Origin of the sequence: Streptococcus henryi DSM 19005 (genome assembly GCF_000376985.1) — a bacterium.
Classification (GTDB): domain Bacteria; phylum Bacillota; class Bacilli; order Lactobacillales; family Streptococcaceae; genus Streptococcus; species Streptococcus henryi.
Genome location: NZ_AQYA01000025.1, coordinates 1 through 57671, shown reverse-complemented (window position 1 = coordinate 57671; position 57671 = coordinate 1). Strand labels below are relative to the sequence as shown.

The following is a 57671-nucleotide window of genomic DNA, read 5'->3' as shown; positions in this document are numbered from 1 at the left end:
GAAAGACCAGTCTGGGTAAAGTCAGCAATCAAGTTAGCCAATTCATGGCGTTTAGCTTCCGAGGCTAGAGTCACAGGTTGGATGCGACCATAGGCACCTGTGTCACCACGTTTTGAGTTAAGGTGGTTAGCCATGACCACAACTTTCTCACCTTGGAAAACAAACTCTGCTGCCAGTGTTTTACGAACACCAGACCAAGCAGGATTGGTTGGATCAATGCGTCCAAGACTAAGGTTAAGTTCGCCATTTTCCCAAGCAACAGCATCTGTTGCAGTTCCAACCGGCTTGTCTGAGAGGCTGACGCGGTCAGAATTATAGAGGAATCCTACGCGGATGTTAGCTCCTTCTGCACCACCATCTTGGTTGTTTTCTGGAGCAATATCAACATAAGTATAAGTTGGTCCACCTTGAGCAACAATGGCTTGAATTAAGCGATTAGCACTCAAGCTAGCATCTGTTGTCCCATCATTTTTTGCACCATTATTATCTTGAACTTCAATCAAACCGATGATATCCGGCGAATTGAGGTCAGATACGAAGGATTTGGCGATACGTTCTACCTTGGCTTGTTTTGTAGAGCTTGTATCTGCTGAGAAGTTCTCAATATTGTAAGATGCAATGCTAAGTTTATCAGCATCTGGGATGAGATTGGAAACTTCAGGAACAATTCCGCCATCATTGAAGAGAGGTAGGGTTTCATCATCTACATAAACCTTGTAATTAGTATAGCTATATGTTACAGGACCCATGATGCGACCTGTGAAGTAATCACCAGATTTGTAGTTTCGACTGCCAGATTTCAAAAGAATTGGAATAATGTCAGTATTGTTAGTGTCTGGGCGAAGACTGACACCGCCGACCTTGTTGGTTGGAGTTGTACTATTGCCAGAAAGAACGTAGATTTCCTTGTTCTTCATTGGCCCCAAGACCTTGGCATCATCAACTGCAACTAACATACCTTCTAAAGATTCCCAAAAATCAATGGCATCTTCTTCTGGATCAAAATCAGCAAAAGAATCGTTATCAATGATATCAGCTGGAATCATGCGGTCTTTACCAATGACAATCGGAGCAGGAACTTCTGCTGTCCCTGTCTTTGTTACCTTGCTAGCAACAATTTGTGTGATGGTTAAATCTGTTTCCTTGCGGTCATCATATCCGCGACCCAGATATTCAGTAACAGAGCCTTCCAACTCAAGGACGTCACCGACAGCAACACTTGTATTGAGTTTTCCTGTGTAGACATTGATACCATCTGATGTTGCAGGGTTATCATCAGGATTGATGTCTTGGACATAGAAATTATTGTTTGCTGTGATTGAGGTCACCACAACCTCTTTGACTTTTACCTTACGATTGTCATATGGAGAATCATGGCTTTCTCCTTGAATCTCACCAACAGTAACTTCTGCTGCAGTACTTGTATCTTCTGGTCCTTTTTCAACAACTTCAAAATGACTAGCCGCAAATGGTCGGATTTGAGCTTGTCCGGAACTTTGTCCTAGAATACCAGTAAGATTAATAGTGTCTCCCTTACTGATAATTTCTAGAAGATCTGCCGTTTTAAGGCCTGTACGACTGTCAAGTTTAACAGCTGTGCTATTTCCAGAAGCATCTGTGACAGTAAAAGTAGAATTATCGTAGTTATCACTTGAAATGTCACCAACCACTACATTCTTGATTTTAACCAAGGTAGCAGCAGGCGCAGTAGCAAGGTCTGAAATTGTTGTTTCTGTGACTGGCGTTGTAAAATCACTTGTCAGTTTTTGGTGTTCAGTAATCTCTGTTAGTTGCAGTTCATTATTGTAGGTTCCAAGGCTACCTGTAAGCTGGACAGAATCTCCAATTTTATAACCCAGGCTTGTTTTTGGATAGATGTAGAGCCCAGCGCCTGAATCATCTTGAAGGTAGAAGCCATTACCTCCCCAACCGTTAACGAGACTGATGATTTTTCCAGAAATGGTATAAACCTGTCCAAGTGAGCTTGTGCGAACTTGGGAAATAGGAGTCGATTCTTTAAGCGGAGCAGTTTCAGTATTACCAGTTTCTTGTGATGAATCTGGTAGACTTGATTCTGGAACTTCATCCTCCAGAAGCGAAATATCTGTAACAGATTTGACGCCTGTACGTCCCATATAGCGCTGGCTGCTACCTGTTACTCGGACATATTGACCAATGAGTTCTGGGTGATCAACAATGTTAAAATTGTCACGCACAGCACCAGTTGGCAATTGGAGAGGGATGGTTTCTGAAGCTTGAGCATCCGGACTTGTCCCGAGAGCTAAATTAGTTTTAGCATTATTGTCATAGGCAGAGCCAGCAGAATTTAAAGCACCTGTAATATAGCCTTCGACTACTACTTCAGACAGACTCGCCTCTTGCAAAGCATAGCTTGGAACAGTAAGGTTGTCAGCATAACTAGTCGGTAGGGAGAGACCGCTAGACAGCATAAGCATGAGGACTAGAGCACTTTTTGTGAGACGCTTAGTCAGCGAAACAGGAAAATGTACTTTCATAAAAAACTCCAATCTTTTTCATTTTTGTGATATCAAAGAGACTTGAAATCACTTCATAAAGCGACTATCCTCATTATAACCAAAAAGCCTTAATAATTGAACCTTTTTCGAAAATATATTTCATTTGTTCGGATAAACAATGTTATCTACGCTTTTGTTTTCCTATTTTCGGAAAACGTAAGGAAATACAAACAGCAACCTCCATGTAAGATATAAAAAAGAAGCTCAATTATCATCAAGCTTCCTAAGTGACTTCTTTACAAAATGACCTATCTTGGATTTTCTCCAATAGTAAAGACAGCTAAGGTCTCTGGTCCTACGTGAGTCGAAATAACTGGGCCCAATGGCATAATCAAAACGTTGTCAATGCCGTCCCGCGCCAGCAAATCTTCCTTGAGACTTTGAGCTGCCTCTGCATCGTTGGCATAGGCAACAATAGCTGTGCTGTGCGATAGGTCTTGCGTCGCCTGAGCCACCATCTCTTTCATCCCCTTTTTGCGGCCACGAACTTTGGCCAAGGGCACCAATTTCCCAGAAGCATCAAGCCACAAGAGGGGCTTGATATTGACTAAGCTACCGATAATAGCAGAGCCTTTTGACAGACGACCACCACGCATAAGGTGGTAGAGATCGTTAACCAAAAAGTAGGTACGCAAACGAGGAAGAATACCTTCAATCATAGACTGAGTTTCTTCTAAAGTTTTACCCTGATTTCTAGCTTCAGCTGCTAAAATCGAGAGGTAGCCCTCACCACCAGCTGCTGCTAACGTGTCAATAATAACAATCTTGGCCTCTGGATAATCTTCTAATACCATATCACGCGCCATAATCGAACTTTGGTAAGTCCCAGATAGTACTGAAGAGAAAGCAAGATAAAGAACTTCATGTCCCTCTTGAGCATGAGCACGAAAGACTTCTTCAAATTGTCCAACATTGATTTGGCTAGTAGTCGGTTTACTGCCATTTTGCATGCTGTCCAAAAGGACATCACTGGTTAAGCGGTTCTCACCAACTGTTTCATAAGTTTTTCCATCCAATGTGATTGTTAAGCCCAGAAGTTCTACATCATTTTCTTTGGCCCAGTTTTCATCTAAATCCGCTGTTGAATCTGTTATAATCTTAAATGTCATCCTTCTCTCTCCATCGTCCTTGATTTACTTTGATAGTTAAAAGTAATTTGACTATCAAAGTATTTGATTCATTATAACAAAAAAATCCGCACCTAGCGAATTTTTTCATTAAATTATAAATCATTTAGAAGATTTTTTAATTGTGAGAGTTGATCATCATCCCACGGACGAAGTGGCGGTTTACTTAAGTCAATCTTCTTCGACATCTTATCTAGGTCTGCTTTAACAGTATTAACCCTTTGTTCCAGCTCACGAGCAGGTACCCGAAGAGCTCCCTGTGAAAAAATGGTCCACTGTTCGTTTAGGTCGCTGGTAGCAACTTCGACAAGGTTGATGGCCGTATTGAGTTCAGCAGCTGTGCGTTCAATATAAGCGTCAGCAGTTTCATCTTCTTCTGTAAAGATAACCTGCACTTTGTAGTGGTCATAGCGCTGGCGCACACCAGGCACGTATTGGGCATCAAAGACACAGATGATATTGATGTTTTCAAAATTAGCGTAGTTATGTAACTTTCTCAGGAGTAGTTCGCGTGCTTCATCCAAGCGATTGGCTTTAAAGAGTTGACGGGTTTCCTGCCAGAAGGCAATCATGTTATAGCCGTCAACTAGCATGATTTTCTTTTTCATTTTCATTCTCCTTGTTGACAGCACAGAAAGGTTTAGAGCTTGTTGCGGAAAACTTCGTACATAAGGACTGCAGCTGCCACGCTGGCATTGAGACTCTGCACATGTCCATCCATAGGAATGGTAATCATTTCATCCACTTGTTTCTTGATGTTTTGTGAAATGCCCTTGCCTTCGTTACCAATAATAAGGGCAAGCTTTCCTGCTGTATTCCATTTATGAGACGGTGTCCCATTCATATCTGTCCCAAAAATCCAGAAACCTTGTTCCTTGAGCTTGTCCAAAGTTTGACTGAGATTAGTCACGCGCGCGATTGGCACATGCTCTACTGCACCTGTTGAGGTTTTGGCAACAACCGGAGTTACACCAACAGCACGGTGTTTAGGAATAATGACGCCACAAACCTTGGTCGCGTCAGCTGTTCGCAAGATAGAACCGAAGTTATGTGGATCAGTCAGGCCGTCCAAGATAAGGATAAGAGGATTATCTTCCTGCTCTGCTTTTTTCAAAATAAAATCTAGTTCAGCATAGGCGAATTCGGACACTCGCAAGACAAAGCCCTGATGAACTGCACCATTGGTCATGTCTGAAAGGGTCTTTTTAGGGGTCCAAGAAATCGAAACCTTCTTGTCAGCCGCCAAAGCTTTGATCTTATCAACATTCTTTCCGCGAAGGTCATCCTGAATGTAAAGTTTGTTTCCGGTATTGGCTTGTAGGCTCTCTGTTACAGCGTGGACGCCATAGACGATATCGGTATTTTCTGTTTCTTCTTTAAATTGCTTTTGTTTTTTCATAAGTTTATTATAACACGAAAGAGGCTGGGCAAAAAGTCCAAGCCTCTGTAATAAAGTTCGAAATATGACCAAGACGCAGTAGCCTAGTGGACAGTACTTCGCTTTTTCAAAGCTCGAATTATCCTACTAGGCCTTGCGGGGGTGGGACTACGAACTCTCTTTAAGCTTATCGAGTTCTGTCCCACTCCCTCTTTTATTTTTGATGTTCCTCAACTGTCTGAATGCACCAGTCAATCAGCTCTTCCAAACGTTGGATTTGGTCGGTCATGTGCAGATAGCCCATGACAGCCTCGAAACCAGTTGACATGCGGTAAGTCACCACGTCCGCATTTTTAGCCTTAGTGTGACTGTTGGTATTGCGCCCGCGTCGGTACATGTCTTCTTCTTTTTCGGTCAATAGCTGAGCTTCTAACATTTTTTGAATCAGCATAGCCTGAGCCTTGGCAGACACGTATTGTGTCGCTTGGCGGTGCAGTTGATTGGGTTTGGTCAGCCCCTGAAAAATAAGGTGTTTGCGAATATACATGGAATAAACCGCATCCCCTTCAAAAGCGAGAGCAATCCCATTAATCAGATTGACGTCAACAGCCTTAGTCACGTGTCCACCTCACACCATCCTTAGTATCAAGAAGTTTGATACCTTGCGCAGCCAATTGGTCACGGATAGCATCAGCTTTAGCAAAATCGCGGTTAGCACGAGCCGTTTGACGTTCTTCAATCAAGGCTTCAATATCCGCATCCAAAACTTCTTCTTGGAAGACGATGCCGAAGACTGAAAGGAGTTTAGCAAAAGTTTCTTTGACAGTCGCGTCGTAATTACCCGAATTAATCCATTTGGCCATATCAAAGATAACCGTAATCCCATTTGCGCTATTAAAATCATCATCCATAGCTGCTTCAAAGTCCGCTACAAACTGAGCTAATCGGGCTGCGTCAGCTTGGCCAGTCACTGGCAAGGTATAAGTATTTTTAAGGTATTTGAGGTTAACTTCCGCATCATGCACCGCTTTTTCTGTAAAATTAACAGGTTTACGGTATTGCTGAGTAGCAAGGAAGAAGCGCAGAACTTGACCATCTACCGTTTGTAACATGTCGTGAACCGTCACGAAGTTACCAAGTGATTTGGACATTTTTTCATTGTCTACATTAACAAAGCCATTGTGCATCCAGTAGTTGGCAAAGGTATGACCTGTTTTAGCTTCTGATTGAGCAATTTCATTGGTGTGGTGAGGGAATTCAAGGTCAGCACCGCCACCGTGAATATCAATGGTATCACCTAAGATTTCAGTAGCCATAACTGAACACTCAATATGCCAACCTGGGCGACCTGGACCCCACGGACTGTCCCAAGAGACTTCACCAGCCTTGGCTGATTTCCAAAGGGCAAAATCAAGAGGGTTTTCCTTGATGTCACCTTGATCATCCACACGGCCGCTGGCACCAATTTCTAAATCAGCTAGCGTTTTGTTAGCTAACTTAGCATAGTTTTCGGATTTAGCGACACGGAAATAGACATCACCATCTGCTTCATAAGCGAAGCCTTTGTCTACTAAAACTTGGACGAAATCGATGATTTGATCCATATAGTCAATAACACGTGGGTGTTTTGTTGCTGGTTTGACACCTAGTTTTTGCACATCTTCCATGAATGCTGCGATGAACTTGTCAGAAAAAGCCTTGGTATCCATGCCTGCTTCACGCGCACCATTGATAATCTTGTCATCAACGTCAGTGAAATTTGAAATGTAGTTCACCTTGTAACCACGGTACTCAAAGTAGCGACGGATGGTATCAAAGGCCACAACACTGCGGGCATTCCCAATATGAATATAGTTATAAACCGTTGGTCCGCAGACGTACATATTAACGGTATTTTCATTAATGGGTACAAAATCACGCAAACTTCTGGTCATGGTATCGTAAATTTTAATTGTCATAGTTTATACTCTCTCTTGCCAATATCAATTATCCCTTATTATACCATAAAGAAAAGCCTCCACCAACCAGCGGAGGCTAATTCTGATTCTGGAAATCAATATAAATTGATTCTAAAGAACCGAGTTGCTTCTATACTAGATTAAGAGAAGAAGGCGAGTAAGACACCGGCCGCAATGGCAGAGCCAATAACACCGGCTACATTTGGTCCCATGGCATGCATGAGAAGGAAGTTACTTGGATCTTCACGCTGTCCTTCTTTTTGAACAACACGCGCAGCCATTGGCACCGCCGAAACACCAGCTGCACCAATCATTGGATTAACCTTACCACCAGTTAGGCGATACATCAGTTTACCCATGAGAACACCGGCTGCTGTCCCAGCCGCAAAGGCGATGAGACCGAGTAAAATAATCTTAAGAGTAGTCACTGATAAGAAGAGCTCTCCAGTAGCTTTTGCTCCTACAGTCAAACCTAAGAAGATAGTAACTCCATACATGAGAGCATTTTGGAGAACAGTAGTCAAGTTGGGAACAATTTTTGATTCCTTAATTAAATTCCCCAACATCAAGCAACCAATCAAAGTCGCTGCACTTGGAACCAAGAGGCTAACAAAGATAGCAACCACGATAGGGAAGATAATCTTTTCAGCAGGGCTGACTTTACGACCAACTTTCATGACAACCTTACGTTCTTTTTCAGTTGTCAAAAGACGGATAATAGGCGGTTGAATAATAGGAATCAAAGCCATATAAGAATAGGCAGCTAGGGCAATGGCTGGCAAAAGATGCGGTGCCAATTTACTGGTCAAAAAGAGGGCCGTTGGTCCATCTGCTCCACCTATAATACCGACTGATGCTGCTTCACCCGGGCTCATGCCTAAAACAACTGAGAGGAAGAAGGCAATGAAGATACCAAATTGAGCTGCACCACCCAAAAGTATGGTCTTAGGATTGGCCAAGAGTGGTTCAAAGTCGGTTGAGGCTCCCAGACAGAGGAAAATTAATGGCGGATATATCCCCAGATTTGTTCCTTGATAGAGATAATAAAGTAGTCCACCAGATGCACCGTCTTTAGGAGCATCCATTAAGCCAGCCAAAGGAAGATTGACCAGCAACATTCCAAAGGCAATGGGAATCATAAGATAAGGTTCATACTCTTTCTTGATTCCTAGATAAAGGAAAACACAGGCTATGATAATCATGATGACATTTTGATAAGTAAGATTATAGAATCCTGAAGTTTCCACTAATTGTTGAAGGTTTTCCATTAGCTACCCCTTCCTAGATAATCATCAAAACATCGTCAGTTTCTACAGTTTGATTGGCTGATACGTTAATTGCTTGAACTTTTCCATCCGCTGGTGCTTGAATGGCAGTTTCCATCTTCATAGCTTCTAGGATGAAAAGATCTTCACCTTTTTTAACACTGTCTCCTACTTGCTTAGCAACGTTGAGAATTTTCCCAGACATGGGTGCTGTAACCTCAGTACCAGCTGTCTGTACTGGTGCTGGTGCTGGTGCAGCAACTTGAGGAGCAGATGCTTGAGTTGGAACACTTCCTGCGTCCACTTCACGTAATTTAACAATATAAACTTCGCCATTTACTTCAACTTCATAAGTTTTCATCTGATTACCTCACTTTTTCAACGCTTTCGATTTTATAATTTTTATTTTCTGATTGACTGGCATGGGCTAGAGCTGTTAGAACAGCCACCTTAGCGGATGGGTCTTGCATAAAGAGGTCTTGTCCACTAAGTTTAACAGTTTCTTGGGTCTTTTCTGACATCTGGCCAACCTCTTTTTGAGGCTGGGCTTTTTCCAAAATACCGACAATCTTGGAAGTCAGCATCATCAAAAACATGATACCGAGTAAGATGACAAAGACCACACCCATTGAGACCAGCGTGATGATTAACACATCAAATAAAGAAAGTTGCATATCTTACTCCTTAAAAATATCCTCTAATTCTTACAATCTCATCTTCTGGGACTGGTTCTGCATACTTAGCCTTCAAGAAGTCTAGTGCGACTTGAGGGAAGAGAGCATAAGTAAGGACATCCTCATCTGTCTTAGCTAAACCTGTTAATTCTTTCTTCAATTTTTCAAATTCAGGTGCAATAAAATCAGCTGGTCGTTCTGTAATCACTTTTTCGTCACCGATAATACTGCGTCTAAATTCTGGGTCAATGTCAACAGGTGAATGACCGTATTGTCCCTTAAGATAGGATTTTATTTCACTAGGAACAATCTTATAGCGTTGTCCAGCAATAACATTCATAGTTGCTTGAGTACCAACCATCTGACTAAGAGGTGTTACAAGTGGTGGGAAACCTAGGTCAGCTCGAACTTTTGGTACCTCTTTTAAAACTTCTTCATACTTACTAGTTGCATTGGCTTGTTTCAATTGAGAATACATATTTGATAACATGCCACCGGGTACTTGGTAAAGTAGTGAGCGAGGATCAGGTGTCAGCATTTTGGGATCCAAAGTTCCATTTTCCAGATAGCGATCTTTAATCGGTCTGAAATAGTCTGCCACTTCTTCTAGAAGAACCATGTCAAGTCCTGTATCATAACCTAATTCTTCTAAAACGATAGCCATAGATTCTGTAGCTGGTTGACTTGTCCCTTCACTAAATGGTGAGATGGCTGTGTCAATTCTGTCTGCGCCAGCTTCAATCACCGCTTGATAGGTCATGTCCGCAATACCACTAGTACAATGTGTATGAACGATAATTGGTATGTCAATGACTGTTTTGAGTGCTCTGACCAGCTCTGCCCCTTTTCCAGGAGTTAAAATGCCGGCCATATCTTTAATACATAGCGTATCTGCTCCCATCTTAGCCATTTCTTTGGCCAAGTGGATATAGTAATCGAGAGTGTGGACATCACTGATGGTATAACAGATGGTCAACTGTGCTTCTTTACCTGTTTTTTTAACTGCCTGAACAATTGTTTCAAGGTTTCGCAAATCGTTGAGAGCATCAAAAATTCTGAAGATATCAACACCATTCTTAGCGGAAAGTTCTACAAATTTTTCAACTATATCGTCCGCATAATGACGATAACCCAGCAAATTTTGACCCCTAAGAAGCATTTGAAGAGGTGTGTTCGGAGCTAATTCTTTTATTTTACGCAAGCGTTCCCATGGATCTTCATTTAAAAAGCGAACACACGCGTCAAATGTTGCCCCGCCCCAGCACTCTAAAGAAGCATAACCAACCTTGTCTAAGGTAGGAATGATAGCTTCCATATCTTCAAAAGTTAACCGAGTGGCCATCAGAGATTGATGGGCGTCTCTTAGAACTGTATCAGTGATACCTATTTTCCGTTTTTTTTCCATTAAGTGCCTCCGACAAAAATAAAAACCACTCATAAGGTTTGCGATTTCTAAAATAAAAATCCTATAAACCGTTATGAATGATCTTTCTTTTATAGAAATGACTGTTGAGAAACTCACATTCTCAAGAGACATTCCTCTTTTTATAACACAATTAAATCATTTCTGTCATGACAACTAAAATCATGCAGAAACTTTCATTTAGGAGTCTGGTTTTCAGTACTTAAGTAAAGAAACCCTACTCCAATTATCAGCTGCTAAATATCTTAAAAACATTTAGCTAATCTCTAATTCACATGTTCTTTCGTTCTACACTATTATAATAACACCAAAAGAAAGCGCTGTCAATATATTTCCCGAACTTATCAAAACTTGTCATTTGTTTTCAAAATTCTAATTTTGATGCCATTTTTATTATCAAATAAAATCATATGAGGAAGCGAGACCAAGGCAGTACTGAAGTACTGCAAGGCGAAGCTGACATCTATCATTTTGATGTTAAAAGACCATCAAATAAAAAATCTCCGAACATCCTTGTAAGCTGACAAAGATATTCAGAGACTTGTGGTTAAGAAATAGGCAAATCTAATGGTACTTTTCTGCTGAAAACCAGCTCTGCAAATTGACCAAACTGTCTGACTTGGTCAAGATGGTAAAACCGTCGAAATTCACTTTGCGTAAAAAGTGGAATACCCTTTCCCAGAATTACTGGAGCTATCTGAATAATCAAATGGTCAAATAGATCCGCATCTAAAAGGGGAGCAATCAATGAATTTCCTCCGATGACAAAGACATTTTTATCCTTATCAATCTTAGAAATAAAATCAAGGACATTTTCTTCCACAGCTTGGTAATTTTTCACCTTTAGTTCTTTTTCATGTGTAAAAACATAATTTTCAGTAGCTTGATAGAATTTTTCCACATCTGGCAAATTTTGGATTTCTTCAAAGGTCCGCTTGCCCATAATGGTGACATTCATTTTCTTGTAGAAATCGTCATAGCCAGTATCCTCAACAGACCCTACTTGGTGTAACCAGTCAATCCTATGCTGACTATCTGCCAAATAACCATCCATGGTCACACAACCATAAAAATATATTGCCATTTTGAACTCCTTTTCTGTATTCAGTCGAATACTTATCTGCGATTTATCCAATAAAGGTAGAAAAATAGCACAATAGCAAATAGTAAAACCGTTATAGCAGCTCTGCCATTTCCATAGCGAAACTGGGATGAAACATAGGCTAGAGTTCCTACCAAATAGAGGGCGAAATACTTGTTATTTTTAAAGAAATTCTTCATTTTAAAGCTCCTTGGCTATAGCCAGCGCTACCTTAAAGAAAGTCATAACATCCGTGGTTCTGAACTCCAAACGGGTGTCCCACTCCTGATTGTGGTGGTCAACATAGTCTGCTGTATAGAAGAACTGATAGACATTGGCCTGTCTAAACTGCGCCCACGCCATGATGGCCGACGCCTCCATTTCTACCACTTGAGCTCCTGCTGCCAGTCGTCGCCTAACCTTTTCCGGGGTATCTCGGTAAAAAGCATCCGTGGTCCAGGTTTTTGTGCCAACATGTTCAATTCCTGCCTTATCTAAGGCTTTTTCCATGGTTAATAGCAGAGCATGGTCATAAGCAATCTCATCGCTAGCAGCTGCATAGTGATAGCTAGTTCCTTCATCACGCAAGGCAGAGCAAGGTAAGATGATCTTATCCGCTTGTAGTGACTTATCCAATACACCACAGGAACCTAGGATAATAAAGTTTTTGAAACCTTTGGCCTTCAATTCCTCTAGCTGACCAACCGCCATGGGAGCACCAATAATTGCCATCGTTACTGCAACTTTGTAGTTCCCTTCTTGATAAATATACCAAGGCAATTTACCATTAAGATTTTGCAGATAGCCGCCTTCATAGACCTTTTCCATTTGGCTAAGACGATTAACAATCTCGCCATTGAAAGTGAAAATTATGGTATCACAAATCTCACCGATACCACGAATACCTTCATCCGTTGGTTCGATAACCGCTCTGCTATTTTCAAATTCATCTAAGAGCATCTAATACCTCTACAAATTTGAAGAGTGATGGCTTTTATCACGAAGTTCTTCTAATTTATTTGTATAGTAATGTGACTCGCGCTCCTCTTCAATTTGATGAATAACCAAATCATCCTTTTTACCATGAACTCGAACTACTTTGGCTGGAATACCAACAACAGTCACATCAGCTGGAACGTCCGAAACGACAACCGCTGCAGCACCAACCTTGGCATTTTTCCCAATCTCAATAGGTCCAATAACCTGAGCATGAGCTGAAACTAGAGCTCCTTCACGGACAGTAGGGTGTCTTTTACCAACATCCTTACCCGTTCCACCCAATGTCACGCCATGATAGAGCATCACACCCTTTTCAACCACAGCAGTCTCACCAATGACTAGACCAGAACCATGGTCAATAAAGACACCGCTGGCAATCTCAGCACCTGGATGAATCTCAATCTGAGTCAAAAAGCGCCATAATTGACTGTGCATCCGCGCCAGTAATTTAAAATCATGTTTCCAAAGAAAATGTGAGAGGCGATGGGCAGCCAAGGCTTTTAATCCTGGATAAGTCAGGATAACCTCTAAGCTCGAACGTGCCGCAGGATCCAACTCCTTCACAATATCAATACTTTCACTCCACCAACCCATAGATTCTCCTCTCATTCATCTAATTATAAATGAATACTACGTTATCTTTTTTCTTTATCAGCAATAAGTCTATCTTATTAACCAAGAATGAACTTATCAATTACAAAAACAAGGTCTCAGTGATTTAGACTAGCTGAGGCCTTGTTTCTTTTTGATAAAGTCTTTCGGCCAAGGAAAAGAGCCTAACTCTTCCTTAGGAAATTATACATCTTTAATTCTATTCGTCATCCACTTCGACTTCTGACCAATCAATAAGAATCTGTTGGTCATCAAACGGATTGACAACAACACCTACGGTTTCATCAATATCATTTTCACCATGACCTGGTTGGTAGATATCCATAACCGTCCAAGTCAGAACTGTCCCATTGGCATTTCTAAATGGTTGACCAAAATCTTTGTGGTTATACCATTTTGCAAAACTTTGGAGATTTGAAAAGACTGGGACATAACTGTGACCTTCAGGTGTGGACATAGTTGGGAACATACGATCATACCCCTTGTCCTCGCGTGGATGAACAAAAGCAGGGACTAGATAATATTTATCCATTGTGTCTGCTGCTAGGTTCTTTTCACCCATCAAAGCATTAAGAATACCTGTGTAACTGTTCAAAAATTGAACAAACTCGCTGCTTTTGAAAATTGTTGAATTCCCAAAATCACCTGTCTTTTTAAGGTTGAAAACAAGTCCCGTCAAACCTTTAACAATCACTTCTTCTAGCACCTCCAAAGCTGAGCGTTCTACCCAACGTTGGCTTTTTGCACTCAGTTGAGTGACTTTGAAAATTTCAAGGTCACTCTTGCTCGTAAAGACTGGCGTAACACGCTGACCATCTATTTCAAGAGCATAAGGCTGATCACTAGCCCAGACTGGGTTATTATGCAAAGCATTAACAAGAGCTATACTGTCCAAAAAATTATCTGGGGCATTGATGAAGGCACGGAGACGAATATCTAGTTCTTTTGTTGTCATTTTTATTTCATTTCTTTTGGTTCACGAAGGTGCCCTCCGAATGGACCCTTCTTGTCTTTATGATGGTGATGTTTTCCTTCCTTGTGACCGCCTTCTTGCTTTTCAGATTTTGGCGGACGTGGAAGAAGAGCTTTCATTGAGGCATCGACACGGCCTTTGTCATCAATCTTGATAACTTTGACATCAACTTCATCCCCAACAGAGAGAACATCTTCAACATTAGTTGTACGTGTCCAAGCAATTTCTGAGATATGAACAAGGGCATCTGTTGAGTTAAAGAGGTTAACGAAGGCACCGAATTTTTCGATACGAACAACTTTAGCGTGGTAAACATCGCCTTCTTTGGCTACGCGGACAAGTTCAGTGATGATTTCTTTAGTGCGGTCGATAGCAGCTTGGTCTGAAGAGTAAATAGATACATTTCCTTCTTCGTCGATATCAATTTTAACACCAGTCTCTGCGATAATCTTATCGATAGTTTCCCCACCTTTACCGATGACAATCTTGATTTTATCCACATCAATTTTGATGGTGTCAATTTTCGGAGCTGTTGGAGCAAGTTGAGCACGCGGTGCTGGGATAGTTGCTTCAATCAAATCAAGGATTTCAAAGCGTGCTTTCTTAGCCTGCGCTAACGCTTCTTCAAGAATTTGCGGTGTTATCCCTTCAATCTTGATATCCATTTGAAGGGCTGTGATACCTTCACGTGTACCAGCCACCTTAAAGTCCATGTCGCCAAAGTGGTCTTCCAAACCTTGGATGTCAGTTAGGACTGTGTAGTTAGTACCATCTGAGATAAGACCCATGGCAATACCTGCTACTGGAGCCTTGATTGGCACACCACCAGCCATAAGAGCAAGAGTACCTGCACAGATTGAAGCCTGTGATGAAGAACCATTTGATTCAAGAACCTCTGCTACCAAACGGATAGCGTATGGGAATTCTTCCAAACTTGGAAGAACTTGCTCAAGAGCACGTTCACCAAGGGCACCGTGTCCGATTTCACGACGACCAGCTGCACCGTAACGTCCTGTTTCACCAACTGAATATTGTGGGAAATTGTAGTGGTGCATGAAGCGTTTCTTGTACTCAGGATCCAAACCATCGATGATTTGTGTTTCACCCATTGGAGCAAGGGTCAATACAGAGAGGGCTTGGGTTTGTCCACGTGTAAAGAGACCTGAGCCGTGTACTTGTGGCAAGAAGTCAATTTCAGCATCAAGAGGGCGGATTTCATCTACCTTACGACCGTCAGGACGAACTTTATCTTCAGTAATCAGGCGACGCACTTCAGCGTGCTCCATTTGTTCAAGGATTTCGGCTACATCACGCATGATAGTGTCGAAGTTTTCATCTTCTGCATAGCGCTCTGTATATTCAGCCTTAACAGCTTCCTTAACTTCTTCAGTCGCTGCTTCACGCGCTTTCTTCTCTTCCACTTGAACGGCTTTTTGAAGATCAACATTGTATTTAGCGACGATTTCAGCTTGAAGGTCGACATCTACTTGAAGCAATTCCACTTCAGCTTTTTCTTTACCGACAGCTGCAACAATCTCTTCTTGGAAGGCAATCAATTCACGGACAGCTTCATGTCCTTTAAGCAAAGCTTCCAACATGATGTCTTCTGACAATTCTTTTGCACCAGACTCAACCATGTTGATGGCTTCTTTGGTACCTGCCACGGTCAATTCTAATAGCGAAGCTTCTTTCTGGGCAGCATCTGGGTTGATGATGAATTGACCATCAATATAGGCCACTTGCACCCCTGCGATTGGGCCGTTGAAAGGAATATCTGAGATAGAAAGCGCCAATGAGCTACCAAACATTGCTGCCATAGGAGCGCTAGCATTTTCATCATAAGAAAGAACAGTGTTGATAACTTGCACTTCGTTGCGAAAACCTTCAGCAAACATTGGACGGATTGGGCGGTCGATGAGGCGGGCAGTCAAGGTTGCATCTGTCGATGGACGACCTTCACGTTTCATGAAGCCACCTGGGAATTTACCAGCCGCATACATCTTCTCTTCATAGTTAACTTGAAGGGGGAAGAAATCACCTGTTGACATCTTCTTAGACATAACCGCTGCTGTAAGGACGGTTGAATCACCGTAGCGCACAATTGTAGCGCCATTTGCTTGTTTTGCCACTTGGCCGACTTCTACGACCAATTTCTTGCCAGCAAAAACTGTTTCAAAAACTTGTTTAGACATGAAAAACTCCTAATGATTGATTTTGATACTCTGTTTTCTACAAAGACTGACTCGTGATAGGTCATGAACCCGTCTTTGCATAAAACTCAGTATCTTTATTATTTTATCATATTTTTAGGGAAATAGCTGAGCTTCTGACATGATTTTACAAGAAAAACAGCCAACTTTTTGTCAACTGTTCGGTTTATGGATATTAAGAATTTTTTCTAAAATCAGGGACATGAATTCTCCCAAAAAAATTTTTCTTAAAAGATTCCTGACTCTCAAAATTCATCTAATAAATCTGTTTCAAAAACAGCTATTTCCTTGAAAGAAATTCTAAAAGGCATATAATGAAGGTATAAGGTGAATAAAAGAAGATTATAGTTGATGAATCTTCTTCTCACTAGAAATAGGCAGTTCTTTTCTCATCAGAAAAGAATGAAATTCATATAAGGAGGTAATCTGCCATGTTAGTCCCTAAGTTATTTTCAGATGATTTCTTTGATCATTACTTTGATGGTTTTAGAAATATCAATCAAGAACTTTTTGACCCAGGTGCCACTAGAGCCATGCTAATGGATGTCAAAGATATGGACGACCATTACGATGTGGAAATTGATTTACCTGGTTTTAAAAAGGAAAATATCCACATTGAATTGGATAATGGTTATTTGAATATCACTGCCAAAAAAGATCATCAGCAAGAAGAAAAAGATGACCAAGACAAAATTATTCGACAGGAAAGATATTATGGTACCATGTCTAGACGCTTCTATGTCGGAAACGACCTTAAAGCTGAAGATATTAGCGGAAAATTCCAAGACGGCGTTCTAGCCTTGACCATTCCTAAAGAAGAGGATAGACCAAAACTGGAAAATCCAAACCGCATTGAGATTGAATAATACTCAAATAAAATCAAAATCAGATGAGGAAATGAGACCAAGACAGTGCTTGAGTAGGGCAAGTCGAAACCGACATCTATCATATTGATTTTGAAGGAGTAAAAACAATCTAGTCTATTTTGTAGAAAGATAAAAGCACTTCGCCAGAAGTGCTTTTACTATTTTAGTCAACATAGATTTCGCTGTCTTTGTTGAGCCAGCTGTAAAGAAGACCGATGATAAGTCCACCCCCAACGTAGTTTCCAAGTCCTGAAAAGAGGAAGTTAGAGAGAACTGACCCGATATTCATACCTTCAACTGGTCCACCATTTGCAAAAAAAGCAAGTGAGAAGGATACAAAGTTAGCGATAACGTGCTCAAATCCGAGAAAGGCAAAGATGAAGATGATAAAAATCATTGAGAAGACTTTTCCTGCGTCATCTTTCATACGGAGGGTGACGAATACAGCTGTATTAACAACGATATTAGCAAAGATACCTTCTGTAAACTGTACCCAAGGAGTTTTGGCTAGTTTAGCCGTAACAGCTTCAAAAAGGAAGCTATCTGGAGCCATGTTATTAAAGGCGTTTGTCTGAGACATAAGCCAAGCGAAAATGACTGCACCAATAAAGTTAAAAGCAATACAAATGGCCAAGATTTTAGCAGCTGTCAAAAAGCGAAGCTTTTTATGGTAAACGGCACTTGTCATATACATCATGTTAGATGTCCCAAGCTCAGCATTCATGTAAACGATCATAACAAGTGACCAGCTAAACATGAAGGCAAAGAAAAATTTACCTGAGTGAGGAACGATACTGTCTGCGTATGCAGAAATAAAAAATGCAATCCCTGTTCCCAATGTTAAGAACATCGTTGCCAGCATAGCACGAACAGCATACTTAGTATAATTGTAACGTGAAAGGTTATCCTTTTTTTCAATAGACGTAGCCAGGCTTTCAATCAAAGCACTGTTTGAATCCTTCATTTTCAAAACTCCTAGAAATTATAATCCAAGGTATTATAACATACTTTTATAAAAAAATGAGCATATTTTTTAAGAATTTTGACTATAAAAAGAATTCGGCTATTCAATTACATATCAAATGAAAACCTAGTTCGCGGATATCCAAAATCTTACCTTTCTCATTCAAAAGCACCAGCTCTGTAGCTGATGCCTTATACTTTATTTTTTCTCTTTTAGCACAATGTTCAAGATAAGCGCAGCCAATGTTCCGGTAGAAATACCTGAAGACAAGACCATTTGAATGGCTTCTGGAAGTTCTGACAAGAGTTCTGGCAAGACGGTTACGCCGATACCGAGGGCAAAGGCAACTGAGATAATGAGGAGTTCGCGGTCACCCATCTTAACTTGAGACAGTGTTTTAATCCCTTGAGCAGCTACCAGTCCAAACATGATGACACCGACACCACCAAGCACTGGCTGAGGCATGATTGAAATGAGGGCTGATAATTTAGGTAAGACACCCAAGACGGCAAGAATCAATCCCGCGACAATCATGACGTGACAACTGGCAACCTTGGTCAGAGTAATGAGACCAACGTTTTGTGAAAAGGCTGTGTTAGGTCCAGCACCGAAAACACCGGCGATAAGGGAACCGACACCATCTGCCAAGACACCGTTAGCGGCACGTTGGCTATCAACCTTAACATTTGATGCTTCGCCGATGGCCATCATGATACCAACTGTACCAATGAGTGAAACCACGTAGGCTGGGATGAAGGAAAGGATAGATGACAAATCAAAAGTCACACCGTAACGGAAAATATTAGGAAGAGCAAACCAAGAGGCATTAGCAACTTCTGCCAAGTCCACTTTACCGAGGAAAATACAAAGGATGTAACCAAAAATCATACCAATGAAAACCGATGCAGTACGCCACATGCCCTTGCCATAGTGACTAAGCAAAAGAGTAAAGACCATGACAACAAAGGCAATGGAGATGTTTTCCAGAGACCCAAAATCTTCTGCACCAGACCCACCGGCAGCCCAGTTCATGCTGACAGGCATAAGGGTAATACCGATAAGGGCAACAACTGTCCCTGTGATGAGGGGCGGGAAGAATTTCATGAGCGGTTTGACGAAACGGCTAAGGATAATTTCAACAAGAGCCCCTGCAATGGTAGCACCGACAATCCCTGCGATTCCAAACTTGCTACCAACGCTGATGGCTGGATTAGCAAAGGTAAAGTCAGTCCCCATCATTCCTGACACGCGCGAACCGATAGGGCCAATCCCTTTGGACTGGATAACGGTGGTAATCCCAGCGACAAAAATAGTAGCTGACACCATGATTGATGTGTCTTCCACACTGAGACCAATGGCTGAAGCAACTACAAGGGGCACTGCAATGATTCCAGCGAAGGCAGCCAGAATATGTTGCAAGGCAAGAAGGATGGTCACACCAACTGGCGGCTTGTCATCAATCTCATAAAGCATTTTGTCGTCATTTTCGACAATCTTTTCTTTTGACATAAAAACCTCTTTAATTCATATTAGTCATTTAATAGACTTCAATTCTATCAGACCGAAAAAGAAAAAGCAATAAAATCCGTTTATTTTTCGAAAAAATATGTTTATTGTTCGCTTTTGAATAAATCAACTCATCAAAAACAATGCTTTTAATTACTTTTGTTCCTGAAACTATTTTCTTGTTTAGGCGTACATGCTATAATATAGTCAAATGAATTAGCTTTCAGACGAGGAACAGAGGCGCAGACAGTACTGGAGTACGGCAAGCCAATAGTGACGATGTATCAAAGCTAATTCAAATGACTGATACCTTAAAACTATTTTCAATTTAAAATTCAAGGAGACCACATGAAACTTTTAGAAGAACGTATCTTAAAAGACGGCAATGTATTGGGCGAAAATATCCTCAAGGTCGATTCTTTCCTCACACACCAGGTTGACTACAAACTCATGAAAGAAATGGCTAAGGTTCTAGCCGACAAATACCGTTCCCAAGGTATCACTAAAGTGGTTACTATCGAAGCATCTGGTATCGCCCCTGCTGCTTATGTGGCTGAATGCTTAGATGTGCCAATGATTTTTGCTAAGAAACACAAAAACATCACTATGACAGAAGGCATTTTGACTGCTGAGGTCTATTCCTTTACCAAGCAGGTGACTAGCACCGTCTCTATCGCCAGCAAATTCCTTTCTGCTGAGGACAAGGTCCTCATCGTCGATGATTTTTTGGCAAATGGCCAAGCTGCTAAAGGCTTGATTGACATTATCAAACAAGCTGGTGCCCAAGTTGTTGGTGTAGGCATCATCATTGAAAAATCATTTCAGGACGGCCGTCAGCTGCTCATCGATTCTGGCGTTGAGGTCACTTCTCTTGCTCGTATCGAAAAATTTGAAAATGGACAAGTCGTCTTTACCCAAGCTGACGCCTAAAACACTGGTATCAAAAAATATCACTAAAATTTCTCCTGATAGACTTCTGGAATCAGATTCTTTCATCAGTTCAGACAAGTAAAAAAAAACGAATGATTAGGTTAAAAAGCAATGTCTTAACCATTAATCATTCGTTTTTTATATAGTCATTTTTAAAGACTTCTAAACTCGTAAATGACTCTTATCTGAATTAGATTCAACGTCTTCCTCCAAAGAAGAAATCAACAACAGCGATAACAATAACTGCTCCTAAGATAGATGGAAGCAAGGCCATTCCTGCCAAACTTGGTCCCCAATATCCAAAAAGCGCCTGCCCGACTGAAGATCCAACCCATCCAGCAAACATTTTCGTGAAACATCCCATTGACTCACCACGATTTGTGATTGAACCTGCAATTGCTCCAATTAAAATTCCAATTAACATTGACCAAATCATAACTCTTACCTCCTTTTTACATAGTGTAGCATAAATCGAGTTTTTTGTGAGAAATGAGCTCTAACTACTCTTTCTCCTCTTCAAAATCCAATTGAGCTCTGTCATTAAAATAATTAGTATAAGACAAGTAAACTGCAATAACCGCACCTAAGCTAGTAGCTGACAGAAGCATAAACATAACCATTATCTGATACTTAATTGCAAATATCGGGTTAACTCCCGCAAAGATAAGACCTGACATCATCCCAGGCAGACTAACCAAACCAACTGTTTTAGCTGAATCGATAGTCGGTTGCATTGCTGTTCGTATTGATTGGCGGACAATGCTAGCGCTAGCAAGTTTAACAGGGGCACCAAGAGCTAGTTTTTCCATAACCTGCTGACGCTGATCCCTAAAAAGACTGTTCATTTCACGATAAGAAAGACCAATAGCTACCATGCTATTACTTGCAATCATACCAGTTATAGGGATAAGCTGAGATGGAATAAATTTAATAGCTCCCGATAAAACGAGGACTAATAAAGTCAAACTCGTTGCTAAAAAAATAGCTAAAAAGGATTGGAAAAACTTCTTCTTACTATTGGGATTACGTTTATCAGCCTGACGACTAGCATTATAAATAATAATCAAGACCATAGTTAAAGTCATCAAAACATTATCTAGATCGAAAATATAATAAAGAAGATAACCGACAACTGTTAATTGTATAACCGTTCGAATAACGCTGGCTACAATGTCTTTAGTTAAGCCTAATTTTTCCTTGCTGCTGATGACTACAGCTACCATAACTAAACTAAGTGCCAATAAAAGTGACACATAGGAAACGTCAACGTTAGTCATGTGCTAACCTCCCACCAACAATTTTCAACAGTTGCTCAGCTTGTTCCAGCTCAGCCTGGTCGTGTGTTACCTCGATGAGAGTTACTCCATTACTATTCAATTCTTTCAGAAAAGTACGAACTAATTTTTTAGTCTTTTCATCCAAACCTGAACTAACTTCATCTAAAAGGAGAACTTGTGGTTCAAAAAGAAGATTACGCACTAGAGCAACCCTCTGCTTCTCGCCTCCTGATAGTTCTTTGATAGGTTTATCTAAAAATTCATGTCCTAAATTCAAGCGGCTAAGGGCAGATAAAACCTTTTCTTGATCAAAAGAGATATTTCTAATTTCAAATGGAAATATCATATTATCTCGAACTGTTTGACCAAATAAAACAGGTTGTTGGAAACAATAAGAAACCTGTCTGCGATAAAGTACAGGATCCATATCTTTTAAATCCTGACCTTGGAAAAGCAAGCTACCTTTATTGTAGGAAACTAAGCCTGCTAAAATTCGCAGTAAGCTGCTTTTACCACTACCCGAAGGACCCGTTATAGTCAAGTGGCTCCCCTTCTCAATAGTTAAATTTATATCATCTAAAATAACCTTCTCTGAGTTAGACAATCCCAGATTTTTTAATTCAAATTCTATCATGAGAATATTATAACATGTCGGATATTTAAAACAAAGAAATTAGAATCATTATAATTAAGAACCCTAAAACATAAAACAAATGACTAGAGATTACCACAATCAACTACTAGTCACATTTATATAGTCCGATAAAGAGCTTTCAGACAAGGAATAGAGGTATAGACTCCTAGACGTTGAAATTTCTTTCTCTCAACTAGAGTAAGACAAGCCGGTAGTGTCGAGGCATCAAAGCTAATTCAAAAGACTATCCACTTTGAAAATTAAAATGATACATCGTTAAGCCTCTTTCCCCATCTCCAGCTATCCTTTGTCAGCTTACCTTGCTTGAATTTGATATTTTTGAGTATTAATAGATTTAAAAGATTATAAAAAAACAGCAACTAATAGAGTTACTGCCGTATTTTATCTGTTTTTCTAAGAAGTAATTTTAGACTTGATTATTAGAATTTTTATTATAAGTAAGAGAGCTAAGCAAAATAATACCCGCAATCACACAAAGTATTGCCAAAATCAAAAAGGCATTTGCTCCCCCACCCGTCATATCAACTAGGAAAGACATGACAGATGCTGCAAGACCTCCTCCTAAATTACAACCAAGCAAGACAAGGGTAGTCCCTAATGCTAGTTGCTGAGTTGACAGAAAGTCTGTTAATTTATGGAAGACAGAAGTCACTCCTATACTATAAACCAATCCTGTTGTCAGGGTACCTATTGCCAAAATAATCAAATTAGGTGCTAGCCAAATGAAAATAAGACCGAAAGCTAATAAGAAAAGAACTACAGCTTGAAGGTATTTCCCAAAATAGTTGGTTAGTGCGGCAAAAAGGGTACCAGCAAGGATTCCCATAAGCATCATGAGACTTAGCACTAGACTAGAATCAACTGCTGTTCCAAGTCCGAGTTCCTCAACGAGAAGAGGTAGACGAACAGTAATTCCGGTGTTAATGACAATAACAGAGCCAGCATAGATTGCCAGAAAAAGGAGACGAGACAGTTGACTTCTTGTGAGTTTTTCTCGCTTCTTTAGTGGAAAATCACTTATTTTGCTTTCTTTTACCTCATTTTTACTGCCAAAAACAAGATAAAAAATAAGAATTGGCAAACCAATACTATAAATTAAAAATCCAGCAGACCAAGATATTTTTAGAAGCTGACCTGCTAAAAAAGTTAGTGTGGCTGAACCTAGAACCTCCATAGATCCTCTAAATCCTAACATTTTTGTACGTTCAGCACCAAAGAAATGCTGACTTACAATTGTAATGGCTCTTTCATTAATCAAACCAATACCCAAACCCAAGATAATTCTTGATAAAAGAACCCAAGAATATGCTTGTGTCAGCACTGGAAGACTTCCACCTAAAGAAATGCCAATGAGGCCCATAATAAAGACCGTTTTTTCAGATATCAGTTTGCCCAAAAGAGGACCTGCTAAAACAACAGCCATTATAATAAAAGATGGTATAGAAACCAACATATTAATCTGACTGTTAGAGATGCCACGCGCAGTGTAATCAGCAATCATTTGAGGCAAAAGTGGCGAGATGGCAAATGTAGACACCAACATAAAGGATAGCCCCAAAAGACTCATTTTTTCAAGGGTATGTTTCATAATTCTCTTTCATTTTTTTCTTCCCAGTATACCTAATTTTAAGTAACATAGCAATAATAACATACCTTTGATGGCATTAAAGACGCTATCTCATCAGTTGACATTGTGAGTCAAAATGGTCTTTAATCGTACATATTAAAGATTTGCCTGCTTTTCTAAACGCTTAAGAGCTACAACTCCCACTCTTGAAAGAAGCAACAAAAACCCCAATAAAGTATCATACATCAGAATTGCAATAAAATTCTATTATTCTTCTCATAAAATTTGTAATTTTCACACGATATTAATATAATAAAAGTAACCAATCAACTCAAACCTATTGGTCACACCAAGAAAGTGCCCAAAAACAGTTTCATTTGGTGACGAGGAGCAAGGTAACCGTCACCATTCATCAGGTAAATGGCCTTTGTATCTTGTGTAAGGAGGGATTTTTATGTTAAGAGGTATTGTTGAACAAGAGGGTATTTCCAAAGAAAAATTGGAAGCCAGACAGGCTCAAATTCAAGAAGAGGCTTCTAAACGATTTTTTGAAAGCGCTTCGCAGAAGGCTTCTTCTCTTGAAACCATGACTTTGAAGAGCCCAGCTCTCAAATCAAGAAGACGGGTTCTGGATGATTACGACTCTATTGCTTTAGAGCGTATTTTGGGGACAAGCGACCTTTTCCCTATCTCCTATTTACAAATTGGGCTTAATGCTGGTCAATCAATCTGCCGAATTCAAATTCGAGATGCTAGAGGGAGATCACTTGGCTATGGAACAGGATTTTTGGTGGCAGATAACATCCTAATGACCAATAATCATGTCCTTGATTCTTTAGAAACAGCTCTAGATTCTATTGCTGAGTTCAACTATCAAGATGACGAAAACTTTATGCCCTGCCCTACTCACACATTTCGCTTGGATCCTGAGCAATTTTTCATCACAGATAAAGACTTAGACTTTACACTAGTAGCTGTCAAAGATAATCCTTCCAGTGAAAAACAACCTACAGACTTCGGGCATCTCCAACTCATTCCTACTGCAGGAAAAATTCTTGAAGGTGAGTATGTATCCATTATCCAACATCCAAAAGGGGGACCTAAATCGGTCACTGTTCGAGAAAATAAGGTCAGTTCTATCTTTGATGACTTTATCCATTACTTGACCGACACCGAACCAGGTTCTTCAGGCTCGCCTGTTTTTAATGACCAGTGGGTGGTTGTAGCTCTTCACCATTCTGGTGTTCCAGACCCTAATAAGAAAAATGCATGGGTAGGCAATGAAGGTATTCGAATCAGTGCTATTTCAACCTATATTTCAGAGAATTATGTTTCTTACTCCGCCACTGAACAGAGAATTCTAACCAAAGTTTTCCCAAATCTAAAACCTGGCCCATCTTCTTCAAGCCAAGCAGACGGATACGATAAATCATTCTTAGGTTCGAATTATATTGTAGAACTTCCTAAACTTTCTGAAGAAATGGAGAACGATGTCTCCCGCATGGAAGATAATAACTACGTTCTAGACTATACTCACTTTTCAATTGTCATGTGTCGTTCACGTTGCCTAGCCTATTTTACAGCTGTTAATATTGACGGTAATCAAGCCGTTAACATCAAGAGAAGTGGAGATTCTTGGAAATTTGACCCTAGAATCCCTGAAAGCGTCCAATATGGTAATGATCTCTATGCTAAAAATGACTTGGACCGCGGACACCTTGTAAGACGCTTAGATCCTGTTTGGGGTGACAAGGCTCAGCAAGCTAATGATGACACTTTCGTTTTCACAAATAGCTCCCCTCAGCACAAGAACCTCAATCAAAAGATTTGGCTTGATTTGGAGAACTACATCATGCAAAATGCCATTAACCATAACCTTAAGGTTACTGTTTTTACTGGACCCGTCTTTCGAAGCGATGACATGGTTTACCGTGGAAAATTCAGGATACCTGCTGAATTTTGGAAGGTTGCTGTCATGGTTAGAGATGATGGAAAAATATCAGCAACCGCCTATCTCCAAACTCAGAAAAATATGATTGATAATCTAGAATTTGCCTATGGTGAATACAAGACCTATCAGGTTCCAGTTACATCAATTGAAGACATTACTGGCTTAGACTTTGGTAACCTCTATTTGCATGACCCAATTAAAGACAGAGAAACTGTTGGTCATGTCATTGAGGCACCAGAACATATCAAACTATAAGGAGGTACAATTATGGCTGCAACTCCCTCAAGTAAGGTCTATAATACCTATAATGTCAAAAGATTTTTAAAAGGAGGTAAAGAAGGCGAACCACTTTCCACGGGCTGGCTACCTCCTTTTCCTGATATGAGAGATTATGATGATGATCATCCCCTTATCACCGAATTGACAATGAAATTAGGTATTGATGGAGGACAAGCTCACATTGATTTACCTAATTTTGTGGATTTAAGAGAATGGTGCTCACCTGTGGAAGATCAGTTAACTTTGGGCTCTTGTACAGCAAATGCTGCTGTTGGAATGGCTGAATATTTTCAAAAAAGAGCTTACGGAGACTATATCGATGGATCTAGACTATTTGTCTATAAAGCCACGCGCAAACTGATGCAATCCTCTGGTGATTCTGGTGCATGGCTACGCTCCGCAATGGGAGCCTTGGTCCTATTTGGTGTACCAGACGAAAAATATTTTCCCTATACTCTTGATGGTGAAACTGTCAATCCGGACTGGGATAGTGAACCTGATAGTTTTCTCTATTCTCTAGCTAACCACTACTCTGCCGTCAACTATTTTTGCCACGATCCCTTGGGCAAGAAAATTGGCAAAGAAGACGTCTTAAAAACAGTAAAGACCTATCTGGCTGCAGGCATACCTTCTATGTTTGGCTTCTTCGGTTTCCCATCCTTTGAAGATTCAGACTCACCCGGTTCCATTCCCTATCCTTGTAAAAATGAACAAGCTGAATGGGGACATGCCGTTATGGCAGTTGGCTATGATGACCACAAACTCATTACTAATACTCGTAACCAAGAAGCAACGACCGGCGCTTTACTTATCCGAAACTCTTGGGGAAAAGAATGGGGTGAGGAAGGCTACGGTTGGATTCCTTATGCCTACGTACTAGACGGTTTGGCAGAAGATTTTTGGTCAATCCTTTCCATGGACTGGGTTGACACTCAACAATTTGGCTTTAATAAGTAGCAAGGAAGACTCGTTAAAAGGCACCTATCCTTCTGATTCGACCAGTATCCAACTCGACTTTCTATCTGAAAACTCTCCACAACTACAAAGAGCTCCAAATTTTTCGTGATAAAAGGCTAAAAAAAGCCCTCTGCAATGCAGGGGGCTAAGTTGAACTCGTCTATAACACTTTGTGTTGCTAACGGCTCTGAATCCTGTCTTAACGACGAAGACCAAGTGAAGCGATCAATTCGCGGTAACGGTTAACGTCTGTACGGCGAAGGTATGCCAACAAGTTACGACGGTGACCGATTTTTTTCATCAATCCACGGTAAGTTGCGTGGTCTTTTTTGTGTTGTTTGATGTGGTCGTTCAAGTGGTTGATTTCCCAAGTAAGGACAGCAACTTGTACTTCTACTGAACCAGTGTCACCTTCGTGACGTGCGTATTGTGCGATGATTTCATTTTTTTTCTCTTTTGAGATTGCCATGTTTTTCTCCTTTTTTCTGCTTTAACCGAGTTCTAGGCTTTGGCATATCCTAAAACCAAGAAAAAGTTATTAGCCCTTAGGCTCCTTATATTTTAGCAAAATGGCAGAGCAACGTCAACCAATATCCTTCTCTTTCCTGCTTTCTGCCTTAATTTTTCTAATAATTTTCTTCCCTCAAAAATTGCTGTGCAAAAAAATAACCCTTCCAGGAAGAAGGATTATTTCCCTTGTTTAGCTTGACACTCAGGACAGAGGCCATATGCTGTTAATTGTATCTTGGTTACTTTATAACCTGTTTGCTCGTGAGCTTCCTTAGAGACATCAATCACATCTGCGTCCATAAAATCTGCAATTTTACCACAAGATTCACAGACGATGTTGACATGTTGGTGCCCCATAAAGTCGTAATAAGTTGTGCTATAATTGCAAAGCTTTAATTCCGTTACAAAGCCCTCATCAACAAGAACCTTGAGATTATTATAAACCGTTGCTAGACTCATATTAGGATATTCTGGCAGAAGGTCATTATAAATTTTTTCAGCGCTTGGGTGTTCTCGGCTATTCACCATATAGGCAATAATAGCCTTTCTGGTTTCCGTAATCCGAATATGTTTTTCTCTGAGGTGCTCTAGAACATTTTCATAGGCATCTAAAGCTTGATGGTGATGTGTATGAGCGTCCATGTTCTACCCTCTTTATTTTTTCACTTTAAATACAAAACAAACCTATTGCGAGACCTGAAACTACTATTCAAAGTGTTCAATTAATCCAATTATACCACATTTTGGTGATTTTCAAACCAAAGAAAATAATTAAGCATGGTTTTCAATCATATCAAGATAATCAATCTTCAAACAACGATTCATCACAATCTTATGACGATTGGCTGCACGTAAGATTTCTTCTGCTTCTTGACTTTCCAAACCTAATTGTGCCCAGAAAACATCAGCATCTGTTTGGATGAAATCTTGAGCTACGTCAGCTAAAAATTCACTACGTCTAAATACATCAACAATATCAATGTGTAGAGGAATTTCTTGAAGTGAAGCGTAAGCCATTTCCCCTAAAACAAGGGTCCCCGCAAGCTTTGGATTCACCGGAATAATTGTATAACCAGCCTCTTGCATGAGTTTAGAAACACGGTAAGCAGCAGTTTCTTCACGATTTGAGAGTCCCACTACTGCGATTGTCTTTGCATTTTGAATATAATCATAAATGACATCTTTACTTGGATTCTGGAATGAATAGGTCATATAAACCTCCTCTAAACATTTTCTCTAGTATATCATAAATGCAAAACTAAAGCAGAGGTTGAACAAGAGCTTTAATTATCCAATTATAGTAATAAAATCAGATTTTGCTTTTTATTAAGAAAAAAATCAAGTATAAGGTTTCTTTAAGCTTTCCTTTGTATACTATAACCATCCTAAAACTTTTCTTTTTCAAATCTCCAAGCAAGAGCGCTGATTTATCAACGTTCTTGCTTTTTTATTTCCAACCCACATTAAAAGCGCTTCTTTGTCAGAAGCGCTTTTGTATGTTACTTATCTCACCAGAAATCAATATAAAGCTTCTTATTATTTAGCCTCATACCAAGTCTGGCTTGTGCTTTCATCAGCTACCAATGGTACAGAGAGTTCAATGGCAGATTCCATGGTTTCTTTAACTAAGTCTTGTATTGCTTTCAGTTCGTCATTTGGCACCTCAAGGACGATTTTATCGTGCACTTGGAATCATCTTAGTCTTGTAGTTTCCTTCTGTCAGAGCCTTGTCCAGATTGATCATGGCAATCTTGAGAATATCAGCTGCATCAAAGGCAATTAAGAATTCTTTGAAATCTCCTCTGAACTTAATAATCGATTGATATGAATAGCCAAATAGGCAATCTCTTCTTTGCTGATTTTTTTAGCATAAACTAACTCTAAGTGGTCTTTAATCAAAAATGATATTTCCGTTGCCCTTGGATAGAGTTGCACGATTTGCTCAAATAATTGATTAGAATCATCTAGCATCTTATCATTGAAAAAGCGCTCAGCAAAAAATTTCAAATGCGTAATAAAGCGTTGATAATGAACACTAGAATTATCAAAATCTGTATTGATGCTATATCTGATAATGCTATTAACAGAGGCGATGAGCTTAGCATAGTTCATCCCATCTGCTTTCATCTCCGCAGAACTTTGGGCATTGATGATGTGAAAGGCAACATTTGCAGCCTCTTCTTCTGGTAAAACTAAACCAAACTCTTTCTTGATTAATTTTAAAGCATAAAGACCAATGTTAAATTCTTGTGGATAAAAATTTTTAATTTCCCAAAAAACACGATTGGTCACATTGATATTACTCTTAAAACGTTCAATAGCAAAGTTCAAGTGATCACTTAACATGAAATAGATGCTTGGATTTAAGTTACAGTTTAATCGTTCTTCTGCCTCAATAATAACCAGTCTAGACAATTCTAAGAGCTCTGCTGGAATGGATTCCAAAATCGTAAGATACTCTTTTAAATCAGAATTTTTCAAAGGGATAAAGGTTTGATTAACATTATCGCTATCAACAGCATCGCCAACCTTTTTTCCAAAACCAATTCCTTTGCCAAAAAGAATAAACTCACTCTTATCTTCATCAACAACTAGAATGGCATTAGCATTTAAAGGTTTCTTTATTTTCACTAATCTAAGTCCTCACCATTAGAAGCAATAACTTTCTTATACCAGTCAAATGAATCTTTTTTATAGCGTTTCAAACTGCCATTTCCTAAATCATCTTGGTCAACATAGATGTAACCGTAACGCTTACTCATTTGTGAGGTTGACACACTGATTAAGTCAATTGGTGCCCAGCTGGTATAGCCAAATAAGTCTACACCCATCTCAACAGCCTCTGCCATTTCTTCAATATGACTTCTTAGGTAATCAATGCGATAGGAATCATGAACCTTGCCATCTTCTGTTAACTGATCGACTGCTCCCATTCCGTTTTCAACGATGATTAGAGGCACATTATAGCGGTCATACAACTCAATCAAGGAAATACGAAGACCGACTGGGTCAATCTGCCAGCCCCATTCCGTTGAAGCTAGGTAAGGGTTTTTGACACTCATAATGGTGTTACCAGCAGCTTTTTCCTTGTTTGGATCTGCCGATTCTGTCCTTGACATGTAATAGCTGAAAGCAAGGTAATCCGCAGTTCCTTCCTTGAGAATCTGCTCATCTCCATCTTCCATTTTAACAACAATTCCCTTGTTCTTCAATAACTGTTTATACAAGGTTGGGTATTTACCAAAAATCTGAATATCTGAGTGTGAATAGTTGTCCAAGTTTCTCTCTAAAGAAAGGAGTACATCATTTGGATTACAAGTATTAGGATAGGTTGTCAATTTTGTCAGCATACAGCCCATTTGACTGCCAGGAATCATGTCATGGCATTTCTTTGTGGCAATAGCTGCCGCGACATATTGATGGTGTAAGGCTTGATAGACAGCTTCATCCAAGCTATAATCGACACATTTGTCAGGAATGATACCCGCTGTTGTGAAGGGATGGCGACCAACACTGTCAATTTCATTGAAGGTCAGCCAGTATTTGACATAAGCACCAAACTCTTTAAAGCAAACCTCAGCATAGTTGACGAACAAATCAACCAACTTTCTGTCCACCCAACCATTGTATTTGACACTCAATGCTAGGGGCATTTCGTAATGGGACAGAGTAACAATTGGCTCGATATCACACTCTTTTAGAGTTTCAAATAGTGATTTATAATAGGCAATCCCTTCTTGATTTGCTTCAGCTTCCTCACCAGTTGGGAAGAGGCGAGTCCAAGCAATTGAAATGCGCAAGGTTTTGAAGCCCATTTCCGCAAAAAGTTTGACATCTTCTTTATAGTGGTGATAAAAATCAATTCCCCTACGTTTTGGATAGTACTGAACTTCATCAGTTGTCATAGCTTCCTCAACCATTTGACTGGTAACCTTATTGTGTCCAGCGTAGTCAGAAACATCCAAATCTGGTTTGTAAGTAGCCACATCTGCTACAGACAAGCCTTTACCGCCCACATTCCAAGCACCTTCAATTTGGTTGGCAGCAAGGGCGCCTCCCCAAAGAAAATTATCTTTAAATTTCGACATAGTCTTTCTCCTATTCAAGTGTCAGTAAAGTTTCAAATTGTTTAACATTGTTTTTATCTGTTACTGTAAAAGCTAGATTGGTTGGTTTAGTGAAGATCACCATGGTTGTTGTGTCAAAACCAGCTTCTACAATGCGATCTGCATCAAAGATAACCAAAAGATCGCCACGTTTCACTTTTTGTCCTTCTTCGACTAGAACATCAAAGTATTTCCCTTCAAGATTTACAGTATTAATACCAATATGAATTAAGATTTCAACACCATCATCCGTCAACAAACCGATGGCATGTTTTGTTTTATAGACCATTTTGACTTCAGCATCTACTGGTGCATAGAGTTCACCTTTACTTGGTTTAATAGCTACGCCATCACCTAATAATTTACCTGCGAAGACTTCATCGTTAACATTTTCAAGGGGAAGAACAGTACCTTCTAATGGCGTATCAAATGTTTTCGAATCACTTGTTGAGATTTTTGGAGTTTCTTCTTCTGCAATTTCTTCCTCTTCTTTAACAGGCTCTTTCCAAAGAACAAAGGTAGCCACAAAGGAAACAGCGAAGGAGATAAGAAGACCGATGACAGCATTGCGGAAGTTATTTGGCAAAGTTTCAGAGATAAAGCTAGACAAGGTTGCTAGACCTGGACCAACTGCTACATAGGCCTCAACCGCCATCAATCCAAGCGATGCACCACCGATAAAGCTACCAACCATTACACCATAAAGAACACGTCTGTGAAGGATAGTCACCCCATAGAGAGCCGGCTCAGTAATACCAAATAGGGCTGAAACTGCTGATGAAAAGGCTGTAGAGCGAAGTTCTTTATCTTTTGACCGAATCGCTACGGCAAAGTTGGCACCAGATTCAGAAATATTATGAGCAAGAGACGCAGCATTATAGATGATTTCTTTACCAGTTTCCCCAAGAGCTGTGACAACGTAAGGAATCATAGCTTTGTGCATACCTGTAACAACCATGAATGGCAAGAAGGCGGCAAGAATAGCTACGGCAATCCAGCCAAATTTAGCAAAGAGGAACATGATGACTGAAGCAAAACCTTGACCAAAATTGAAACCGAGTGGCCCAAGGATAAAGAGTGTCAATGGCACTGTAATCAGCATACTAAACATAGGAACGAAGAATACACGCAAAACTTTCGGTGTGATTTTCGTAAAGAGTTTTTCCAGATATGAGTAAGTAAATACAGTCAGGATTGCTGGGAATACTAAGTAAGCATAGTTTACATTCGTAATACCAATCCCAAATAATTTAGCACCCTCTCCCAACATGGTTGCCAAGTCAGGTGTCAAGAGTGTGGCAACTGTTGCGGTAGCCACTAGTTGATTGGATTTCAATTTCTTAGCGGTTGTTGCAGCCACGAGTAGGGGCAAGAAGCGAAGCGGAGCATCCCCGATAAAGTTCAAAATCATATAGGTTTGGCTGGTCTTATCTAGAATACCGAACAAGGCCGCAATCATCAAGAACGATTTGAGAATCCCACCACCAGCAATTGCTGGGATAAGTGGTTGGAAAATAGATACCAAGTAGTCTAAGATGATTGCTCCGATTGATTGCTTCTTACTTGCCTGTCCTGATGCATCGCCTGTACGACCAGCAATCAACTTATTAATCTCATTATACACCTCTACAACGGCATTTCCAATGATGATTTGCGTTTGAACATTTTGAACCACTCCTAAGACACCTGATAATTTTTTCAAGGCATCTAGGTTTGCTTTACTATCGTCTACCAGATTAAAACGTAAACGTGTAGAACAGTGTTCCAATTGCGCTATATTGGAACTGCCTCCGACTTGTTCCACAATATCTTTCGCTAATTTTTGTACATCCATAGTACATCCTCCTAAATTTGACTGCTTTCTGGAAAAGAAAAAACCGAACTAAACCCAAAATACCCATTGATACTCTCGGTTTAATTCGGTTATGCCTGCTTGACCAGTTACATGCCACTTATTTAATTACAAGATGATTGTAACACACATTTTTGTAAGCGTCAACATTTTTTTGAAAAAATGTTATAAAACTTGCGTAAAACCTATTTATACCGAGATTCAAAAAAGACCGACTGAAGCAATATTGCTTCTTTGTCAGTCTTTTCTTATCTCTTACTTGGCCTCATACCAAGTTTGGCCTGTGCTTTCATCAGCTACCAATGGTACAGAGAGTTCAATGGCAGATTCCATGGTCTCCTTAACCAGAGCTTGGACAGCTTCTAGCTCAGCATTTGGGACTTCAAGAACGATTTCATCGTGCACTTGGAGCAGCATCTTAGTCTTGTAGTTTCCTTCTGTCAGAGCCTTGTCCAGATTGATCATGGCAATTTTTAGAATATCAGCTGCGCTGCCCTGAATTGGCGAGTTAATGGCTGTACGCTCGGCAAAATTGCGGATATTGAAATTACGAGAATTGATATCCGGCAAACTACGTCTGCGTTTAAAGAGGGTTTCCACATAACCCTTGTCTTTGGCTTCGCGGACCACTCTTTCCATGTAATTCTTGATGCCTGGGTAGCGTTCAAAGTAGGTTTCGATGTATTGCTTAGCGACCTTACGCGGAATGCCAAGGTTATTGGCCAAACCGAAGTCAGAAATCCCATAGACAATTCCAAAGTTAACAGCCTTGGCATTACGACGGTCATTTGGCGTCACGTCCTCTGCCTTTTCAATGCCGAAGACACGCATGGCAGTTGAGCTGTGGATGTCAGCTCCTTCGCGGAAGGCCTTGATTAAGTGTTCATCACCCGAGATGTGGGCCAACACGCGCAACTCAATCTGAGAATAGTCGGAACTGAGCAGCACCGCATCTTCCTCAGAGGGCACAAAGGCCTTGCGGATGAGACGCCCCTGCTCCAAACGGATAGGGATATTTTGCAGGTTAGGGTCAACCGAAGACAGACGGCCTGTCTGAGTCAAATCCTGAACATAGCGGGTGTGGATCTTGCCATCTTCAAGAATGTAATCCTGAAGCCCCCAAACATAGGTCGACTGAATCTTAGCAATTTGGCGGTATTCCAAAATTTTGGACACGACTGGTGAAATGGGCGCTAAGCGCTCCAACACGTCAACTGCTGTTGAGTAGCCCGTCTTGGTTTTCTTGGTGTACTCGACTGGCAGCTGCATCTTGTCAAAGAGGATTTCACCCAACTGTTTTGGCGAGTTGATGTTGAACTCTGTGCCCGCCATCTCATAGATTTCCTGAGTCAAGCGCTCGATGACGGCCTGATTTTCCACGGCCATCTCATTAAGGGCTGCCCCCTTGACCTTGATACCGGCGATTTCCATCTTGGCTAGCACATTGGCCAGCGGCAGCTCCATATCAAAGAGCAGAGCCTCTTGTTCATTTTCTTTCAGCATGTCCAACATAACTGTCTCTGAAGCTTGCAGCACTGCTATTTTTTTGGCTAAATGGCCCAGCAGAACATCTGATTCAGGAATGGCACGTTTAGCTCCCTTACCATAGACTGCCTCGTCTGTCTCCAAAGGCAGAGAAGTGTAAAGGCGAGCAATGGTTGACATGTCATTGTCTTCTACAGTAGACAGCAAGTATTTGGCCAGACGAGCGTCAAAGGCTGCCGCTGGCAAATCAACGCCTAAATGACTAAGCAAGACCTTACTGCGCTTGAAGTCATAGGTCTTGATCGGCTTAGCTAGAGCCTGCTTGAACAAGTCTTCCTTGAGTAAGTTGACATCCGTTGAAGCATAGACAGCTTTGCTATTGCCCCAAGTAAAACCAATCATATCTTCTACATGGTAATTGTCACCTAAAAGTTCAAAGTAGAAGAATTGGTCTTCGGTAAACATATCAGGACTGAGGGCCTCAACTTGAGTGTAGGCCACATCAAAGGTCTCAACAGTTTCCTGCCCTTCAAGACTAGCCTTGAACTGCTTGAAGTCCATCTCGTCGTAGAAGGAAGACAGCTTAGGCACATCTGGACCATCGTAGATAATGTCATCCAGACCAATGGTAATCGGCGCCTCAGTGTTAATGGTAGCCAAAGTCTTAGACAAGAAAGCCTGGTCCTTGTCATTGATGAGGTTTTCCTTCATCTTGGACTGCTTCATGCTGTCAATATTGGCATAGATCCCCTCAAGACTGCCGTGCTCCAAGAGCAATTTAAGACCTGTTTTCTCACCAATCTTGGTAACCCCAGGAATATTATCCGACTTATCTCCCATGAGGGCTTTGAGGTCGATAAACTGGGTCGGGGTAATCCCCATTTTTTCCATAAGGTAGGCAGGGGTGAACTCTTCAAACTCTGCCACACCTTTTTTGGAAATCTCCACAATGGTGTTGTTATCGGTCAATTGGATTAAGTCCTTATCCCCACTGACAATAGTCACCTCACACTGGTCACCATTTTCAGCCATCTTATCAAGGGTTCCGATAATGTCATCGGCCTCATAATTGTCCAAATCATAAAAGGCAATACCAAGTGCCGTCAGCATGTCACGAATATAAGGCAACTGCTCGCGGAACTCATCAGGCGTCTTGGCACGACCAGCCTTATAGTCGGCAAACATCTCTGTACGGAAGGTTGTCTTTCCAGCATCAAAAGCAACCAAAACATGAGTCGGCTGAACCCGCTCCATGAGATGGTTGAGCATAAGATGAAAACCATAAATAGCATTAGTGTGCAGACCCGCACGATTTTTAAAACGGTCAATCTGATTATAAAGCGCAAAGAAAGCCCTAAAAGCAACAGATGACCCGTCAATCAATAATAATTTCTTCTTGTTTTCCATGCTCTTATTATACCATAGAAAGACAAGTTATATGGGCTAGAGGGATTTTCAGGAAATTTAAAAATCTGCCACCTTCTATGTTACTTGATATTGCAAACACAAAAATCAATCATCAAATTCCCAGTCAAAATTGAGTTCAAAATATTAAAAAAGAAGCTAGGCAAAAACTCTAGAATAAAGTAAAAGTTTACACGATGAGCCAGCAAAAAAACTCTTCGTTGCCGAAGAGTTTAGTAGGTTTAGTTCCTTAAGCTTTATTCGCTGATCCGAAAACGTCGATACGTTCTTCAACAGCACCTTGAACAGCTTTGAAACCTGGTGCCAAGAATTTACGTGGGTCGAAGAGTTTTTTCTTATCGTATTCAGCTTCGTTTGCATCGTAAGCACGTGCAAATTCACGAGTAGCGTTTGAGAATGCGATTTGGCTTTCAGTGTTAACGTTGATTTTAGCTACACCAAGTTTGATAGCTGCAACGATTTGATCATCAGGGATACCTGAACCACCGTGAAGAACGATTGGGAAACCTGGAACAGCTGCTGCCAATTTTTCAAGGTGATCAAGTGCAAGACCTTCCCAGTTTGCTGGGTATGGTCCGTGGATGTTACCAATACCTGCTGCCAAGAAGTCGATTCCTGTAGCAACCATTGCAACTGCATCTTCGATTGGTGCCAATTCACCTTTACCGATGATACCGTCTTCTTCACCACCGATAGTACCAACTTCAGCTTCAACTGAAATACCTTTAGCATGTGCCAAAGCAACAACTTCTTTAGCTTTTTCAAGGTTTTCTTCAACTGGAAGGTGTGAACCGTCGAACATTACTGAAGAGTAACCAACTTCGATACACTCAAGTACGTCTTCGTAGTGACCGTGGTCAAGGTGAATAGCAACTGGTACAGTGATACCCATTGATTCAACCAAGTTTTCGATCATGTTTTTACATACTTTGTAACCACCCATGTATTTTGCTGCACCCATAGAAGTTTGGATAAGCACTGGAGCTTGTTTAGCTTCTGCTGCACGCAAAATAGCTTGAGTCCATTCAAGGTTGTTTGTGTTAAATCCACCAACTGCATAACCATTGTCACGAGCTGCTTGGACAAATTTTTCTGCTGAAACGATTGCCATTTTAAGGCCTCCTATTTATTTTTTGGGTAAAACCCATTTACATGAACATTCTATCACAATTTTCTAAATTTTACCAGTATTACATGAAAAGAATGGATTCCTTACACGCTTTTTCTTGATATTAATTCAAAAGGGCACAAAAAAACCAGCAGTCTCGAGCACCACTGGTTATCATTGTTTATTATCAAAGCAAATTAAGCTGACAATACTTTACGTCCTTTACGACGACGAGCTGCAAGCACGCGACGTCCGTTTTTAGTTGACATACGGTGACGGAATCCGTGTTTACGTTGACGACGGATTTTACTTGGTTGATAAGTACGTTTCACGATGAATACCTCCTCATAGATTTTCGTATTCGTTTAGCCGGCTAGTGTGATATCAGTTACTAAACATACCATACTATTTTATAAGAAATGGCAGAGCTTGTCAAGATAAATTTCTCTTTTGTCTCAATTTTTCGTTGATTTTTGCGACTCTCTGCTGCGTCATGTAAATAACAACCGCCCAAACCAGCAGATAAATAAGTAAAAATTGACCCAAAACATCCAGTCTAAATAGGTTGCCAGTAATACCAAGTAATCGGTTTAATAAGATAACTAAAGAAAAGACTGCCAAAAAATGAGCTCCTAGGCGCCAAGCAAAAGCTGGCTTATCCAATTCGAAAATCAAACTAACCAATCCCATGTAGCCACTAACGATGACTACTGTTCCAATCTGACTAGTTGTCTGACCCTCTGCACCATTTAACATCAGAGTCAAGCTATTGATAATACCTCCAAAACCAATCCCAATCAGAAAATAAAGAATGGCTGTTTTTAAATTTATCTTCATGACTTCCCTCACAATCCAAGACGCTTTTCCAAATTTTTCAGGTAGCGTCTGCTCACATCCACCTTACGTTTCCCAGTCAAGATGGCTAGCATATTGCCTGAAAAACTAGCTTCTAGAGCTTCCAAATGCTGAATATTGATGATGCCATGCCTTGAGACCTGAACAAAATCAGGATTGTTGAGTCTCTCTTGAAACTTATAAAGTCGCTCAGTAATAATGTGACGCCCCTTGAGGGTATCTAAAATCAGGCTAGTTCCCTCAACATCAATTGATACTAAGTCATCAACCTTAAGCATCTCAATTCTATCAGAAGTTTTTATAGGGAGAATAGCTGGCGCTTCAAGCTGATAATGTCCAATATAGTCCATTAATTGCTGCACAGTAGGGCTTAAGAGCTGACTAGTGACCAGAACATCGATAGCATCAGCCTTTAAACTTTTATCCTCTTCAAAACGAATATCCACAGGCATCTCCTCTTCCTTTACTCACATCATTACCATCTTAACCTTTTTAAAATCTTTCTGCAAGAGCAAGATAAATAGAATAAATAAGCTGATCACAAGTAAAACCAGTAAGATGCTGATATTTTGATTAAGATTAGTCAATTCCTTCCATTTTAATCCAATTCCCAAAAACTCTTTAACGTCCATTCCTGAATGACTCCATTCCACCAAAGAATCTTCGATAAGAATTTGACGAAAGGCTGCTGCGACATAGGCTGCCGGTGTAAATTTGATGACGGTTTGAGCAAAATCGGGAAGGCCACCGATTGGCATGTAAACACCCACTAGAAAACCAGAGGCTGTCCCAATAATGACTGCAAAGCGTTCACTAGCTTCAACTGTTTTAAAGAATTGCCCAATAATCAGGCCTAGACTGGCTCCCAAAAGAGAAGCTAAGACCATGGTCCCAAAAAGAGCAGGGTATTTGTCAAGGCCAATAAGCAGACCGTCCTGCCAATAAAAGTAACCCGCCATAATACCAAACATGATAACTTGCATAACAAAACCAATCAGGCTAGAACTAATAAGATAACCAAGATGGAGCTCAAAGCTTGATCTACCTGTTAGTAAGAAATCGTCAAATTGGTGATTTTCCTTGTCCTTAATCAAACGAGAAACTCCCGTCCAGGTTGTCGTTACGCTAGTAACAGCTAAAGTCCCACCCATAACCCACATATCAAGCATTTCCTCAGGATGACTAGCTGCTGACCAGGCATCTAACATATTTTTTTGAAGAAAGATGATGTAAAGAGCAAAGGCAATCCAGGCTCCCATGAGAGAGAAAAAGACGCTGGCTCTGTTGCTAAAATAAAGAGCTAATTGCCGTCTAATAGTTGCAATCATGATTGAATCTCCCTTCCTGTAATGGCAATAAAGGCCTCATTAATACTACCTTCTTTAAACTCAAAATCTTGAATAATAGCCCTGTGTTGGTAGAGCAAGTCAATGGCTTCTTGAGAAGATAATCCTTCAATGACATAGCCTGATTCTTCCTCACTTACTGAATAATTCAGATAATCTATTGCTTGAGTATCTTTAAGTTTTAAGACTAATTGACTCTTTGCATATTCCTTGATTAAGTCAAAAGCTCTGCCTTTTGCCAAAAGTCGCCCCCTATCAATCACATAGGTCATATCTGCATTTTCAGCTTCCTCCAGATAATGGGTTGTCAGAAAAATGGTCATGCCCTGCTCCTTCTTCAAACGATTAAGAAGCTGCCAGATCATCTGACGCGTTTGAACATCCAGACCAGTTGTCGGCTCATCCAAGAAGAGCAAATCGGGTTTGTTGAGTAGAGCACGCGCAATATCAACCCGTCTACGTTGACCACCAGACAAGGTGCCGTATTTTTGATTAAGAAGACTAGTCACTTCTGTTAACTCAAGCAAGTGATCGAACCAGGCCTTATCAAAACGGTGATAGAGCTTAGCACGATGCCTGAGATTAGCCTTAACCGTCAGCCCTGAATCTAGGACACTGTCTTGGAAGACAATCCCAATCCTCAAATCTTTCTTGACCACTACCTGACCTGAAGTCGGTGCAAGCAGACCTGTTATCATCTTGATAGTGGTTGATTTTCCCGCTCCATTAGTCCCAATGTAGGCTACCAAACTGCCCTTAGGAACTTCCAGATTGAGATTATCAACAACAAGCTTATCACCATATTTCTTGCTTAAATTTTTTGTTTGAATTAGCATCCTATCTCACCTCCACACCTGTATCTTATCAAAAAATAGCAGAGCTGTGACCTGATTCTAGCTAAGTGGTCAAAAATTGAGCCCAAGAGGTCAAAAAAACTCCACCCAAAGGGCAGAGCTTCTTCATCTTATTTAAGCAAACTAACAACAACATAACGATTAGGATCGTTACCTTCAGAGTAACTCTCAACACCATCAATTCCTGTTACAGTCTTGTGGACAATTTTGCGTTCATTATTGCTCATTGGATCCATGACATAATCTTTACCAGTTTCCAGCACACGACTAGCAGCTTTTTTGGTAAATTCAATCAAAGTTTCCGTACGATGTTCCACATAATCGTGAACATTGAGAATAACAGAGAAATTCTTAGAATAACGGTCATGCAAGAAATTCTGTGCTAATAATTGGAGAGATTTTAATACCTTTCCGTGGTAGCCAATAACACGACCAGCCTCTGGAGTTTCGATTTGAAGATTAATCTGACGACGATTGTGGCTTGTTTCAATACTAGCCTCAACATCCATTTCATAAATAATCTTCTTCACATAATCAGAAACTTCCTGCGCAGCTTTTTCAATATCAGTGCTCAAAGTTTCCTTCTCATTTGCAAACTCGCTGGCAACAAAAGCTTCAAAGGATTGCTCTTCTCCACTCTGTGACTCTACTGCAACTTCAGCAACAAGCTCTTGAACCTCTGGCTCTTCAGCTGTTTCAATAATATCCGAAATATTTGTTTCTTCTAGAATTGTTTGAGGCTGTTTCTTATTCTCAAGGATAGCTTCCTTGACAGAATCATCAATAACTTGACCTGTCTCTTCAAATTTCTTGATAGCATCTGTTACTTTACTCAACTCGATAGTATCTTCTAATTTTGATGAAACAGGTGCGTTAAGATCATTGATAGCATCTGGTACACCCTTTACAGCTTTTTGATCAGCCTTATGAACAGTAGTCTCACTGATTCCTTCGATATCTACTTGAGCAGGTTGTTTTCCAAAACCAAGAAAACCTTTCTTCTCACGAGAAACGACTTTAATATGGGCTTTCAAACGAGAAAGTTGTAACTCTGATAATCCTTTTTCAATAGCTTCTTCGACAGTACGTCCTGTGAATATAACCATAATCCTAACTCCTTATTTCCTTTGCTTTTGCGCTTTTTTCTTGGCACGACGGATTTTAGCGGCACGATCTTTTTCGGCTTTTTCGGCTTCCAATCGCTGAGCGATAATCTTAAATGGATTGTTCAACAAGAGAATTTGGAAAACTTGAAAGGCATTTGAAACAGTCCAATAAAGAACTACCCCCGAAGCCAAACCAAATCCCATAAAGAAAATCATTATCGGCATTACTACTGTCATAATGATCATAACAGTATTTTGTTCTTTAGCAGCCTTATTCGATAACCAAGAAGATAAGAAAGTGAAAATGGCAGCTAAAACAGGAAGAATCAAATAGGGATCTCGAAGTGACAAATCCAACCAGAGGAAATGTCCAGTTTTCAAAAATGCTACACGACTCAGTGCTTGAAAGAGCGCAAACATGACCGGCAACTGAATAAGTAGCGGCAACATGCTTGAAAAAGGATTGACGCCATATTTCTTATAGAGTGCCTGACTCTCTTCAGCTAATTTTGCTCGACTATCCATATCTTTTCCAGGATACTTAGCCTGAAGAGCACGCAATTCAGGCTGTAAATCCTGCATTTTCTGACCAGACTTAATTTGAATATTAAAGAGTGGCATCAAGATAGCTCGAACGATAAGGGTAAATAAAATAATACCGATCCCAGTTGAGCCACCAAAAGATAAGAAGCGAATTGCCTCAGCAAAAAGGTAGACCAACTGCTCCCAACCATTGCTAGAGGAGCTAGTAACTTCACCACGGCCGCAAGCTGCTAGAAAAACCAATGCAAAGCTTACTAAACCGGCTAATTTAATTTTCTTTTTCACAATCTGAACCTTTCTGATAGAGTTTTGCTAGTTTTAAGACATGTTTCAAATTCTTCTTCATTTCATGATAATCTAGCTCTTCTACACCCTTACGTGCAATAATAACAAAATCATGATTTGTTAGATAAGGGGAGAATTCCATAATCACATGTCGTATTTTACGCTTAATCGCATTACGAGTGACAGCGTTACCAAGTTTCTTACTAACAGAAAGCCCGACACGATAATGCTTCTGATCCTTTTTTAACTGATAAACAACAAACTTTCGATTGGCAACACTCGTTCCCTTATCAAAAATTGCTTGAAAATCCTTGTCACTTTTGACACGAAAGCTTTTCTTCACCGCACGACTCCATTCTAAATTACTCCTATTATACCACAAAATTGAAAAAAGCCTCAACCCCTTAAGATTTCGGCTTTTATTACAATTATATGTCAATTTTTATGTCAAATCTTGTTTAGCCTGTGCAACCTGCCATTTGACCTGATCGAAGCCTGTTCCACCAAGAGAATTACGACGCTCTACTGCTGTCTTAGATTGAAGAGTCACATAGATATCTTCTTCAATCAAGTTTGAAATTTCCTGGTAGCGTTCAAATGGTACATCTTGAAGATAGTAACCAGCTTTAGTACATTCCAAGACCAATTTCCCAACAATTTCATGGGCTTCACGGAAAGGAAGGCCTTTGGCTGCTAAATAATCCGCTAACTCAGTCGCATTTGAAAAGTCTTTTTCTGTTGACTCAGCCATATGAGCATCATTAACAGTCATTGTCTCAAGCATGCCTGCCAAAATATCAATGGCAACAGTGATAGTCTCAGCAGTATCAAACATACCTTCCTTATCCTCTTGAAGGTCCTTGTTGTAAGCCAAAGGAAGAGACTTCATAACCGTCAAAAGACCGATTAAATTACCGTAAACACGTCCTGACTTACCACGGATAAGCTCCGCCATATCTGGATTCTTCTTCTGTGGCATGATAGAAGATCCTGTTGAGAAGGTGTCTGACAAAGTAACAAATTTGAACTCATTAGAACACCAGTTAATGATTTCCTCACAGATACGGCTCATGTGCATCATAAGGATTGAACTGTTTGATAAGAATTCCAAGATAAAATCACGGTCAGACACAGCATCAAGAGAGTTGCTGTAAGGTTTGGCAAAGCCCATAAGCTCCGTTGTCAACTCTCGGTCAATAGGGAAGGTTGTTCCTGCCAAGGCAGCTGCACCTAAGGGTGAAATATCCGCATGCTTAACGTTGAATTCAAAACGTTCGCTGTCACGAGTGAACATGTTGTAATAAGCCATGAGATGGTGACCGAAGGAAATTGGCTGCGCATGCTGCAAGTGGGTGTAACCTGGCATGATGGTATAGGTATGCTCCTCAGCCAATTTAACCAAAACAGAACGCAAGTTAGCTAGCTTTTCGATAACTTCGGCTAATTTTGCCTTAAGGTAAAGGTGCATATCTGTCGCCACTTGGTCATTACGTGAACGCGCTGTGTGCAATTTACCTGCAACTGGACCAATTTTAGCTGTTAAAAGTGATTCCATGTTCATATGGATGTCCTCATTGATAACATCAAATTCCAATTGACCAGCCTTATACTCTTCCAGCAACTCTTCTAATCCAGCCTTGATCGCTTGAGCGTCCTCCTTAGGAATAATTCCTGTTTGGCCCAGCATGGTTACATGGGCAATTGATCCCTTGAGGTCAAACTCAGCCATTTTTTGGTCGAAAGTAATAGAAGCACCAAATTCTTCTACCCATTTCTCAAGACTGGCTTCAAAACGTCCACCCCACAATTTATGATTTTCATTATTAGCCATAATAGCTCTCTTTTCTTATCTTATTTTGTTTTTCTTATTATAACTTATTTTAAATTTTTTCGGAATATTCATCTAATCAAAAAAGCTAGATTTCTCTAGCTATTTTTCACCTCACAGGGCAATTTCTTAAATGATTCTCACTGGATATCATTATTTAAGCTCGAGATGCCTCTCTGAACACCTTAACGAGAGTTGTAAGTTATAAGAAAAGAGTCTCAGATGGGGCTCTCTGACCCCTTTTATCTGATATCTAAGGGCTGATTTTTTCATAACTCGTCGTCATTTTCGCCTCGATATACCTCAGTATTATCTTCAGCTCAATTCCTAGATTTATCTCAAAATCATCACCTTAGAAACTGCCTTTCCTTATTTAATTAGGATTATATTCTGATTTATTTGTTGTTCACTTGTGAGTTAACCTGAGTTGGAAGTCCCCAAAGTTTGATGAAACCTACTGCTGCATCTTGATCAAAACTGTCAGCTGATGTGTAAGTAGCCAAGTTTTCATCATACAATGAGTTTGGTGATTTACGTGCAACAACTTGAGCATGACCTTTGTAAAGTTTCACTTTGGCAGTACCATTAACAACTTTTTGTGTTTCTTTGATGTAGGCAATGATAGCTTCTGTTGCTGGGCTGAACCACAAAGCATTGTAGATAAGGTTTGACAATTCATTTTCAAGGATTGGTTTGAAATGTGATACTTCACGTACCAAAGTCAAATCTTCGATTTCTTTGTGAGCTGTCAAGAGTGTAATAGCACCTGGACATTCGTAGATTTCACGTGATTTAATACCTACCAAACGGTTTTCAACGTGGTCGATACGTCCAACACCGTGAGCACCTGCAATAACATTCAATTTTTGAATAAGATCAGCAAGTTTCATTTCTTCACCATTGATAGCAACTGGTTTACCTGCTTTAAATTCAATTTCAACATATTCAGGTGTGTCAGGAGCTTGTTCAGGTGAAGTTGTGATTCCAAATGCTTCTTCTGGAGCTTCGTTCCATGGATTTTCAAGGACACCACATTCATTAGCACGTCCCCAAAGGTTTTGGTCTACTGAATATGGGTTGTCAAGGTTAGCTGGAACTGGAACACCGTTTGCTTTAGCGTACTCAATTTCTTCTTCACGTGACCATTTCCATTCACGAACCGGAGCTACTACTTTCAAACTTGGATCAAGTGCTGCAATAGCAACTTCGAAACGAACTTGGTCATTACCTTTACCAGTACATCCGTGAGCAATTGTTGTTGCACCAGTTTTATGGGCAATTTCAACCAATTTTTTAGAAATGATTGGACGGCTAAGTGCTGACACCAATGGGTATTTTTGTTCATAGTAAGCATGAGCTTGAAGCGCTGGTAGAACATACTCTTCAGCAAACTCATCTTTTACGTCAAGCACGTAAGATTCGATTGCTCCGACTGTAAGTGCTTTGTCATGGATAAAATCAAGGTCTTTACCTTCGCCGACATCCATACAAACAGCGATAACATCATAATCTTTTTTAAGCCATGTAATAGCAACTGAGGTATCAAGACCACCAGAGTAAGCAAGGATAACTTTTTCTTTTGACATAGGATTTCTCTTTTCTTAACTTATTTTTATCAACTTATGTGTATAATTATACTCACTTTATTGTCGTATGTCAACACTTTTTGAATATTTTTTCAAAATTATTTTATTTATTGTCAAATATTAGTGTTTTACTGTATATTATTCTGTTTAATCATTATTAGATCGTAAAAAAACAACCTAGTATTCACTAAGTTGTTTCGCTTTGTTAGTTCAATTTTTTACGGTATTCAGCCATTTCAGCTTTATTTCCCCAAACAAAGTGACCTGGAGTAATTTCAACCATTTCAGGTTCGTCTGTAGAATAGTCATGCTGACTTGGATCGTAAACGATTAGTTCTTTCTGTCGTTCCAAGATTGGATCTGGAATTGGTACAGCAGAAAGAAGGGAGCGTGTATAAGGGTGAATTGGATTGCGGAAGAGCTCCTCTGTTTCAGCAACTTCAACAATAACTCCCTTATGAATAACAGCGATACGATCTGAGATAAAACGTACAACTGATAGGTCATGGGCAACAAAGAGGTAAGTCAAGCCTTTTTCTTTTTGAATTTTTTTCAAAAGATTAAGAACTTGTGCACGAACTGAAACATCCAAAGCTGAAATTGGCTCATCAGCGATGACAAATTCTGGATCCATAACGAGTGCACGCGCGATACCAATACGTTGTCGTTGTCCACCTGAAAACTCATGTGGGTAACGTGTCAAATGTTCTGCAAGAAGTCCAACTTCTGTCATCATGTCTGTAACTTTCTTCTTACGATCTTCTTCATCTTTGAAAAGATTAAAATTATAAAGACCTTCAGAAATGATATAGTCAACAGTTGCACGCTCATTTAAGCTAGCTGCTGGATCTTGAAAAATCATTTGGATTTTTGAGATAAGTTCGTTGTGCTCAGCTTTGGTTTTCTTACCATTAATACGTTTCCCGTTGTAAAGAATGTCTCCACCACTTGTTTCATTTAATCCAATGATAGCACGTCCAATAGTTGTTTTTCCTGAACCTGACTCACCTACAAGAGAGAATGTCTCCCCTTTGTTAATGAAGAAATTAGCATTTTTAACAGCTACAAATTTCTTCTTTCCTTCACCGAAGGAAATTTCTAAATCTTTAATTTCGACTAACTTTTCAGTCATTTCCTTCCTCCTAATTACTCATTTTTTGAGAAATTTTTTGATGCAAATCCTGAATAACCTCTGGTTTTTCAACTTTTGGTGCATCTGGATGGAGCAACCAAGTTTTTGCCCAATGCGTTTCAGATACTGCAAATTTTGGAACGTCTTCCTCAAAGTCAATCTTCATAGCATAACGTGAACGTGGTGCAAAAGCATCGCCTTTAATAGGTGTATATAATGATGGAGGTGTTCCTGGAATTGAGAAGAGCACACCCTTTTCATCAGCTAATTGTGGCAGGCTTGAAAGCAAACTCCATGTGTATGGATGTTTTGGATCATAAAAAATTTCTTCAACAGTACCATACTCCACAATATCACCAGCATACATAACTGCAACTTTATCTGCAATACTTGCTACTACACCAAGATCATGAGTAATGAAGATAGTTGTAAAGTTGTATTCTTTTTGCAAATTTTTAAGCAAATCAATGATTTGAGCTTGAATAGTTACATCAAGAGCTGTTGTTGGTTCATCACAGATTAAAACATCAGGCTTACATGCCAAGGCAATAGCGATTACGATACGTTGGCGCATACCACCAGAATACTGGAATGGGTACTCATTAAAACGTTTTTCAGCTTCAGGGATACCAACTTTTTCCATGTAGTCGATAGCTAATTTTTTAGCTTCAGCTTTTGTTTTACCTTGGTGTTTTATAATAACTTCAGTGATTTGAAAACCAATTGTTTGAATGGGATCAAGACTGGTCATAGGATCCTGGAAAATCGTCGCAATTTTTCCACCGCGAATTTTTTCCCAGTCGCTATGACTTTTTAATTCTGTTAATTCTTGACCACGATACTTGATAGAGCCATTGGCAATACGACCATTAGACTCCAACATTCCTGTAAAGGTTTTGGTCAAAACAGATTTTCCACTCCCAGATTCTCCTACGACAGCAAGGACTTCTCCTTCGTAGAGATCAACTGAAATATTACGAATAGCAGTCAAGACACGATCACGAACGTCAAATTCCACGACCACATCTTGAGCACTAAGGATTACATTTTTAGTGTTAGTCATTATTACTCCTATCTATGTGTACGTGGGTCACTAGCGTCCGCAAGATTTTGCCCGACGATATACAATGGTAATGAAACCAAAATCAAAGTCGTAAGCGGAATCCAGAACAAGTAAGCATTAGTCGTCAAGTTAGCAGAGTAATTTGAAATCAAACGACCAAGACTTGGCTCAGTTACTGGCAAACCAATACCAAAGGCAGACAAGAAAGCTTCATATGAAATATATTGCGGTAGCATCTGCGATACCATAGTCACAATAACGGAAATCAATTGTGGCAAGAGGTTTTTTACAGCAATCTTTACAGTTGAAGTACCTAGAGTACGGCTGGCAAGGTTATATTCCAAATCACGGTAACGCATAACTTGAACACGAATAGAATAGGCAATACCAATCCAACCTGTAATACAGAAAGCAAAGATAAGATTCCAGAAACCTGCACCAAGTGAGTAAGTCAAAATCATAACGATCAAGATGAATGGAAGGTTTGAGATAACGTTGTAAACCTCTATCATAACTTTATCAACAGCTTTTGAAACTCCCCAGAGTGCACCAATAACAATACCAATAACCATATTAATGATTGTCGCAATAACAGAAATCAAGATAGAGTTACGAGCACCATACCAAACACCATCAAATAGGGATTGACCATTTTTATCTGTACCAAACCAATATTGTGAATTTGGCCAAATATAACGTTTTGAAAAATCATTAATGTCACTAACATCATTAAAATCAAAGTTAGAAAACATTGGATAGATGAAACTCATCAAAAGAATAGCAACCAATAGAATCAACATAAAGATAGTTGATTTTTTTGAAAAGAATTGTCTAAATACAGATTTCCAATATGAATATGAAGGCGCATCAATGGCCTCAGACGCATATGTGTCTAATTCGACAAATTCGAATTTGCTTTTGTCTATAGTAGCCATTATTTACCTCCTTTATTAGCAAGTTTAATACGTGGATCAAGGACAGTCATCAAGATATCACCTACAAGAAGGGCAAAAATTGCAAGAATTGCAAAGATGAAGACTAAACCAATGACCATAGCATTGTTTGCTGCAGCGATAGCATCAATTAACATTTTACCCATACCTGGGAAGGCGAAGATTTTTTCTGTCAATGTCGCACCAGCAATTGTTCCAACAATCGCACCTGGGATACCATTTACGATCGGTACCATGGCATGTTTGAATAAGTGACGTCGTGAAATTTCAGTTTCTGATAAACCTTTGGCACGAGCAAAACGAACAAAGTCACTACCTTGCAAGTCAACCAAGTAACGACGGAACCAGACCACAATACCTGGTGTATTCAAAACTCCCAAGATAAATGCCGGAAGAACATATGAACGGGCGTCTCCAGCTCCCAAAAGTGGGAAAGTATCTGGTAAAGCAAAGAGTTTCGATCCAACAAAGCGAATAACATAGATTGTCGCAATACTTGGCATTGCTAACATGAAAGTTACAGTCGCTGTTGAGAAGCGATCAAATAGACCATCTTTATAACGAGCCATCAATAGACCAATTGGCAAACCAAAGATATAAGCCAAGAGCACACCAATTACACCAGCTTTCAATGAGTTGGCAATCATCGATGGTTCGGCATAGTTACTTTGAGTTGCTGTATAAGCATCACCCTCACCAAAGTTAGCAATATCACGTGAATCTGCTTTACTTGGTGTTTTATAAGTACGTGAGTAGATGTTGATGGATGATGATTTTGTGACACCCGTTGGGAAAGTTGTCTCTTGGGCAAGAGTTTTACCTTGTCCTTGAGTGATAACCTGAAGGACAGGGATATTAGCAAAGGTTGGGTAAGATGTTCCTAAATTAAAGGTTATTATATTTTGATGAATGAATGGGAATTTACCATTGAAGTAAATCAAATATTTATGTTTTGTTCCCGAACCTACCAAAGCTGGCCCTACAGCTGGATCATTCTCAAATTTCACATATCGTTCTAAATCCGGATTTTCAGAATCCTTGATTTTCCATGGATGGTCAATAACAATAAGGTTTGAGTAGAATTTCCAGAGACGTTCATAGATTGGAATATTACGTGTAGCGTAGTATTTACCACTTTCAAATTGTTCAAGTTCCCATTTTCCACCAGCTGACTTCAAATATTCTTGATAAATTTTTTTATCAGATGATTTTCCTTCGTCAGTCACAGTATCATCAATTTTTTCAGAAGCTTGTACTAATTCTTTGGTGTTAAGATACTCAATATAACCCATTCTTTCATAGACTGTATTTTCATAATCTGCCTTTTTATCAGGAGTTACGGCAATCTTAGTATAGTTTGGATCTTGTTTAAAAATTAATTTTCTTGGTACTAAAGTGAAAACAATAGCATAAGTTAATGTTGTCACTAAAAATATTGAGACCAAAGATCTCAATATCCTGCTAAAAATGTATTTTTTCATATTCTTCCTTAACAGTTCAAAAGAACTTTCCCAATTAAAGGAGAAAGTTCTTGATGAACAATGTATTATTTTTCGATGTGATCTGCAAGTGCTTCTGCAGCTTCAGCGTTAGATTTTTCTTTGGCTTCTTCCCACTCAGCAAGAGCTTTGTCATATTGCTCAACTGTTACAGGCTCATCTTGAAGTTTCATGTATTTGTAAGTTGTAGACTCACCTTTAACACCAACATATGAGTAACCACGAGTGAATGGAACAACCTTAGTAACGGTTGGACGAGCACCTTTAGAGATTGTTGGAATTGCAACAGCACTGTCTGTCAACCACGCTTGAGCTTTAGCATAAGCTTCGTAACGAGCATCAACTTCGTCAGCATCTTTGAGAGCATTTGCTGCATTAAGCAAATCTTGGTATTTATCCAAACCAACTGATTTGATTAGGGCTTCATTATCATAAGAGATACCGATACGAGGAGTAGTTGCAGCACCCTTAGTTGTTCCAAAGATATCAAGGTATGATGATGGATCTGCATAGTCTGGAGACCAACCTGACAAGGCCAAATCATAATCGTTTTGCTCAGGAGTTTCAGCTTGGTAAGTTGCTGCCAACCACTCGTCTTCAGTAACTTGTTTAAGGTTGATAACAACGTTTTCTTTACCAAGGCTAGCTTCAACTGACTGTTTCATTGATTGTGCACGTTGAACTGCAGCGTTATCAGTTTGTGAAACTGGGAAGTCCAACTGGATAGGGAAACTTACACCTTCAGCTTCAAGAGCTTCTTTAGCTTTAGCAAATTCAGTTTGAGCTTTTTCTGGGTTGTAAAGTCCATCTTGACCATCTGAAAGATCAATATCTTTCCATTCATCACCATATGAAGCCAACTCAGCTGTTACAGACTCACCGAACTCTTTACCCTCAATTTGAACAAATGCAGGTGGAACCAAAGTATTACGTAAAGCTTTTTCTTTAGCTTCTTCACCATTTACTTGGGCATTCCATGACGCACGATCAAAGGCGAAAGATACAGCCTGACGGAAGTCTTTGTTGTTCATAGCTTTGTTAGAATCTGACAATTGTTCATCAGTCTTGTCTGACAAGTTGTGCAATGTACGGTTCAAGTTGAAGAAAATCATGTAAGTTGCACCATCTTGTTGACCGTAAACAATGTTGTCACCATATTTCTTCTCAGCTGTCTTATAGCTTGGTGAAGTTGGGAACAATGTTGCTGCTGTGTAGGCACCTTCATCAAAGTTGTTGAAAAGTGAGTCTTGGTCTGAACCATCGTAGTATGTCAACTTAACATTGTCGATGAAGACATTATCAGCATCCCAATAGTTAGCATTCTTTTCGAATTCCATTGATGACTTAGCTGTGATAGATTTCAAAAGGTATGGTCCGTTGTAAAGAAGTGATTCTGGGTCTGTTTGTTTACCAAAATCTTCACCTTTTGATTCCAAGAATTCTGCATTGATTGGGAACATGATACTGTATGTCAATTTAGAATTCCAGTAGCTTTCTGGAGCATTTAATGTATATTGAACTGTACGTTCATCAACCGCTTTAACACCTACGGTTGAGAAATCAGTTGTTTTGCCATCAAGGTAATCTTGAAGACCTTTGATAGAGTCTTGGATAACATAGAGAGCTTCTGACTCAGAGTCAGCAGCATGCTTAAGACCTGTTACAAAGTCTTCTGCAGTGACATCAGCATATTCTTCACCATCAGCTGTATACCATTTAGCATCTTCACGAAGAGTGTAAGTGTATGTCAAACCATCTTCTGAAACTTTCCAATCTTCAGCAAGTGATGGAATCAAGTTCCCATATTGGTCATTTTCCAAAAGTCCATCGATAAGATTAGCTGTGATATCACTTGTACCAGCTTGGTTCATCTTAACGTAGTCAAGAGTAACTGGTTCTGATTGATAAACATAGTTATAAGTAGTTGAAGCGCTAGAGCTGCTTGAGTTTCCACCATTGCCGCACGCAGCAAGGACAGATGCAGATACCAAAGTAACACCTGCAGCTAAAAGCAATTTGCTTTTATTTTTCATAAAAATTACCTCTAAAAAACTAATTTTTTCATTTTTCGCACAATTTAGTTTGAGCGACTATGTAGTTGTTATTATACCATAAAATTTTCTTAAAAAAAGTACCTGAAACAAGAAAATAAACTGAAAACCAGATGTAAGTTTCCGAAAGATGCTTTGAAGCTTGAAACTATCGGATTTTTCTGACGATTTTTACATATTTTATTTTTAAAAAAATTTTAAATTTTTATATTTTTTAGACTTTTTATTTCTGTATTTAGACTTTTCCTTCATCACTAACAGTCTAAATTTGCATTTGAATGAAATGATCACTTGTATTATTACTTAAAAGTCTGATGTTATCCGACCTATTTCATTTTTAAGATAGCTTTATGTTATAATAGAAAAAACAATGTTGGGATATTATGTTAATGAAAAAAATTCTTAGTTTTCTGGTTATTTTTTTAGCTTTAATGGGTGGAAATGCATTGGCTGAGACATTTGAACCTGCTGCTCAGCACGCTATTGTTGTAGAGTCTAATTCTGGGAAAATCCTCTATGAAAAAAATGCTCAAAAAGCTGTTCCAGTGTCATCTTTGACAAAATTGTTAACGATTTATATGGTTTATAAACAAATTGATTCTGGAAAATTGACATGGGAAACCCCGGTAGATATCTCTGATTATGCTTATGCCTTAACAACAGATTATAGTATCAATAACGTCCCTTTGGATGCGAGACGTTATACTGTAAAAGAACTTGTTGAAGTGACTTTAGTGCAAAATGCTAACAGCTCTGCTATTGCCCTAGCCGAACATATCGGAGGAAGTGAAAGTAAATTTGTCGATATGATGCGAAAACAGCTTTCTGATTGGGGTATTTCCGATGCAACTATTGTCAATGCTAGTGGGCTACCGAACACTTATCTTGGAGAGAATCGCTACCCTGATTCCGATGAAAATGATAAGAATAAGCTCAGCGCTTATGATTTAGCTCTTATCGCCTATCACCTTGTCAATGATTTTCCTGATGTCCTTCGCCTTGCAAGCACGCAGTCTCTATCTTTCGAAGGCTATACTCTCTACAACTCTAACTATATGCTGGAAAATATGTTCTACTATCGCCCTGGTGTAGATGGTCTTTTATTAGGAACTTCTAAGGTCAGCGGAGATTCTTTTGTCACTACAAGTACTGAGAACAAAATTCCAGTGATTAGCGTCACTCTTCGTGCCAAAGAAAGCTCTTCAAATCCATACGCTGTTTTTGAGGTTACTAACTCTCTCTTAGACTACGTTCAAACAAACTTTAAGCAAAAGACACTTCTTAAAAAGGGTCAATCATATAAGGATAGCTCAATTCCGGTTACTGATGGCAAAAGCGACAAAGTCTCAAGTGTAGCTGCTGATGATTTAAAAGTGGTCAGCAAAGTCAGTACAGATCTAAAAGAGACAATCGAAACTGTGGATACTGTCAAAAAATTGACAGCGCCAGTCACAGCCGGTCAGCCTGTCGGAGTGGCAAATTTCAAGGATCCGGATAAAGTTGGCAATGGTTACCTCGCTCAAGAACCAAGCGTTCAAATGGTGACTAAGTCAGATATTCAAGCTGACTTCTTCCTTAAAATCTGGTGGAATCACTTTGTTAACTATGTTAATGAAAATCTTTAAATATGATTAAGAGGTTAGACTCACCGTCTAATCTCTTCTTTTGTAACGGAAGTTTCAATTCGTTAAAGTCATTGTTTACAAAAAATAGCAACTTATCTTTGACCAAGGCTCCTCAACTTGTTACAATTGTTTGTATGAAAAAATGGATTATTTACTTCAGTTTACTCATTGGTCTCTTACTGAGTCCAGTAGTTAATGCTCAAGAACCTGATATTGCAGCTCAGCATGTTTTTGCCATCGAAGCAAGCACAGGTAAAATATTATACGAAAAAAATGCTGACGAAAAAACCTATATTGCTTCAATTAGTAAAATATTAACCATTTATCTTGTTCTGGAAGACATCCACAATGGAAAGCTTGATTGGGATAGTCAGGTTACCTTATCCGACTATGCCTATGGCCTCACTCAAAACTACGCAATCAGTAATCCTGACATGTCTCAAAAGACTTATAGTGTCCAAGAATTAGTCAATGCTAGTATGGTCTATAGTGCAAACAGCGCAGCTATTGCCCTAGCAGAAAAAGTCGCTGGAAGTGAACCAGCCTTTGTTGATCGTATGCGTCAAAAGTTGGAATCATTTGGCATCACTGATTATCAGATTGTAAATTCTACCGGACTCAACAACAGTGTTCTCGATGGAAATATTTACCCTGGGTCAGGTCAAGATGATGAAAATATGCTGAGTGCAAAGAGCGTGGCATTGGTAGCTTGGCATCTAATTAATGATTACCCCGAAATTCTCTCTATCAGTAGTTTAACGAGCACTCAACTCGGAAACGAAACACTAACATCTTCTAATAAAATGTTAGCCAAATCTTCTGAAGTTTATCATGAGGGAGTTGATGGATTAAAAACAGGGACCACAGAGCTGGCTGGCGAGACCTTTGTAGTGACTTCTCAAGAAAATGGCATGCGCGTTATAGCAGTTCTTCTTAATGCTGATAATGCTGAAGTCGAAGAAAATGCACGATTTAAAGAAACCAATAAATTACTAGACTATCTTTACCAGACTTTTGAAATGAAAACTTTGGTAAGTGCAGATCAAAAAATCAACCAAAACTTGCCAGTTACTGGAGGAGTTGAAAAATCGGTTACTCCTTATGCTTCTCAAGAATTGAAGGTAGTTAGTCTAAAAGATAGTAAAGTTGATGACCAATACACCATCAGCCCAGGTAAACTGACTGCACCTGTAAGTGAACAAGAAGAAATCGCCAACTTACTTTATGATGATCAATATCTAATTGGCGATGGGTATCTGTTCGATTCACCACAAGTGTCCCTTTATGCTAAAAAATCTATTAAGGAAACTTGGCAAAGTAAGGTTTCAAATCTATTTAAAAGCCTTGTTAATAAACTAAAATCACCATTTAATCAATTTTAAAATCAGTACAGACAGATACTGATTTTTTTGTTATGATATAATCATACAATTATTTCTATTTTTTATTTTATAGATTTAGGAGTGAAAACTGTGAAAAAGTTTTTTTTAGGATTACTTTGCTTTTTGACTATCTGTCTGACAAGTTATGTTAAAGCAGAAGAAAACATAGCAGCAGAGCAAAAAGATATTATGCAAATCACGCGCGAAGCGGGATATGAAGTGGACGATATTAATCGCCCCAAGGCTTCTATTGTTGTTGATGGCACTACTGGTACCATTCTATGGGGTGATAATATTGATACTCCCCGAGATCCAGCTAGTATGTCAAAGATGTTTACCCTCTACCTACTCTTTGAAGAGATGGCTAAAGGAGCAATCACTTTGGACACTACCATCACTGCTACAGAGACAGATGAGGCCATCAGTAATATTTATGAGATCTCTAATAATAAAATCGTTGCCGGTGTAGCTTATCCCATCCGTGAACTGATTACCATGACTATTGTACCTTCTTCAAATGCTACAACTGTCATGATTGCCAACTACTTATCAAACAATGATGCCTCTGCTTTCGTTGATAAGATTAACGAAACAGCAAAGCAGTTAGGCATGACTAATACTTATTTTAGCAACGCAAGTGGTGCCGTAGCTTCTGCATTTCAGGGTTATTATATGCCGGATCGTTATGAATTAACCGCTACTAATATTACGACAGCTAGAGATCTTGGTATTTTGATTTATAACTTCATGCAGAAATATCCAGAAATTGTGAATTTTGCTAATCAAACTGATGTTAGTGTAATGGTGGGAACTCCTTATGAGGAAACCTTCCACTCTTACAATCATTCCCTTCCAGGTGGTGTTTATGCACTTGAAGGGGTTGATGGTTTAAAAACTGGGTCAAGTCCTAGCGCCGGTTTCAACAGTATTGTAACTGCTAAACGTGATGATACGCGACTCATTACTGTTGTCATGGGAGTTGGCGATTGGTCTGACCAAAATGGAGAATACTACCGTCATCCTTTTGTTAATGCTCTTTTGGAAAAGGGCTTTGCTGATGCCAAGGAACTCAGAAATGCAGAAAAACAAGAACAACTTGAAACAGTTGCAAGTAGCAGTTCTAAGGAGGAAGCAACAATTGAGGAGACTAGAAAAGAAACATTTTTAGATAAAGTTGATGCACTTATTGATCAACATCATTATATTCTCATTGGAGTTGTTGGTTTCCTAGTAGCACTGCTATTCATCCTTCTCCTTATTTCCTTTAAACAATCAAGATAATGGTATAAACGAAGAAAAGAAACCATCTTCCTTGTCCGCCACTTCAGTAGACAGAATTACTGTAGGAAATCTTTGATTTTCCTTATTTCCAACCTCGGTCTTGGTGGGAAAAGCTTCGCTTTTCCTGATTAAAGACTGAAACTCCTTGAGTTTCAGATTCAGTCGGTAAAAAATAGTCTCTAGGACTTCTATAGTCAAAAATAAGGGCTTGCGATTGCAAGCCCTTATTTCCAACCCTCTATTGGAGTATCCGACACAAATGAGGAAAATCAGAGATTTTCCTTATTTCCCGAGAGCCTAGGGCATTTGAATGAGGCTGGACAAAAACTAGCTTCAGAACACAAAAAAAACGGGCATTTCCGCAGTTGGAGATGCTCGTTTTCCTATGTCATGGTTTATAATTATAATAACGACAAAACAATTAGAAAGCCATGACTATGTATAAAGAGTATAACACAAATCAGTTAAGTTTGGAACTAAATCTTGCTTACGATATTCCCATGAACCATGAAGTTAGACTCATCAGTCTTTTCGTGGACAGTATCCCTAATCATGTTTTACTGGAAGAAAAGTCTCATACTGGCCGACCAGCCTTCCATCCGGCTAT

The 57671-nt window shown here is 39.6% G+C and carries 52 protein-coding genes and 2 pseudogenes (1 of these 54 running past the window's edge); 8 read left to right on the top strand and 46 right to left on the bottom strand.

The features are described 5' to 3' along the window. From F601_RS0102720 to pnp, 16 genes are all read right to left on the bottom strand, one after another. Positions 1-2516, bottom strand: the 5' portion of a protein-coding gene (locus F601_RS0102720; protein ID WP_018164136.1) for a DUF6359 domain-containing protein. It extends 493 nt beyond the left edge of the window; only the first 2516 of its 3009 coding nucleotides appear in the window; the start codon lies at positions 2514-2516; the stop codon falls past the left edge of the window. A gap of 269 nt (positions 2517-2785) precedes the next feature. Beyond that, complete coding sequence (locus F601_RS0102715) at positions 2786-3646, bottom strand: DegV family protein (RefSeq protein WP_018164135.1); 861 nt, start codon at positions 3644-3646, stop codon at positions 2786-2788. Positions 3647-3759: 113 nt separating this feature from the next. Continuing rightward, complete coding sequence (locus F601_RS0102710; RefSeq protein ID WP_018164134.1) at positions 3760-4272, bottom strand: NYN domain-containing protein; 513 nt, start codon at positions 4270-4272, stop codon at positions 3760-3762. Positions 4273-4304: 32 nt separating this feature from the next. Beyond that, positions 4305-5063 carry a 23S rRNA (guanosine(2251)-2'-O)-methyltransferase RlmB gene (rlmB, locus tag F601_RS0102705; RefSeq protein WP_018164133.1) on the bottom strand — a complete coding sequence of 253 codons (759 nt, stop codon included), beginning with the start codon at positions 5061-5063 and terminating at the stop codon, positions 4305-4307. A 193-nt stretch (positions 5064-5256) separates the two neighbouring features. Further along, positions 5257-5661 carry a Mini-ribonuclease 3 gene (locus tag F601_RS0102700; RefSeq protein WP_018164132.1) on the bottom strand — a complete coding sequence of 135 codons (405 nt, stop codon included), beginning with the start codon at positions 5659-5661 and terminating at the stop codon, positions 5257-5259. Continuing rightward, positions 5654-7000, bottom strand: a complete 1347-nt coding sequence (cysS, locus tag F601_RS0102695) for a cysteine--tRNA ligase (protein ID WP_018164131.1) — start codon at positions 6998-7000, stop codon at positions 5654-5656. The genes F601_RS0102700 and cysS overlap by 8 nt, the downstream gene beginning before the upstream one ends. 140 nt (positions 7001-7140) lie before the next feature. Beyond that, the gene (locus F601_RS0102690; protein WP_018164130.1) at positions 7141-8268 is read right to left on the bottom strand and encodes a sodium ion-translocating decarboxylase subunit beta; all 1128 of its coding nucleotides are present in this window, start codon (positions 8266-8268) and stop codon (positions 7141-7143) included. Positions 8269-8281: 13 nt separating this feature from the next. Next, entirely contained in the window at positions 8282-8626 is a 345-nt protein-coding gene (locus F601_RS0102685) for a biotin/lipoyl-containing protein (RefSeq protein ID WP_018164129.1), read from the bottom strand. 4 nt (positions 8627-8630) lie between these two features. Continuing rightward, entirely contained in the window at positions 8631-8939 is a 309-nt protein-coding gene (locus tag F601_RS0102680; RefSeq protein ID WP_018164128.1) for an OadG family protein, read from the bottom strand. 10 nt (positions 8940-8949) lie between these two features. Next, on the bottom strand, positions 8950-10344 hold the full coding sequence (locus tag F601_RS0102675; protein ID WP_018164127.1) for an oxaloacetate decarboxylase subunit alpha: 1395 nt from the start codon (positions 10342-10344) through the stop codon (positions 8950-8952). 565 nt (positions 10345-10909) lie between these two features. Beyond that, a complete protein-coding gene (locus F601_RS0102665; protein ID WP_018164125.1) occupies positions 10910-11446 on the bottom strand; it encodes a dihydrofolate reductase family protein in 537 nt (178 codons plus the stop codon). A gap of 32 nt (positions 11447-11478) precedes the next feature. Then, entirely contained in the window at positions 11479-11643 is a 165-nt protein-coding gene (locus tag F601_RS13285) for a hypothetical protein (protein WP_018164124.1), read from the bottom strand. Position 11644: 1 nt separating this feature from the next. Continuing rightward, the gene (locus F601_RS0102655; protein ID WP_018164123.1) at positions 11645-12403 is read right to left on the bottom strand and encodes a nucleoside phosphorylase; all 759 of its coding nucleotides are present in this window, start codon (positions 12401-12403) and stop codon (positions 11645-11647) included. A gap of 9 nt (positions 12404-12412) precedes the next feature. Then, positions 12413-13036 (bottom strand): serine O-acetyltransferase, encoded by a 624-nt coding sequence (gene cysE / locus F601_RS0102650; protein WP_018164122.1) that lies wholly within the window; start codon positions 13034-13036, stop codon positions 12413-12415. Between the two features lie 217 nt (positions 13037-13253). Beyond that, complete coding sequence (locus F601_RS0102645) at positions 13254-14009, bottom strand: SseB family protein (RefSeq protein WP_018164121.1); 756 nt, start codon at positions 14007-14009, stop codon at positions 13254-13256. Positions 14010-14011: 2 nt separating this feature from the next. Further along, positions 14012-16219: a polyribonucleotide nucleotidyltransferase gene (pnp, locus tag F601_RS0102640; RefSeq protein ID WP_018164120.1), complete on the bottom strand. Its 2208-nt coding sequence runs from the start codon at positions 16217-16219 to the stop codon at positions 14012-14014. A gap of 449 nt (positions 16220-16668) precedes the next feature. Between pnp and F601_RS0102635 the strand changes: the two genes are divergently transcribed. Next, positions 16669-17103: an Hsp20/alpha crystallin family protein gene (locus F601_RS0102635; RefSeq protein ID WP_018164119.1), complete on the top strand. Its 435-nt coding sequence runs from the start codon at positions 16669-16671 to the stop codon at positions 17101-17103. A 163-nt stretch (positions 17104-17266) separates the two neighbouring features. On the opposite strand, the gene F601_RS0102630 is transcribed toward F601_RS0102635, so the two are convergent. Then, a complete protein-coding gene (locus F601_RS0102630) occupies positions 17267-18067 on the bottom strand; it encodes a formate/nitrite transporter family protein (protein WP_018164118.1) in 801 nt (266 codons plus the stop codon). A gap of 198 nt (positions 18068-18265) precedes the next feature. Then, positions 18266-19576: a nucleobase:cation symporter-2 family protein gene (locus F601_RS0102625; RefSeq protein ID WP_018164117.1), complete on the bottom strand. Its 1311-nt coding sequence runs from the start codon at positions 19574-19576 to the stop codon at positions 18266-18268. Between the two features lie 345 nt (positions 19577-19921). Between F601_RS0102625 and F601_RS0102620 the strand changes: the two genes are divergently transcribed. Then, on the top strand, positions 19922-20503 hold the full coding sequence (locus F601_RS0102620) for a xanthine phosphoribosyltransferase (RefSeq protein ID WP_018164116.1): 582 nt from the start codon (positions 19922-19924) through the stop codon (positions 20501-20503). Between the two features lie 196 nt (positions 20504-20699). Here the strand turns inward: F601_RS0102620 and F601_RS0102615 are convergent, their stop codons facing one another. From F601_RS0102615 to F601_RS0102600, 4 genes are all read right to left on the bottom strand, one after another. Continuing rightward, positions 20700-20939, bottom strand: coding sequence for a GlsB/YeaQ/YmgE family stress response membrane protein (locus tag F601_RS0102615; protein ID WP_018164115.1), 240 nt, complete (start codon positions 20937-20939; stop codon positions 20700-20702). A 64-nt stretch (positions 20940-21003) separates the two neighbouring features. Continuing rightward, positions 21004-21780 carry an ABC transporter permease gene (locus tag F601_RS0102610; protein ID WP_018164114.1) on the bottom strand — a complete coding sequence of 259 codons (777 nt, stop codon included), beginning with the start codon at positions 21778-21780 and terminating at the stop codon, positions 21004-21006. Beyond that, entirely contained in the window at positions 21773-22414 is a 642-nt protein-coding gene (locus F601_RS0102605; protein ID WP_051070615.1) for an ABC transporter ATP-binding protein, read from the bottom strand. Before F601_RS0102605 ends, F601_RS0102610 begins: the two co-directional genes overlap by 8 nt. A 427-nt stretch (positions 22415-22841) precedes the next feature. After that, a complete protein-coding gene (locus F601_RS0102600; protein ID WP_018164112.1) occupies positions 22842-24023 on the bottom strand; it encodes an MFS transporter in 1182 nt (393 codons plus the stop codon). A 433-nt stretch (positions 24024-24456) separates the two neighbouring features. Between F601_RS0102600 and F601_RS0102595 the strand changes: the two genes are divergently transcribed. Both F601_RS0102595 and F601_RS0102590 read left to right on the top strand, forming a co-directional pair. Next, on the top strand, positions 24457-26208 hold the full coding sequence (locus tag F601_RS0102595) for a DNA/RNA non-specific endonuclease (protein ID WP_018164111.1): 1752 nt from the start codon (positions 24457-24459) through the stop codon (positions 26206-26208). A gap of 12 nt (positions 26209-26220) precedes the next feature. After that, positions 26221-27189 carry a C1 family peptidase gene (locus F601_RS0102590; RefSeq protein ID WP_018164110.1) on the top strand — a complete coding sequence of 323 codons (969 nt, stop codon included), beginning with the start codon at positions 26221-26223 and terminating at the stop codon, positions 27187-27189. Between the two features lie 199 nt (positions 27190-27388). On the opposite strand, the gene rpsO is transcribed toward F601_RS0102590, so the two are convergent. The 24 genes and pseudogenes from rpsO to F601_RS0102470 all read right to left on the bottom strand — a co-directional run bounded on the left by rpsO (position 27389) and on the right by F601_RS0102470 (position 52758). Continuing rightward, on the bottom strand, positions 27389-27658 hold the full coding sequence (rpsO, locus tag F601_RS0102585; RefSeq protein ID WP_018164109.1) for a 30S ribosomal protein S15: 270 nt from the start codon (positions 27656-27658) through the stop codon (positions 27389-27391). 218 nt (positions 27659-27876) lie between these two features. Continuing rightward, positions 27877-28341 (bottom strand): peroxide-responsive transcriptional repressor PerR, encoded by a 465-nt coding sequence (gene perR, locus F601_RS0102580; RefSeq protein WP_018164108.1) that lies wholly within the window; start codon positions 28339-28341, stop codon positions 27877-27879. 129 nt (positions 28342-28470) lie between these two features. Beyond that, the gene (locus F601_RS0102575) at positions 28471-28911 is read right to left on the bottom strand and encodes a CoA-binding protein (protein ID WP_018164107.1); all 441 of its coding nucleotides are present in this window, start codon (positions 28909-28911) and stop codon (positions 28471-28473) included. A gap of 324 nt (positions 28912-29235) precedes the next feature. Continuing rightward, positions 29236-29467 (bottom strand): annotated as a pseudogene (locus tag F601_RS12805) (DNA polymerase); the annotation flags it as partial. An 11-nt stretch (positions 29468-29478) separates the two neighbouring features. Continuing rightward, complete coding sequence (locus tag F601_RS0102565; protein ID WP_018164105.1) at positions 29479-30330, bottom strand: PRD domain-containing protein; 852 nt, start codon at positions 30328-30330, stop codon at positions 29479-29481. Further along, the gene (locus F601_RS0102560) at positions 30330-31787 is read right to left on the bottom strand and encodes a glycoside hydrolase family 1 protein (RefSeq protein WP_018164104.1); all 1458 of its coding nucleotides are present in this window, start codon (positions 31785-31787) and stop codon (positions 30330-30332) included. Before F601_RS0102560 ends, F601_RS0102565 begins: the two co-directional genes overlap by 1 nt. Before the next feature lie 10 nt (positions 31788-31797). Continuing rightward, positions 31798-33639, bottom strand: coding sequence for a beta-glucoside-specific PTS transporter subunit IIABC (locus F601_RS0102555; RefSeq protein ID WP_018164103.1), 1842 nt, complete (start codon positions 33637-33639; stop codon positions 31798-31800). Between the two features lie 273 nt (positions 33640-33912). Then, positions 33913-36549 (bottom strand): DNA polymerase I, encoded by a 2637-nt coding sequence (gene polA / locus F601_RS0102550; RefSeq protein WP_018164102.1) that lies wholly within the window; start codon positions 36547-36549, stop codon positions 33913-33915. A 247-nt stretch (positions 36550-36796) separates the two neighbouring features. After that, entirely contained in the window at positions 36797-37678 is an 882-nt protein-coding gene (locus tag F601_RS0102545; protein WP_018164101.1) for a class II fructose-bisphosphate aldolase, read from the bottom strand. A 194-nt stretch (positions 37679-37872) separates the two neighbouring features. Continuing rightward, on the bottom strand, positions 37873-38007 hold the full coding sequence (rpmH, locus tag F601_RS0102540) for a 50S ribosomal protein L34 (RefSeq protein WP_002885866.1): 135 nt from the start codon (positions 38005-38007) through the stop codon (positions 37873-37875). 100 nt (positions 38008-38107) lie between these two features. Further along, positions 38108-38512: a DUF3021 family protein gene (locus F601_RS0102535; RefSeq protein WP_018164100.1), complete on the bottom strand. Its 405-nt coding sequence runs from the start codon at positions 38510-38512 to the stop codon at positions 38108-38110. An 8-nt stretch (positions 38513-38520) separates the two neighbouring features. Then, positions 38521-38976 (bottom strand): LytTR family DNA-binding domain-containing protein, encoded by a 456-nt coding sequence (locus F601_RS0102530; protein WP_026183074.1) that lies wholly within the window; start codon positions 38974-38976, stop codon positions 38521-38523. 21 nt (positions 38977-38997) lie between these two features. Then, on the bottom strand, positions 38998-39858 hold the full coding sequence (locus tag F601_RS0102525; RefSeq protein WP_018164098.1) for an ABC transporter permease: 861 nt from the start codon (positions 39856-39858) through the stop codon (positions 38998-39000). Beyond that, positions 39855-40712 (bottom strand): ABC transporter ATP-binding protein, encoded by an 858-nt coding sequence (locus F601_RS0102520; RefSeq protein WP_018164097.1) that lies wholly within the window; start codon positions 40710-40712, stop codon positions 39855-39857. The genes F601_RS0102525 and F601_RS0102520 overlap by 4 nt, the downstream gene beginning before the upstream one ends. Before the next feature lie 128 nt (positions 40713-40840). Continuing rightward, positions 40841-41836 (bottom strand): RNA-binding cell elongation regulator Jag/EloR, encoded by a 996-nt coding sequence (gene jag, locus F601_RS0102515; protein WP_018164096.1) that lies wholly within the window; start codon positions 41834-41836, stop codon positions 40841-40843. A gap of 12 nt (positions 41837-41848) precedes the next feature. Beyond that, complete coding sequence (locus F601_RS0102510) at positions 41849-42682, bottom strand: YidC/Oxa1 family membrane protein insertase (protein ID WP_282705023.1); 834 nt, start codon at positions 42680-42682, stop codon at positions 41849-41851. Next, the gene (gene rnpA, locus F601_RS0102505; protein WP_018164094.1) at positions 42648-43007 is read right to left on the bottom strand and encodes a ribonuclease P protein component; all 360 of its coding nucleotides are present in this window, start codon (positions 43005-43007) and stop codon (positions 42648-42650) included. The genes F601_RS0102510 and rnpA overlap by 35 nt, the downstream gene beginning before the upstream one ends. A 99-nt stretch (positions 43008-43106) precedes the next feature. Further along, a complete protein-coding gene (gene argH, locus F601_RS0102500; RefSeq protein WP_018164093.1) occupies positions 43107-44495 on the bottom strand; it encodes an argininosuccinate lyase in 1389 nt (462 codons plus the stop codon). A gap of 392 nt (positions 44496-44887) precedes the next feature. Further along, complete coding sequence (locus F601_RS0102495) at positions 44888-46078, bottom strand: argininosuccinate synthase (protein ID WP_018164092.1); 1191 nt, start codon at positions 46076-46078, stop codon at positions 44888-44890. A gap of 205 nt (positions 46079-46283) precedes the next feature. Beyond that, a complete protein-coding gene (locus F601_RS0102490) occupies positions 46284-47210 on the bottom strand; it encodes an ATP-binding cassette domain-containing protein (protein WP_018164091.1) in 927 nt (308 codons plus the stop codon). A gap of 10 nt (positions 47211-47220) precedes the next feature. Then, entirely contained in the window at positions 47221-48273 is a 1053-nt protein-coding gene (locus F601_RS0102485; protein WP_018164090.1) for an ABC transporter ATP-binding protein, read from the bottom strand. 8 nt (positions 48274-48281) lie between these two features. Then, positions 48282-49208, bottom strand: coding sequence for an oligopeptide ABC transporter permease OppC (gene oppC, locus F601_RS0102480; RefSeq protein ID WP_018164089.1), 927 nt, complete (start codon positions 49206-49208; stop codon positions 48282-48284). Further along, the gene (locus F601_RS0102475) at positions 49208-50707 is read right to left on the bottom strand and encodes an ABC transporter permease (protein ID WP_018164088.1); all 1500 of its coding nucleotides are present in this window, start codon (positions 50705-50707) and stop codon (positions 49208-49210) included. Before F601_RS0102475 ends, oppC begins: the two co-directional genes overlap by 1 nt. Before the next feature lie 65 nt (positions 50708-50772). Beyond that, on the bottom strand, positions 50773-52758 hold the full coding sequence (locus F601_RS0102470) for a peptide ABC transporter substrate-binding protein (RefSeq protein ID WP_018164087.1): 1986 nt from the start codon (positions 52756-52758) through the stop codon (positions 50773-50775). 407 nt (positions 52759-53165) lie between these two features. On the opposite strand from F601_RS0102470, the gene pbp3 (F601_RS0102465) reads away from it, so the two are divergent. From pbp3 (F601_RS0102465) to F601_RS13050, 4 genes and pseudogenes are all read left to right on the top strand, one after another. Then, complete coding sequence (pbp3, locus tag F601_RS0102465; RefSeq protein ID WP_026183073.1) at positions 53166-54401, top strand: D-alanyl-D-alanine carboxypeptidase PBP3; 1236 nt, start codon at positions 53166-53168, stop codon at positions 54399-54401. Positions 54402-54535: 134 nt separating this feature from the next. Beyond that, positions 54536-55783: a D-alanyl-D-alanine carboxypeptidase PBP3 gene (gene pbp3 / locus F601_RS0102460; RefSeq protein ID WP_026183072.1), complete on the top strand. Its 1248-nt coding sequence runs from the start codon at positions 54536-54538 to the stop codon at positions 55781-55783. Between the two features lie 90 nt (positions 55784-55873). Then, on the top strand, positions 55874-57064 hold the full coding sequence (locus F601_RS0102455) for a D-alanyl-D-alanine carboxypeptidase family protein (RefSeq protein ID WP_018164084.1): 1191 nt from the start codon (positions 55874-55876) through the stop codon (positions 57062-57064). A 437-nt stretch (positions 57065-57501) separates the two neighbouring features. Further along, a pseudogene (locus F601_RS13050) lies at positions 57502-57671 on the top strand (IS5/IS1182 family transposase); the annotation flags it as partial.

Coding starts and splice junctions, on each gene's coding strand:
- F601_RS0102715 (WP_018164135.1), bottom strand. CDS start 3,646: ATGACATTTAAGATTATAACAGATTCAACAGCGGATTTAGATGAAAAC.
- F601_RS0102710 (WP_018164134.1), bottom strand. CDS start 4,272: ATGAAAAAGAAAATCATGCTAGTTGACGGCTATAACATGATTGCCTTC.
- rlmB (WP_018164133.1), bottom strand. CDS start 5,063: ATGAAAAAACAAAAGCAATTTAAAGAAGAAACAGAAAATACCGATATC.
- cysS (WP_018164131.1), bottom strand. CDS start 7,000: ATGACAATTAAAATTTACGATACCATGACCAGAAGTTTGCGTGATTTT.
- F601_RS0102690 (WP_018164130.1), bottom strand. CDS start 8,268: ATGGAAAACCTTCAACAATTAGTGGAAACTTCAGGATTCTATAATCTT.
- F601_RS0102685 (WP_018164129.1), bottom strand. CDS start 8,626: ATGAAAACTTATGAAGTTGAAGTAAATGGCGAAGTTTATATTGTTAAA.
- F601_RS0102680 (WP_018164128.1), bottom strand. CDS start 8,939: ATGCAACTTTCTTTATTTGATGTGTTAATCATCACGCTGGTCTCAATG.
- F601_RS0102675 (WP_018164127.1), bottom strand. CDS start 10,344: ATGGAAAAAAAACGGAAAATAGGTATCACTGATACAGTTCTAAGAGAC.
- F601_RS0102665 (WP_018164125.1), bottom strand. CDS start 11,446: ATGGCAATATATTTTTATGGTTGTGTGACCATGGATGGTTATTTGGCA.
- F601_RS13285 (WP_018164124.1), bottom strand. CDS start 11,643: ATGAAGAATTTCTTTAAAAATAACAAGTATTTCGCCCTCTATTTGGTA.
- F601_RS0102655 (WP_018164123.1), bottom strand. CDS start 12,403: ATGCTCTTAGATGAATTTGAAAATAGCAGAGCGGTTATCGAACCAACG.
- cysE (WP_018164122.1), bottom strand. CDS start 13,036: ATGGGTTGGTGGAGTGAAAGTATTGATATTGTGAAGGAGTTGGATCCT.
- F601_RS0102645 (WP_018164121.1), bottom strand. CDS start 14,009: ATGACAACAAAAGAACTAGATATTCGTCTCCGTGCCTTCATCAATGCC.
- pnp (WP_018164120.1), bottom strand. CDS start 16,219: ATGTCTAAACAAGTTTTTGAAACAGTTTTTGCTGGCAAGAAATTGGTC.
- F601_RS0102635 (WP_018164119.1), top strand. CDS start 16,669: ATGTTAGTCCCTAAGTTATTTTCAGATGATTTCTTTGATCATTACTTT.
- F601_RS0102630 (WP_018164118.1), bottom strand. CDS start 18,067: ATGAAGGATTCAAACAGTGCTTTGATTGAAAGCCTGGCTACGTCTATT.
- F601_RS0102625 (WP_018164117.1), bottom strand. CDS start 19,576: ATGTCAAAAGAAAAGATTGTCGAAAATGACGACAAAATGCTTTATGAG.
- F601_RS0102620 (WP_018164116.1), top strand. CDS start 19,922: ATGAAACTTTTAGAAGAACGTATCTTAAAAGACGGCAATGTATTGGGC.
- F601_RS0102615 (WP_018164115.1), bottom strand. CDS start 20,939: ATGATTTGGTCAATGTTAATTGGAATTTTAATTGGAGCAATTGCAGGT.
- F601_RS0102610 (WP_018164114.1), bottom strand. CDS start 21,780: ATGACTAACGTTGACGTTTCCTATGTGTCACTTTTATTGGCACTTAGT.
- F601_RS0102605 (WP_051070615.1), bottom strand. CDS start 22,414: ATGATAGAATTTGAATTAAAAAATCTGGGATTGTCTAACTCAGAGAAG.
- F601_RS0102600 (WP_018164112.1), bottom strand. CDS start 24,023: ATGAAACATACCCTTGAAAAAATGAGTCTTTTGGGGCTATCCTTTATG.
- F601_RS0102595 (WP_018164111.1), top strand. CDS start 24,457: ATGTTAAGAGGTATTGTTGAACAAGAGGGTATTTCCAAAGAAAAATTG.
- F601_RS0102590 (WP_018164110.1), top strand. CDS start 26,221: ATGGCTGCAACTCCCTCAAGTAAGGTCTATAATACCTATAATGTCAAA.
- rpsO (WP_018164109.1), bottom strand. CDS start 27,658: ATGGCAATCTCAAAAGAGAAAAAAAATGAAATCATCGCACAATACGCA.
- perR (WP_018164108.1), bottom strand. CDS start 28,341: ATGGACGCTCATACACATCACCATCAAGCTTTAGATGCCTATGAAAAT.
- F601_RS0102575 (WP_018164107.1), bottom strand. CDS start 28,911: ATGACCTATTCATTCCAGAATCCAAGTAAAGATGTCATTTATGATTAT.
- F601_RS0102560 (WP_018164104.1), bottom strand. CDS start 31,787: ATGTCGAAATTTAAAGATAATTTTCTTTGGGGAGGCGCCCTTGCTGCC.
- F601_RS0102555 (WP_018164103.1), bottom strand. CDS start 33,639: ATGGATGTACAAAAATTAGCGAAAGATATTGTGGAACAAGTCGGAGGC.
- polA (WP_018164102.1), bottom strand. CDS start 36,549: ATGGAAAACAAGAAGAAATTATTATTGATTGACGGGTCATCTGTTGCT.
- F601_RS0102545 (WP_018164101.1), bottom strand. CDS start 37,678: ATGGCAATCGTTTCAGCAGAAAAATTTGTCCAAGCAGCTCGTGACAAT.
- F601_RS0102535 (WP_018164100.1), bottom strand. CDS start 38,512: ATGAAGATAAATTTAAAAACAGCCATTCTTTATTTTCTGATTGGGATT.
- F601_RS0102525 (WP_018164098.1), bottom strand. CDS start 39,858: ATGATTGCAACTATTAGACGGCAATTAGCTCTTTATTTTAGCAACAGA.
- F601_RS0102520 (WP_018164097.1), bottom strand. CDS start 40,712: ATGCTAATTCAAACAAAAAATTTAAGCAAGAAATATGGTGATAAGCTT.
- jag (WP_018164096.1), bottom strand. CDS start 41,836: ATGGTTATATTCACAGGACGTACTGTCGAAGAAGCTATTGAAAAAGGA.
- argH (WP_018164093.1), bottom strand. CDS start 44,495: ATGGCTAATAATGAAAATCATAAATTGTGGGGTGGACGTTTTGAAGCC.
- F601_RS0102495 (WP_018164092.1), bottom strand. CDS start 46,078: ATGTCAAAAGAAAAAGTTATCCTTGCTTACTCTGGTGGTCTTGATACC.
- F601_RS0102490 (WP_018164091.1), bottom strand. CDS start 47,210: ATGACTGAAAAGTTAGTCGAAATTAAAGATTTAGAAATTTCCTTCGGT.
- F601_RS0102485 (WP_018164090.1), bottom strand. CDS start 48,273: ATGACTAACACTAAAAATGTAATCCTTAGTGCTCAAGATGTGGTCGTG.
- oppC (WP_018164089.1), bottom strand. CDS start 49,208: ATGGCTACTATAGACAAAAGCAAATTCGAATTTGTCGAATTAGACACA.
- F601_RS0102475 (WP_018164088.1), bottom strand. CDS start 50,707: ATGAAAAAATACATTTTTAGCAGGATATTGAGATCTTTGGTCTCAATA.
- F601_RS0102470 (WP_018164087.1), bottom strand. CDS start 52,758: ATGAAAAATAAAAGCAAATTGCTTTTAGCTGCAGGTGTTACTTTGGTA.
- pbp3 (WP_026183073.1), top strand. CDS start 53,166: ATGAAAAAAATTCTTAGTTTTCTGGTTATTTTTTTAGCTTTAATGGGT.
- pbp3 (WP_026183072.1), top strand. CDS start 54,536: ATGAAAAAATGGATTATTTACTTCAGTTTACTCATTGGTCTCTTACTG.